At 42.4% G+C, this 57,121-nt stretch carries 58 protein-coding genes and 1 riboswitch (2 of these 59 cut by a window edge); of the genes, 32 read left to right on the top strand and 26 right to left on the bottom strand.

Features of this window, described 5'->3' with window-relative positions:
* Both K1F36_RS05815 and K1F36_RS05810 read left to right on the top strand, forming a co-directional pair.
* Positions 1-823, top strand: partial view of a M42 family metallopeptidase gene (locus K1F36_RS05815; protein ID WP_220112958.1) — the 3' portion only. It extends 266 nt beyond the left edge of the window; 823 of the gene's 1,089 nt are visible here — the last part of the coding sequence; its start codon lies beyond the left edge, outside the window; the stop codon is at positions 821-823.
* 82 nt (positions 824-905) lie between these two features.
* Positions 906-1,454, top strand: coding sequence for an NUDIX hydrolase (locus K1F36_RS05810; RefSeq protein ID WP_220112957.1), 549 nt, complete (start codon positions 906-908; stop codon positions 1,452-1,454).
* Here K1F36_RS05810 and hisS read toward each other — a convergent pair.
* Complete coding sequence (gene hisS / locus K1F36_RS05805; RefSeq protein ID WP_220112956.1) at positions 1,438-2,826, bottom strand: histidine--tRNA ligase; 1,389 nt, start codon at positions 2,824-2,826, stop codon at positions 1,438-1,440. The genes K1F36_RS05810 and hisS overlap by 17 nt on opposite strands.
* Before the next feature lie 165 nt (positions 2,827-2,991).
* Complete coding sequence (locus K1F36_RS05800; protein ID WP_220112955.1) at positions 2,992-3,462, bottom strand: DUF6495 family protein; 471 nt, start codon at positions 3,460-3,462, stop codon at positions 2,992-2,994.
* A 157-nt stretch (positions 3,463-3,619) separates the two neighbouring features.
* Between K1F36_RS05800 and K1F36_RS05795 the strand changes: the two genes are divergently transcribed.
* On the top strand, positions 3,620-4,084 hold the full coding sequence (locus K1F36_RS05795; RefSeq protein WP_220112954.1) for a DUF4168 domain-containing protein: 465 nt from the start codon (positions 3,620-3,622) through the stop codon (positions 4,082-4,084).
* 74 nt (positions 4,085-4,158) lie between these two features.
* Here K1F36_RS05795 and rplI read toward each other — a convergent pair whose 3' ends face one another.
* Genes rplI through rpsF form a run of 3 tightly spaced genes read right to left on the bottom strand, consistent with a single transcriptional unit; the run spans position 4,159 to position 5,264 of the window.
* Positions 4,159-4,611 (bottom strand): 50S ribosomal protein L9, encoded by a 453-nt coding sequence (rplI, locus tag K1F36_RS05790; protein ID WP_220112953.1) that lies wholly within the window; start codon positions 4,609-4,611, stop codon positions 4,159-4,161.
* A 13-nt stretch (positions 4,612-4,624) separates the two neighbouring features.
* Entirely contained in the window at positions 4,625-4,921 is a 297-nt protein-coding gene (rpsR, locus tag K1F36_RS05785) for a 30S ribosomal protein S18 (RefSeq protein WP_106145737.1), read from the bottom strand.
* A 4-nt stretch (positions 4,922-4,925) separates the two neighbouring features.
* A complete protein-coding gene (rpsF, locus tag K1F36_RS05780; protein ID WP_207033084.1) occupies positions 4,926-5,264 on the bottom strand; it encodes a 30S ribosomal protein S6 in 339 nt (112 codons plus the stop codon).
* Positions 5,265-5,498: 234 nt separating this feature from the next.
* Between rpsF and K1F36_RS05775 the strand changes: the two genes are divergently transcribed.
* Positions 5,499-6,191 carry a LytR/AlgR family response regulator transcription factor gene (locus tag K1F36_RS05775; RefSeq protein ID WP_100818563.1) on the top strand — a complete coding sequence of 231 codons (693 nt, stop codon included), beginning with the start codon at positions 5,499-5,501 and terminating at the stop codon, positions 6,189-6,191.
* Here K1F36_RS05775 and priA read toward each other — a convergent pair whose 3' ends face one another.
* From priA to nadC, 4 genes are read right to left on the bottom strand one after another with little or no spacing between them, the layout of a single operon-like run.
* Entirely contained in the window at positions 6,192-8,651 is a 2,460-nt protein-coding gene (priA, locus tag K1F36_RS05770; protein WP_220112952.1) for a replication restart helicase PriA, read from the bottom strand.
* A 3-nt stretch (positions 8,652-8,654) separates the two neighbouring features.
* Entirely contained in the window at positions 8,655-9,104 is a 450-nt protein-coding gene (locus tag K1F36_RS05765) for a DUF2147 domain-containing protein (protein ID WP_220112951.1), read from the bottom strand.
* Positions 9,079-10,062 (bottom strand): YihY/virulence factor BrkB family protein, encoded by a 984-nt coding sequence (locus tag K1F36_RS05760; protein WP_220112950.1) that lies wholly within the window; start codon positions 10,060-10,062, stop codon positions 9,079-9,081. Before K1F36_RS05760 ends, K1F36_RS05765 begins: the two co-directional genes overlap by 26 nt.
* Positions 10,063-10,920 carry a carboxylating nicotinate-nucleotide diphosphorylase gene (gene nadC / locus K1F36_RS05755; protein WP_220112949.1) on the bottom strand — a complete coding sequence of 286 codons (858 nt, stop codon included), beginning with the start codon at positions 10,918-10,920 and terminating at the stop codon, positions 10,063-10,065.
* 92 nt (positions 10,921-11,012) lie between these two features.
* Between nadC and rlmH the strand changes: the two genes are divergently transcribed.
* Positions 11,013-11,486 (top strand): 23S rRNA (pseudouridine(1915)-N(3))-methyltransferase RlmH, encoded by a 474-nt coding sequence (gene rlmH, locus K1F36_RS05750; RefSeq protein WP_220112948.1) that lies wholly within the window; start codon positions 11,013-11,015, stop codon positions 11,484-11,486.
* Between the two features lie 110 nt (positions 11,487-11,596).
* Here rlmH and serA read toward each other — a convergent pair whose 3' ends face one another.
* Both serA and K1F36_RS05740 read right to left on the bottom strand, forming a co-directional pair.
* Positions 11,597-13,489 (bottom strand): phosphoglycerate dehydrogenase, encoded by a 1,893-nt coding sequence (gene serA / locus K1F36_RS05745; RefSeq protein ID WP_220112947.1) that lies wholly within the window; start codon positions 13,487-13,489, stop codon positions 11,597-11,599.
* Positions 13,490-13,647: 158 nt separating this feature from the next.
* Positions 13,648-14,100: a methyltransferase family protein gene (locus tag K1F36_RS05740; protein WP_220112946.1), complete on the bottom strand. Its 453-nt coding sequence runs from the start codon at positions 14,098-14,100 to the stop codon at positions 13,648-13,650.
* A gap of 61 nt (positions 14,101-14,161) precedes the next feature.
* Between K1F36_RS05740 and K1F36_RS05735 the strand changes: the two genes are divergently transcribed.
* The 4 genes from K1F36_RS05735 (at position 14,162) to K1F36_RS05720 (ending at position 19,287) form a co-directional block, all read left to right on the top strand.
* Entirely contained in the window at positions 14,162-14,743 is a 582-nt protein-coding gene (locus tag K1F36_RS05735) for a non-canonical purine NTP diphosphatase (RefSeq protein ID WP_220112945.1), read from the top strand.
* A gap of 146 nt (positions 14,744-14,889) precedes the next feature.
* A complete protein-coding gene (locus tag K1F36_RS05730; protein WP_220112944.1) occupies positions 14,890-16,647 on the top strand; it encodes a DEAD/DEAH box helicase in 1,758 nt (585 codons plus the stop codon).
* A gap of 75 nt (positions 16,648-16,722) precedes the next feature.
* Positions 16,723-17,505 carry a carboxypeptidase-like regulatory domain-containing protein gene (locus K1F36_RS05725; RefSeq protein ID WP_207033068.1) on the top strand — a complete coding sequence of 261 codons (783 nt, stop codon included), beginning with the start codon at positions 16,723-16,725 and terminating at the stop codon, positions 17,503-17,505.
* Positions 17,506-17,604: 99 nt separating this feature from the next.
* Positions 17,605-19,287 (top strand): alpha-amylase family glycosyl hydrolase, encoded by a 1,683-nt coding sequence (locus tag K1F36_RS05720; RefSeq protein ID WP_220112943.1) that lies wholly within the window; start codon positions 17,605-17,607, stop codon positions 19,285-19,287.
* Positions 19,288-19,290: 3 nt separating this feature from the next.
* Here the strand turns inward: K1F36_RS05720 and K1F36_RS05715 are convergent, their stop codons facing one another.
* The 3 genes from K1F36_RS05715 to K1F36_RS05705 are packed head-to-tail and all read right to left on the bottom strand — an operon-like array spanning position 19,291 to position 20,900.
* Positions 19,291-19,671 (bottom strand): VOC family protein, encoded by a 381-nt coding sequence (locus K1F36_RS05715; RefSeq protein ID WP_258538950.1) that lies wholly within the window; start codon positions 19,669-19,671, stop codon positions 19,291-19,293.
* 3 nt (positions 19,672-19,674) lie between these two features.
* Positions 19,675-20,202: an SRPBCC family protein gene (locus tag K1F36_RS05710; RefSeq protein ID WP_220112942.1), complete on the bottom strand. Its 528-nt coding sequence runs from the start codon at positions 20,200-20,202 to the stop codon at positions 19,675-19,677.
* A 44-nt stretch (positions 20,203-20,246) separates the two neighbouring features.
* The gene (locus tag K1F36_RS05705) at positions 20,247-20,900 is read right to left on the bottom strand and encodes a TrmH family RNA methyltransferase (protein WP_220112941.1); all 654 of its coding nucleotides are present in this window, start codon (positions 20,898-20,900) and stop codon (positions 20,247-20,249) included.
* 80 nt (positions 20,901-20,980) lie between these two features.
* On the opposite strand from K1F36_RS05705, the gene K1F36_RS05700 reads away from it, so the two are divergent.
* The 4 genes from K1F36_RS05700 to K1F36_RS05685 all read left to right on the top strand — a co-directional run bounded on the left by K1F36_RS05700 (position 20,981) and on the right by K1F36_RS05685 (position 24,708).
* Entirely contained in the window at positions 20,981-21,988 is a 1,008-nt protein-coding gene (locus K1F36_RS05700) for a glycoside hydrolase family 43 protein (protein ID WP_258538949.1), read from the top strand.
* Between the two features lie 28 nt (positions 21,989-22,016).
* Entirely contained in the window at positions 22,017-23,156 is a 1,140-nt protein-coding gene (locus K1F36_RS05695) for an amidohydrolase (RefSeq protein ID WP_220112940.1), read from the top strand.
* 96 nt (positions 23,157-23,252) lie between these two features.
* Positions 23,253-24,008: a DJ-1/PfpI family protein gene (locus K1F36_RS05690; RefSeq protein WP_220112939.1), complete on the top strand. Its 756-nt coding sequence runs from the start codon at positions 23,253-23,255 to the stop codon at positions 24,006-24,008.
* Positions 24,009-24,015: 7 nt separating this feature from the next.
* Positions 24,016-24,708, top strand: a complete 693-nt coding sequence (locus tag K1F36_RS05685; RefSeq protein ID WP_220112938.1) for an SIR2 family NAD-dependent protein deacylase — start codon at positions 24,016-24,018, stop codon at positions 24,706-24,708.
* Here K1F36_RS05685 and K1F36_RS05680 read toward each other — a convergent pair.
* The gene (locus K1F36_RS05680) at positions 24,698-25,150 is read right to left on the bottom strand and encodes a heme-binding domain-containing protein (protein ID WP_220112937.1); all 453 of its coding nucleotides are present in this window, start codon (positions 25,148-25,150) and stop codon (positions 24,698-24,700) included. The two genes, K1F36_RS05685 and K1F36_RS05680, sit on opposite strands and share 11 nt — an antisense overlap.
* Positions 25,151-25,186: 36 nt before the next feature.
* Here K1F36_RS05680 and K1F36_RS05675 point away from each other — a divergent pair, with 36 nt between their 5' ends.
* Entirely contained in the window at positions 25,187-25,759 is a 573-nt protein-coding gene (locus K1F36_RS05675) for an adenylosuccinate lyase (RefSeq protein WP_220112936.1), read from the top strand.
* A gap of 46 nt (positions 25,760-25,805) precedes the next feature.
* Positions 25,806-27,149, top strand: coding sequence for an adenylosuccinate lyase (gene purB / locus K1F36_RS05670; protein ID WP_220112935.1), 1,344 nt, complete (start codon positions 25,806-25,808; stop codon positions 27,147-27,149).
* Between the two features lie 61 nt (positions 27,150-27,210).
* Here purB and K1F36_RS05665 read toward each other — a convergent pair whose 3' ends face one another.
* The 5 genes from K1F36_RS05665 to K1F36_RS05645 all read right to left on the bottom strand — a co-directional run bounded on the left by K1F36_RS05665 (position 27,211) and on the right by K1F36_RS05645 (position 30,302).
* A complete protein-coding gene (locus tag K1F36_RS05665) occupies positions 27,211-28,026 on the bottom strand; it encodes a mechanosensitive ion channel family protein (RefSeq protein ID WP_220112934.1) in 816 nt (271 codons plus the stop codon).
* A gap of 138 nt (positions 28,027-28,164) precedes the next feature.
* Positions 28,165-28,704 (bottom strand): DUF4252 domain-containing protein, encoded by a 540-nt coding sequence (locus K1F36_RS05660; protein ID WP_220112933.1) that lies wholly within the window; start codon positions 28,702-28,704, stop codon positions 28,165-28,167.
* Between the two features lie 114 nt (positions 28,705-28,818).
* Positions 28,819-29,358 carry a DUF4252 domain-containing protein gene (locus K1F36_RS05655; RefSeq protein WP_220112932.1) on the bottom strand — a complete coding sequence of 180 codons (540 nt, stop codon included), beginning with the start codon at positions 29,356-29,358 and terminating at the stop codon, positions 28,819-28,821.
* A 13-nt stretch (positions 29,359-29,371) separates the two neighbouring features.
* Entirely contained in the window at positions 29,372-29,806 is a 435-nt protein-coding gene (locus K1F36_RS05650) for a hypothetical protein (protein ID WP_220112931.1), read from the bottom strand.
* Positions 29,793-30,302, bottom strand: coding sequence for an RNA polymerase sigma factor (locus tag K1F36_RS05645; RefSeq protein ID WP_207033049.1), 510 nt, complete (start codon positions 30,300-30,302; stop codon positions 29,793-29,795). The genes K1F36_RS05650 and K1F36_RS05645 overlap by 14 nt, the downstream gene beginning before the upstream one ends.
* A 210-nt stretch (positions 30,303-30,512) precedes the next feature.
* On the opposite strand from K1F36_RS05645, the gene K1F36_RS05640 reads away from it, so the two are divergent.
* Entirely contained in the window at positions 30,513-32,006 is a 1,494-nt protein-coding gene (locus tag K1F36_RS05640; RefSeq protein WP_220112930.1) for a S41 family peptidase, read from the top strand.
* A gap of 32 nt (positions 32,007-32,038) precedes the next feature.
* Here the strand turns inward: K1F36_RS05640 and K1F36_RS05635 are convergent, their stop codons facing one another.
* Positions 32,039-33,901, bottom strand: a complete 1,863-nt coding sequence (locus tag K1F36_RS05635) for a TonB-dependent receptor plug domain-containing protein (RefSeq protein WP_220112929.1) — start codon at positions 33,899-33,901, stop codon at positions 32,039-32,041.
* Positions 33,902-33,970: 69 nt separating this feature from the next.
* Positions 33,971-34,193, bottom strand: a riboswitch (cobalamin riboswitch).
* A gap of 55 nt (positions 34,194-34,248) precedes the next feature.
* Here K1F36_RS05635 and K1F36_RS05630 point away from each other — a divergent pair.
* The 6 genes from K1F36_RS05630 (at position 34,249) to K1F36_RS05605 (ending at position 39,677) form a co-directional block, all read left to right on the top strand.
* Positions 34,249-35,400, top strand: coding sequence for an ABC transporter substrate-binding protein (locus K1F36_RS05630; RefSeq protein ID WP_220112928.1), 1,152 nt, complete (start codon positions 34,249-34,251; stop codon positions 35,398-35,400).
* On the top strand, positions 35,401-36,432 hold the full coding sequence (locus K1F36_RS05625; protein ID WP_220112927.1) for a FecCD family ABC transporter permease: 1,032 nt from the start codon (positions 35,401-35,403) through the stop codon (positions 36,430-36,432). It begins immediately after the preceding gene.
* Complete coding sequence (locus K1F36_RS05620; RefSeq protein ID WP_220112926.1) at positions 36,432-37,211, top strand: ABC transporter ATP-binding protein; 780 nt, start codon at positions 36,432-36,434, stop codon at positions 37,209-37,211. The genes K1F36_RS05625 and K1F36_RS05620 overlap by 1 nt, the downstream gene beginning before the upstream one ends.
* Before the next feature lie 146 nt (positions 37,212-37,357).
* Complete coding sequence (locus K1F36_RS05615) at positions 37,358-38,671, top strand: DNA recombination protein RmuC (protein WP_220112925.1); 1,314 nt, start codon at positions 37,358-37,360, stop codon at positions 38,669-38,671.
* 11 nt (positions 38,672-38,682) lie between these two features.
* Positions 38,683-39,048 (top strand): 6-phosphogluconate dehydrogenase, encoded by a 366-nt coding sequence (locus tag K1F36_RS05610; protein ID WP_220112924.1) that lies wholly within the window; start codon positions 38,683-38,685, stop codon positions 39,046-39,048.
* A gap of 83 nt (positions 39,049-39,131) precedes the next feature.
* Complete coding sequence (locus K1F36_RS05605; protein WP_207033040.1) at positions 39,132-39,677, top strand: acyl-CoA thioesterase; 546 nt, start codon at positions 39,132-39,134, stop codon at positions 39,675-39,677.
* On the opposite strand, the gene pgl is transcribed toward K1F36_RS05605, so the two are convergent.
* Together pgl and zwf are read right to left on the bottom strand one after the other, a co-directional pair.
* Positions 39,658-40,383: a 6-phosphogluconolactonase gene (pgl, locus tag K1F36_RS05600; RefSeq protein WP_220112923.1), complete on the bottom strand. Its 726-nt coding sequence runs from the start codon at positions 40,381-40,383 to the stop codon at positions 39,658-39,660. The two genes, K1F36_RS05605 and pgl, sit on opposite strands and share 20 nt — an antisense overlap.
* A gap of 92 nt (positions 40,384-40,475) precedes the next feature.
* Positions 40,476-42,008, bottom strand: coding sequence for a glucose-6-phosphate dehydrogenase (zwf, locus tag K1F36_RS05595; protein ID WP_220112922.1), 1,533 nt, complete (start codon positions 42,006-42,008; stop codon positions 40,476-40,478).
* A gap of 165 nt (positions 42,009-42,173) precedes the next feature.
* Between zwf and gndA the strand changes: the two genes are divergently transcribed.
* From gndA to K1F36_RS05545, 10 genes are all read left to right on the top strand, one after another.
* A complete protein-coding gene (gene gndA / locus K1F36_RS05590; RefSeq protein WP_220112921.1) occupies positions 42,174-43,583 on the top strand; it encodes an NADP-dependent phosphogluconate dehydrogenase in 1,410 nt (469 codons plus the stop codon).
* 17 nt (positions 43,584-43,600) lie between these two features.
* Positions 43,601-44,116: a DinB family protein gene (locus K1F36_RS05585; RefSeq protein WP_220112920.1), complete on the top strand. Its 516-nt coding sequence runs from the start codon at positions 43,601-43,603 to the stop codon at positions 44,114-44,116.
* Positions 44,113-44,967 carry a ChaN family lipoprotein gene (locus K1F36_RS05580; protein WP_220112919.1) on the top strand — a complete coding sequence of 285 codons (855 nt, stop codon included), beginning with the start codon at positions 44,113-44,115 and terminating at the stop codon, positions 44,965-44,967. Before K1F36_RS05585 ends, K1F36_RS05580 begins: the two co-directional genes overlap by 4 nt.
* A gap of 75 nt (positions 44,968-45,042) precedes the next feature.
* On the top strand, positions 45,043-47,073 hold the full coding sequence (locus K1F36_RS05575) for a S9 family peptidase (RefSeq protein WP_220112918.1): 2,031 nt from the start codon (positions 45,043-45,045) through the stop codon (positions 47,071-47,073).
* 11 nt (positions 47,074-47,084) lie between these two features.
* A complete protein-coding gene (locus K1F36_RS05570) occupies positions 47,085-47,573 on the top strand; it encodes a YybH family protein (RefSeq protein WP_220112917.1) in 489 nt (162 codons plus the stop codon).
* 32 nt (positions 47,574-47,605) lie between these two features.
* Positions 47,606-48,640 (top strand): amidohydrolase family protein, encoded by a 1,035-nt coding sequence (locus K1F36_RS05565; RefSeq protein WP_220112916.1) that lies wholly within the window; start codon positions 47,606-47,608, stop codon positions 48,638-48,640.
* 41 nt (positions 48,641-48,681) lie between these two features.
* Positions 48,682-49,212 (top strand): YybH family protein, encoded by a 531-nt coding sequence (locus K1F36_RS05560; RefSeq protein WP_220112915.1) that lies wholly within the window; start codon positions 48,682-48,684, stop codon positions 49,210-49,212.
* Positions 49,213-49,224: 12 nt separating this feature from the next.
* Entirely contained in the window at positions 49,225-50,073 is an 849-nt protein-coding gene (locus tag K1F36_RS05555; protein WP_220112914.1) for a helix-turn-helix domain-containing protein, read from the top strand.
* The gene (locus K1F36_RS05550; protein WP_220112913.1) at positions 50,070-50,990 is read left to right on the top strand and encodes an amidohydrolase family protein; all 921 of its coding nucleotides are present in this window, start codon (positions 50,070-50,072) and stop codon (positions 50,988-50,990) included. The genes K1F36_RS05555 and K1F36_RS05550 overlap by 4 nt, the downstream gene beginning before the upstream one ends.
* A gap of 17 nt (positions 50,991-51,007) precedes the next feature.
* Positions 51,008-52,105 (top strand): serine hydrolase domain-containing protein, encoded by a 1,098-nt coding sequence (locus K1F36_RS05545; protein WP_220112912.1) that lies wholly within the window; start codon positions 51,008-51,010, stop codon positions 52,103-52,105.
* A gap of 99 nt (positions 52,106-52,204) precedes the next feature.
* On the opposite strand, the gene K1F36_RS05540 is transcribed toward K1F36_RS05545, so the two are convergent.
* The 3 genes in view from K1F36_RS05540 to K1F36_RS05530 are tightly spaced (at most 20 nt apart) and all read right to left on the bottom strand, a layout consistent with a single transcriptional unit that may run on beyond the window.
* Positions 52,205-53,632: a TolC family protein gene (locus K1F36_RS05540; protein WP_258538948.1), complete on the bottom strand. Its 1,428-nt coding sequence runs from the start codon at positions 53,630-53,632 to the stop codon at positions 52,205-52,207.
* Positions 53,622-56,894 (bottom strand): efflux RND transporter permease subunit, encoded by a 3,273-nt coding sequence (locus K1F36_RS05535; protein WP_220112910.1) that lies wholly within the window; start codon positions 56,892-56,894, stop codon positions 53,622-53,624. The genes K1F36_RS05540 and K1F36_RS05535 overlap by 11 nt, the downstream gene beginning before the upstream one ends.
* 20 nt (positions 56,895-56,914) lie before the next feature.
* Positions 56,915-57,121 carry the final stretch of an efflux RND transporter periplasmic adaptor subunit gene (locus K1F36_RS05530; protein WP_220112909.1) on the bottom strand. The gene runs 876 nt beyond the window's last position, so the window shows 207 of its 1,083 coding nt (coding positions 877-1,083); its start codon lies beyond the right edge, outside the window; it ends in the stop codon at positions 56,915-56,917.

The following is a 57,121-nucleotide window of genomic DNA, read 5'->3' as shown; positions in this document are numbered from 1 at the left end:
TGTAATCAGAAATGGCGGTAGTGACCATCAAATCGCCCCATCAAAATGGGTGGACATCCATACCAAAAACGGTATTGTGAAAGGTGTATTTGGATGGCCAGCTATCCATACCAGGAACAAGGAAAAAGAAGAGTCTCCCAAATTGGACAACATTTTTATCGATATTGGTGCCAAGGATAAGGAAGAAGTGGAGAAAATGGGCGTTCATGTGGGTTGTGTAATCACATATCCCGACCAATTCCATATTTTGAACAAGGACAAATTTGTTTGCCGTGCCTTGGACAACCGAATGGGTGGTTTTATGATCGCCGAAGTTGCGCGCCTGCTCAAGGAGAACAAAAAGGAACTGCCCTTTGGATTGTACATTACCAACTCGGTCCAAGAAGAAATTGGATTACGTGGTGCCGAAATGATCACACAGACCATAAAACCAAATGTTGCTATTGTTACCGACGTTTGCCATGACACCACCACTCCGATGATCAACAAAAAGACTGAGGGAGAGACCAAAATTGGCGATGGACCTGTAATTTCCTATGCCCCAGCGGTACAGAACAAACTGCGCGAACGTATTTTGGAAACTGCGGAATCCAAAAAGATTCCATTTCAGCGCAATGCATCATCTCGCTACACCGGAACTGACACGGATGCTTTTGCCTATAGTAATGGCGGCGTTGCTTCCGCTTTGATATCGTTGCCCTTGCGCTATATGCACACTACAGTGGAAACTGTTCACAAAGACGATGTGGAGAACGTTATCCGTTTGATTTACGAAACTTTATTGAACATCAAAGAAGGAGAAACTTTCAGTTATTTTGATTAATTGATTATTTTCCATCATTCCGATATTAAAATTTGTCGCCTCGAAACTTCTTCGGGGTGACTTTTTTTTATCTTTATGTGATATGGATGAGCTAGTTGACATTTGGGACGAACACGGAAAACCTACGGGGCAATCTTGTTTAAAATCGGAAGCTCACCGGAAAGGACTGCTTCATCCTACCGTCCATGTTTGGCTCTATACACACGATGGACGAGTATTGATTCAGCAACGCGGTAAAGATAAATCTACCCACCCCCTACTTTGGGATGTTTCAGTGGCCGGACATGTTTCTGCTGGAGAAAACATTGTTAATGCTGCCGCTAGGGAGGTAAAAGAAGAAATAGGACTTACGGTATCGGAATCAGAATTAGAGCCTCTAGGAACCTTCAAAGCCATTCACAAGATATCCGAGGACTTTATTGATGCGGAATTGCATCACATTTTTTTGTGCAAATTAACGGTTCCCTTGAACCAACTCAACAAACAAGAAAGTGAGGTAGAAGATTTAGCACTCATACCACTTTTTAAGTTCGCCGAGGAAACCTGGGGCTTGGCCAGTGTCGGCAAATACGTACCGCACGGACCTACCTATTACAAAACCATTATAAAGGAAATTAAAAGTCGGACTTGACTTTTTCTGCAAATTCCTGAACGGCATCCAAGGCATATTCCTTTTGGTCGCCTGTCTTCATGTTCTTTACCACAAATTTACCATCGGTAAGCTCCTGCTCTCCCAAAAGAATTACATACGGCACTCCCCTTTTGTCGGCATATTTAAACTGCTTTTGCACTTTGGTATCCATTGGGTATAAATCAGCCCTAAGACCTTGCTTGCGTAGCCCAGAAACCAGTTTTAAGGCCGCCATGCCTTCCTTTTTTCCAAAATTGAGGCAAAGCACATCCAACGAAGTATCCAAGCTGTCAGGAAAGAGATTCAATTCCTCCAGAACCAAATAAATACGGTCCAATCCAAAGGAAATTCCCACCCCGCTTACATCTTTGAGTCCAAAAATACCGGTAAGGTCATCATAACGGCCACCACCTCCAATGGAACCCATTTTAACGCCCTCTGGTGCGGCCACTTCAAAAATGGCGCCGGTGTAGTAATTTAACCCACGGGCAAGCGTCACATCTAATTGGAGCTTTGCTGATTGCAATCCCACCATATCCACGGTGGAAATAATTTCTTCCAGTTCAGCAACGCCCAACATACCGACTTCGGAGTCGGAAAGAATACTTTTTAGTTTTTCCAATTGTTCGGAAGCGGTTCCCACCATATCAAACAAAGGCTGTGCCTTGGCTATGGCCGACTCGGAAATGCCTTTTTCCACCATCTCGGCCTTCACCTTCTCCTCTCCTATCTTGTCCAACTTGTCCAAGGCCACGGTAAAATCGACCAATAAGTGTTTGGCTCCAATTACTTCGGCGATTCCAGAAAGTATTTTTCGGTTATTGATTTTGATGGTTGCCCCATTTAATCCCAAATCGGTGAAAACGGCATCGTACAACTGTACAAACTCCACTTCTTGAAGCAAGGAATTTGCACCGACCACATCGGCATCACACTGGTAAAACTCTCTAAAACGCCCTTTTTGCGGACGGTCGGCACGCCACACAGGTTGAACCTGATATCGCTTAAACGGAAAATCAATCTCGTTTTGGTGCATCACCACGTAACGGGCAAAAGGTACGGTCAGGTCATAACGAAGTGCTTTTTCGGAGATTTTCGGGGTCAACGAAGCGGAATTTTTTGAACTATAAGTCACATCATCCACCTTGGAAATAAAATCACCGGAATTCAAGATTTTAAAAATCAGACGGTCGCCTTCATCCCCATATTTTCCCATTAAAGTCTCCGAATTCTCGAAAGATGGAGTCTCTATCGGCTGAAAACCATAGGTTTCGAAGTGTTTTTTAATGATCTGGATGATATAGTTACGTCTGGACACCTCTGCAGGTGAAAAATCGCGGGTTCCTTTAGCTATGGATGGTTTTTGTGCCATGTGGTTTTAAAATTCCTATGTAAATATACAGTTTTGATTAAAGGGTCAAGGTCAAATGAGTAAAGGCTTAATCAGATTCTTCTTTTAATAGGTTCTCGACTGCGCTCGAACTGACAAGCAGGTTTATTTTTTCTTGAATCCAATATCTGAAGTCTGAAATCTGAATTATTCCACAATCTGTTCAAACCATTGATACAGTTCTCCTTTAGTGATAACGGCCCCTTGTTTAATGATTTCAAACTTGTCCACATTTTTATCTTCCCCATAAGCCTTGGAGGCCGTAAGATATTCCACAAAATCGGACTGATAATTCCGTTTGAACCAGCCAAAGCCCACCTCGGTCCTGAGGTCGATTTCCGGGTTTAATATTTTAACGGAGAGCAACTTCATTTCCTTGTCCGTTAAATGGAACAGGTGCATATGCCTTTCGGAAACATTTTCAAGATATTCCACCTTGTTCAAGACACCTTCCCATATCAAATCGCTAAAAACATCGATTTCTTCCTCGGCCACCTCTGGTTTTTCCTTTTTAAGGGTATCCCACTCCTCCGCAGTAATGGACTGGGTAGCCAAAAAGTTGATGAATTCCGGGTGCAGCTCTTCTAATTGCTCTTTTGTCAAACGTCTGTACTTCATCCTGCAAAAATAAAAAGGCTTATTATAAGCACCGAATTTATGGCGGAGAATTATTCGATTGTACCTCTAGCTTTAAGTATATATTAACCTCTATTCTTTGGTAAGCCCTTATAAATACTTTAGTTTCGGAAATTAACATGTATTAAAAGAAGATAAAATGACATTTTTAAAATCGATGAAAACGTTCATGGTTTGCATGGCAACCCTTGGTGCGACCGCTTTTTCCCAAATCAACGCGCAAGAGCAGGTAGAGGTCAGCGACACGGAACTGAACAAGATAGCTGCCGCTTTCCAAGACATCCAAAAAGTGAATATGGAAGCGCAGCAAAAAGTAATGAAAACCGTTGAAGAAAGTGGTTTTGAGGCAAATAGGTTCAATGAAATGTACCAAGCTGCCGCTTCTCCCGAAAAAACGGTAGATGCCAGTGACGAGGAAAAGGAACGCTTTGGCAAATTAATGAACGAGATACAGCAGATGCAGGTAGGCTTCACCCAACAAATTGAAGAAATCATCAGCAATGAGGGGTTGAGTATGGAAAGGTATCAAACCATTGCCATGGCATTGCAAAGCGATTCAGAACTACAGGGACGGTTAAAAGCGGCTTTGGAACAACAGCAGTAATTCAGCTTTAAAATGATTTTATAAAAAACCCCGCGCAAATTGCCCGGGGTTTTTTATTCTATATGTTTAGAAGTTTAGTTTGCTTCCGCAACCACTTCAAATGGGAATTCAACTACGACTTCCCTATGCAATCTGATAATCGCTTCGTAAGGACCAACTCTTTTAACAGCTCCACCTTTGATATTGATGAATTTTCTGTCGATTTGGTGTCCTTCTTTGTCCAAAGCAGCAGCAAGGTCGATATTGGTCACAGAACCGAACAATTTATCTCCGGCACCGGCTTTAGCGGCAATTTTGATTTCCAATTGTTTCAACGCATCGGCAATCTTAGTAGCCTCGTCGATTACTTTTTTCTCCTTGTGAGCTCTTTGCTTAAGGTTCTCGGCCAAAACTTTTTTGGCGGATGGTGTAGCCAAATCGGCCAAACCTTGTGGGATAAGGAAGTTTCTGCCGTAACCGTTCTTTACGGTAACGATATCATCCTTAAATCCCAAATCCTGTACATCTTCTTTTAGAATAAGTTCCATTCTCTGGTGTTTTTTATTTCAACATATCGCCAACATACGGCATTAACGCTAGGTGACGGGCACGTTTTACGGCCTGCGCCACTTTTCTTTGGTATTTCAAGGAAGTACCTGTAAGTCTTCTTGGGAGCAATTTACCTTGCTCGTTCACCAACTTCATCAAGAAATCAGGATCTTTGTAATCAATGTACTTGATACCTGATTTTTTGAACCTACAATACTTCTTTTGCTTGTTGGTCTCAATGTTAAGCGGGGTCAAATACCTGATTTCCCCGTCTTTTTTTGCTTTTGCTTGTTGCTCAATAGATGCCATACCCTTATGCCTTTGCTTTTAGTTTGTTTCTTCTTTTCTCCGCCCAAGCAATTGCATGCTTGTCCAATTTAACGGTCAGGAAACGCATAATGCGCTCATCTCTTCTAAATTCCAACTCGTAAGGGCTGATTGCCTCACCTGGCGCTTGGAATTCGAACAAGTGGTAAAATCCACTTTTCTTGTGCTGAATGGGATAGGCCAATTTTTTTAGTCCCCAATCTTCTTTGGAGACCATTTTGGCACCATTCTTAATCAAGAAATCCTCAAATTTCTTGACTGTTTCCTCTATCTGTGTCTCAGACAGAACGGGATTCAAAATGAAAACAGTTTCGTAATGGTTCATTATAATATATTTTTAAAGGAGCGCAAAATTAATAATATTTCTTTCACCCTGCAAGAAAAGTAAAAAAACTTCGTTTAAGTACATGAGTTATCAACAGTAAAAACCTTTTAAACCTAAATAACACATATGGCAATTTACACAACAAAATAGACCATGTTTACATCTTTTGTTGCTCCTAAACGTGTTTTTTATGTAATTTGCCGATGATTTAAAACCCTACAAATCACCCCATTCATGAAATTAAAAAGTATAATTGTAGACGATTCTTCCATGCAGCGCATGGCCGTTGCGAAATTGGTCAACAATCATCCACACCTAGCTTTGGTTGCTGAATACAGCAATGCCATTGAAGCCAAAAATGGCCTTAAAAACCACGAAATCGACCTCATTTTTTTAGATGTTGAAATGCCGATTATCAGTGGTTTTGACCTTTTAGAGGCCCTAGAGAACCCACCACAGGTAATCCTTATCACAGGAAAACCTGATTATGCACTTAAAGCATTTGACTACGATGTAACCGATTACCTTCACAAACCTATTACTTTGGCCCGTTTTGAAGCTTCCGTAAAAAGAGCTGTTGCCAAATACGAGCAAATGAACAGGGTTGATGAGGACGAGGAACACATCTTTGTAAAGAGCAACCTTAAAAAACGTAAGGTTATCTTAAACGATATTAAATGGATAGAAGCGTTGGGTGACTACATCAAATTGGTGACTGATGAAGCCAATATCGTAATCCTTTCCACCATGAAATCTTTTGAAAAGCAATTGCCTGCCGAAAAATTTCTACGTATCCATAAATCTTACATTGTGAATCTGGAGAAGATAGAGAAATTCAACAGTAAAAATGTTGAAGTAGGGGGCAGACAGATTCCATTAAGTAGAAACAAAAAGACAGAACTGGCGGAAGCGCTGGCCAACGTATAATTATATGTGGTCCACATTGTAGACCAGTCTTACACTTTTATACTTGGAAATAGCATTAAAGGATTTTTCAATTCTTTTAATGCTATTTTTTGTTTGAGCCAGCGGTTGTTTGTGAGGAATCTTGATCATTATATTTTTCAGGTAGTCTCTTCGGATTCGAGCAACGGGTGGGTACTCGGGACCAAGAATGTTGTTGCCGAGCACATTGCGCAGCGAACCGGCCAACCAATCCGATGCCTGGTTCAATTTGTTGAAATCCTTATCCTTTAGCGTAACTTTAATCAGCCTTACCAAAGGTGGGTATTTAAACTGCTCACGCTCATAAAACTGTTCCTCGAACATTTTATCATAATTGTTCGTAGTTACCTGCTGTAGAATTTGATGGTACGGATTATAAGTCTGAATAAGCACTTTACCTCGTTTTTGGGTACGCCCTGCCCTACCGGCCACCTGTGTCAACATTTGAAAACTACGTTCATGGGCCCTGAAATCAGGAAAATTGAGCATGGAATCGGCATTCATGATACCTACCAAGCTTACATTTCTAAAATCCAGTCCCTTGGTCACCATTTGTGTGCCCACCAAAATATCCATCTCCTGATTTTCAAAAGATGAAATAATTTTTTCATAAGCGTACTTGCCACGTGTGGTATCCAAATCCATCCGCCCCACCGAAACATCGGGAAACAACTGCCCCAACTCCTGTTGAATCTGTTCCGTACCAAATCCCTTGTTGTCCAAAGTAGGACTCCCGCAGGCCAAACAGGCCTGTTGCAAGGCCATATGATAACCACAATAATGACAGCGCAGTTGACTTCTGTGTTGATGATACGTTAGACTTACGTCACAGTTAGGACATTGTGCTACATGGCCACAAGTAGTGCATTCCACAACCGGTGCGTATCCTCTCCTATTTTGAAAAAGAATGATTTGCTCTCCCTCTTCCAAAGCTTCGGTAATGGCCTTGATCAAAATTTCCGAAAAATGCCCCTTCATCCTACGCTTACGGGTCGCTTCCTTTATATCCACCAAATTGATATCTGGCATCAACACATCTCCATACCTATGCGATATGCCCGCATAACCATATTTCCCTGTCTTGGCATTGAACATGCTCTCAATACTAGGCGTAGCAGAGCCCAACACAATATTTGCCTTATGGAGAGAAGCCAATACCACAGCGGCATCCCTGGCATGATAACGAGGAGCAGGATCAAATTGTTTAAAGGAATTTTCATGCTCCTCATCCACTACCACCAGACCCAAATTGGTGAACGGAAGAAATAAGGACGAACGTGCGCCAATTACAATTTGCGCCTTTTCTGCGCTCTTTAGGACATTGTTCCACACCTCTACCCTCTCGTGGATACTATATTTTGAATGATAAACGGCCACCTGGTGTCCAAAATAATGCCGCAGCCTATTGATCAATTGTGAAGTCAATGCGATTTCCGGAAGTAAATACAAGGCTTGTTTACCTTTATCCAGACATTTTTGAATGAGTTTTACGTAAACTTCTGTTTTTCCTGATGATGTAACTCCATGCAACAAAACAGGTTTTTTCTCCGAAAAGCCAATATTGATGGCTTCCAAAGCCTGATGCTGATGCTCATTTAAATCTACATGTTTGGATGCTTCGGAACGTTCATCAAAGTCGACCCTGTCTTTTCGGATGTGGTATTCCTCCAAGATATTTTTATCTATAAGTGCTTTTATCACCGCACGTGAGGCCCCACTCGCCTCTTCCAATTCGGTAAAAGCGATAGGTTTGTTGCTTTTTTTGGATTTCAGCTGAAAAAGAGAAAGCACCACTTGGCTTTGCTTGGGTGCCTTGGTGAGTCCATTCAACAATTCTGCCAGTTGCTGCTCGTCCTCATATTGGTCGGATAGCTTAACGTAGCGGACCAGTTTGGGTTTGTATTGTTCGTACAGCTCTTCTTTTTGAAGCACAACTCCTTTATGGACAAGCGTATTGATAAGCTTCAATACATTTTTCCTATCAACAATGTCACTGACCTCGGAAATTTTTAATGCGGATTGATGCTGCAATGCCTCAAATATCAAAAACTCATCATCCGTGAGTTCTGCTTCGTCTACATCCGTATTTTTGTTGGGCAAAACCAACGTTTCGCTTTCTAACATAAAAGCACTTGGCAGCGCACTTCGGATGACTTCTCCCAACGTACACATGTAATATTTGGCCACCCATTCCCAATGCTTCAACTGTATTTGGGTCACAACAGGTTGCTCATCAAGAATTTGATAAATTTCTTTGGGTTCGTAGGCTTCGGGAGCATTTTGATGCACCCTATAGGCCAATGCAGTAAATATCTTTGATTTACCAAAGGGAACGGCAACGCGCATTCCCTCTTCTATAAAATCTGCTTCGGCCTGCGAAATTTTATACGTGAAGAGTCTTTCCAAAGGAATGGGAAGAACAACATCCAAAAAATAATCCATACATTAATTCTCTTCTACCCTATGCCATGTTTGGGTCCTGTGCAGAAATGCTAAATATCCTCTGACCTTCAATCGGTTTTTATTCTCCTCGTCCAGCCAGACTTTTCCTCTAAAAGTCATGGCTTGCTCGGGGTCAAACAAACTATCGCCTTTGTAAACACCGTCTTTGTGTTCCTCGAAATTGTCCATGATCTTCATACCTAGAATTGGCTTGTTCTTTTTGTCGCCATCACATTTGGTGCACAGTGCACCTTTTTTTCCATCCTCTAGGATTTCTATCACTTTGGCGTGCAACATACCGTCTTCCTTGTAGATTTCAATAACGGCCTTTTCCACACCGTTACGGTCATCAATAGTTTTCCATTTACCAAAAACACTTTGCGACCATGTTATCTGACAAAGCAAAAAACACACTCCGCATATCCATTTAATCTTCATTCTTTTGCTTTTCATGTCGCTTTTTTAGTGAGTTTAAGGTTGCATTCAGTTCAAAACCCAATAATAAGATATTGGAATTTAACCAAATAAACACCATTAAAATCAATAATCCGCCCAATGCACCATAAAGTTCATTATATCGTGCAAATTTATCTACGTAAATACCGAAAAGATAGGACGTGAGGAGGAACAAAAGGGTTGTCATTAAGGCCCCTGCTGAAAAAAAACGGGCATTTCTTCCCTCTGCAGTTCCAAAATAATACAGTATCGCAGTTGTTAAATAGGATAGAAACAAGAAAAACAACACTTTGGCGATTTGTATGCCCACCGTATCCCCTTTTTCCACATCGTAGCCCACCAGCCTTCTTCCAAGATACTCGCTGGTGTATTCCACAATGTAAAACTCAAAATACACAAAGGCAACGGCCCCTACGATCAATAAAACGGAAAGAATCAACCCCACCATAAGCGCATAGGCATACTGACGGAAAAAATTACGGGTAAGTTCCACATGGTACGAGTTCTCGAACCCACCAAAAATGGCATTAACACCATTGGCCACCAAAAAAATAGATAAAATAAAGGCAGACGACAATAATCCCCCTTGTTTTTGATCCTTGATCTGTTGGTAGATATCTCCAAAATAATCACTCGTTGCAGAAGGCAAGAAAGACTCCAAAAAGTCTAAGAACTGGGCGTCAAAATTAGCATTGCCGACACTTACGTACGGAATTATAAAAGGAATCAATGTCACCAAAAAAATAAGCAATGGAAACAATGCCAAAAACAGGCTAAAAGCAATGGAACTGGCTCTGGATGAAAGAGTCCCTTTAACAATCCCCAGCAAGTACATTTCAATCAAATCATACAAAGAGAGTCCTTCAAAAGCTTTGAGCTTTATTTTTTTCATCAATCGGACAACCCAATTAATGACAGGTATTTTTTCTAACTGCTCTTCGATGCCTGCTGACATTTAAACGGCTTTTAAGCTTAAATCCATATTATAAACGGAATGGGTAAGCGCACCCGAGGAAATAAAATCCACGCCACATTCGGCATATTTTCGAATCGTGTCCTCGGTTATTCCCCCCGAAGATTCAGTGAGGCACCTATCCCCTATTCTTTTGACGGCTTCTCGGGTTTCGTCATAATCAAAATTATCCAAAAGGATACGGTAAACACCATCTGATTTCAATATTTCATCAACTTCATCCAGATTTCTAGCTTCTACTATAATTTTTAGGTTTTTCCCCTTTTCCTCTAAATAATCCTGTGTTTTTTGAATGGCTTTTGTGATTCCTCCTGCAAAGTCGATATGATTGTCCTTGAGCATGATCATGTCGTACAGGGCAAACCGATGGTTTTCGCCTCCTCCTATCTTCACCGCCCATTTTTCCAGGGCCCGAATACCGGGAGTTGTTTTTCGGGTATCCAAAATCCTGGTCTCGGTACCGTCCAGAAGGGACACAAAATCCTGAGTCTTAGTCGCGATGGCACTCATACGCTGCATGGCATTTAGCACCAGGCGCTCTGCTTTTAATATGCTCTGGGAGCTTCCCTCCACATAAAAAACAATATCTCCATATTTAACCTGGGCCCCATCTTCTCTCAAAATTTCCATAGTAAGGTTTGGGTCGACATAATCGAATACTTGTTTGGCAAATGCAACACCTGCGATAATGCCCTCATCCTTTACCAAAAGTTTTGCCTTTCCCCGAGCTGATGCAGGAATACAGGATAAAGAGCTATGGTCGCCATCACCAACGTCCTCTCTTACGGCATTGGCAATGATCAAATCCAGTTCGTTTTGAAATTGTTCTTCGGAAATCATCCAATTGAGCTTTTAACGAAAATAGTAAAAACATTGTTCGTTGACCATGACTTATGTGCCCATAATTTAAGCTGAAACGTTTATTTTTGGGCATGCAGATTACTTTGATTGCCATTGGAAAAACCGACAAGTCTGAACTTGAAGAACTTATAACTGTTTACGAGAAACGGCTAAAGCATTACATCAAGTTTCAAATTGACATCATTCCTGACATCAAAAACCGTAAAAACCTCTCCGAAGTACAGCAAAAGGATAAGGAGGGCGAACTTATTCTAGCTCAATTGCAACCCACGGACACTTTGATACTGCTGGATGAAAAGGGCAAGCAATACAGTTCGATGGACTTTGCACAATTTCTTCAAAAAAAGATGAATAGCGGCATTAAAAACCTTGTCCTTGTCATTGGAGGTCCTTATGGATTTAGTGATGCCGTCTATGCCAAGAGCTCAGGTAAAATAAGTTTGTCCAAAATGACCTTTTCCCACCAAATGGTGCGATTGTTCATAGTGGAACAGATTTATAGAGGGTTTACTATTCTCAGGAACGAGCCCTATCATCATCAATGAATTGGATAAAAGACCGCTGCGCTTTAAAAGACAAGACAAAAGACTTTTTCCTGATTATTTGATCATTACATCTTGACTCTTATGTCTTATGGTGTCTTATGTCTAATAAACTAGTAAAGCACCCTAAACTTGATGGTGTTCTCAATTTTCTTGAGCGCTTTGATTACATCCTTGTCATATTCCTTGTCCAAATCAGTGATTACATAACCTACTTCACTATCGGTTGAAAGATACTGACCAGAAATGTTCAGTCCGTATTGCGCCAATATTTCATTGATCTTGGCCATGATACCCGGAACATTTCTATGAATGTGCAAGAAGCGATGAGCTTTGTTCTGTTTAGGCAAACGTATATTCGGGAAGTTAACGGCATCCACCGTATTTCCCGTATTAATGTAATCCATGATCTTGTTTGGCACAAAATCCGCAATGTCGCGCTGTGCTTCCTCGGTACTACCTCCAATATGCGGTGTAAGAATAACATTGGAAAGCCCTTGTAACGGGGTTTGAAATTCTCCGTTGCTACGTGGCTCGGAAGGATAAACATCTACAGCAGCTCCTCCCAATTTCCCACTTTTTAAGGCAGATGCCAGAGCGTCAATATCAACAACGAAACCTCTAGACAGGTTAATGAGCTTTGCACCATCCTTCATTTGGTTGATCTCGCGCTCTCCTATAAAGTTTTTATTGGCCTTATTGTCATCAACATGTAAGGTGACCACATCTGAAACATTCAGCAAGTCTTCCAATGTATTGCATTTAACGGCGTTTCCGATGGCCAACTGATCGTCGACATCGTAATAATACACCTTCATCCCCATGGCCTCGGCCAAAACGGACATCTGTTTACCAATGTTGCCATAACCTACAATACCTAGGTTTTTTCCGCGAACTTCTTGCGATCCAGCAGCGGTCTTGTTCCACTCTCCATTATGGATTTCCGTGCTTCTTGGGAAAATACTACGCATCAACATAATAATCTGCCCTATGGCAAGCTCCACTACGGAACGGGTGTTGCTATATGGGGCATTGAAGACCACAACCCCTTTTTTCTTGCTGTATTCCAAGTCTATTTGGGTGGTTCCGATACAAAATGCACCTACCACCAATAATTTATCGGCTGCATCCAAAACTTTTTGGGTCACCTGTGTTTTGGACCTGATTCCAAGTACATGAACTCCTTTGATACGCTCAATAAGTTCATCTTCGGAAAGACTGGTTTTGATCAATTCTACTGAAAATCCTTCTTCCGAAAGATTGTCAAAAGCTGCAGTATGAACATTTTCCAGTAAAAGGATCTTGATTCTGTTCTTGGGGTATGATAAGTTTCTTGGCAAATCGTTTATATATAAAAATTCATCTAAATTCGGTGTAACGTGGTCGGCATTGCTTGCCGCCTTTTCGCGATGCACGTTTTCGGTGTAGGCGAAAAACTTATGGGCTATTCCGGCCTCGCGCATTACATAATCGCTATAACCGTCGCCTATTACTTGGACCTCGCCTTCCAAGTCCAGGTTCTTTAAACACTCTATTTTTCCGTTGTGTGCGGCCAAAACATTTGTTTCGTCAAAACCGATAATATTTCCATCGGCATCAAATTTAAATGTGTTGGCATACACCCTTTCGGATGGAATGTTGTATTCTTCAACTATTGGGTCAATAAATTCCTTGAAACCGCAGGAAATCACATAAATATCCTCTGAGAACTCGTGAAAAAATTGTTTGTTGGCTTCAATCGATTTTGAGATTTTTTGTCGGAGCTCTTTTACCAAATTCTCCAAATCGCTCTTGTTGGCACTCAACAAACGAATTCTTCGTTCCAAGGATTCCGTGAAAGAAATATCCCCATCAATCCCTAAATTGGTGATTTTTTGGATTTCCGCCACGATCTCGTTCCTTTTTGGATTGCCTTGCAGGGTCATTTCAGCTAAAACATCCAACGCCTCAACACGTGTGAGCGTACTGTCAAAATCGAACACATATTTGCGTCCTGTCTCTACCATGGGTCGTTTCAAAAAAATTAAGGTGTAAAATTAAACATTAATTCCATCCTTATAATCGGAAGATGCCAAAAACCTTACACATTTACAGATAAATCAAAAAACCATTACGATTTGTTTTAAATAGCACCCAAAAAAGTGAATTTTTCAATTTCCCTTTCTTAAAACCAACGTCTTGTGAGCTTACAATAGATATTATATTCTTGACCAAATATTTTTTTAAGAGCCTCCTCTTCGGGTTTAATCTGGAAATGGTTCATATAGGAAACAAATCCCGCCGCAACTAAAGTATTAAAGGCGTTTCCCAGATTGAGACCATAGGCCAATAAAAAAAGTAACATTCCCAAATACATGGGGTTACGCGTATAATTGTAGATGCCATTGGTTACCAATTTGGATGCTTTATTTGGATTCAATGGGTCCGTTGTAGTTTTTTTTATCAAAAACTGAATCACGGAAATCACAATTATTGAAACTCCGAGACCGAACAACACTATCATGAGCCAATGTTTCCCAAAAAAATCGAACTCACCTACTGGCAGAAACCTGTCCAAAACATACATCAAAACTCCAAAAACCAACATCACCAAAGCAGGTGGCACTTTCATTTTCATATAAACTTGGTTAAACCCCGAAATTACTACTTTTGAATCTCAAATAGAACCCTTTTTTGATTTGAAACTAGTTTTTGCCACACATAACGACAACAAGCTAAAGGAAGTTCAGCAATTACTTCCTGAAAATATTGAATTGTTGTCCTTAAAGGATATTGAATGCTTTGATGAAATTCCAGAAACCGGTGACACCCTAGAAGAAAACGCCAAAATCAAGGCGGATTTTGTAACCCAAACCTATGGGTTGGACTGCTTTTCGGATGATACGGGTTTGCTTGTAGATGCTTTGGACGGAGCGCCCGGAGTCTATTCCGCTAGATATGCCGGAGAACAAAAGAATGCCGAGAACAATATGTCTAAATTATTATCCGAATTGGTGGATGGTACTGACCGGTCAGCACACTTTAAAACCGTGATCCATTTAAACCTAAAAGGCGAAAGTTTCACTTTCGATGGCATTGTTGAGGGACAAATTACCACCGAACAGCATGGAAAAGGAGGTTTTGGCTACGACCCAATTTTTAGACCTGATGGATACAACAAAACCTTTGGTGAGCTGCCTCCAGAGACCAAAAACGCTATTAGTCACCGAGGTAGGGCCATACAAAAATTGGTGGATTTTTTAAAAAAGAAGGCAACTTAGCTTGCACCGATCAAAATAAGTGTACCTTTGCCGCTTTATTAACGCCGCCGGTATGGGCAAGGTGTTGTGATGGGCTTGAACGGGAAATACTAAAAATCGCTCTATACAACACAAACATATTTGCGATTTAAGGTATTTACACCGCTATGACAAAATTTGAAGCCTTGGGGTTGGACAAACCCCTATTGGATGCTATTTCCGACCTTGGATTTGAATCCCCCTCTGAAGTACAAGAAAAATCAATCCCAATTTTATTGGACCAAGAAACCGATTTGGTTGCCTTGGCACAAACAGGAACAGGTAAAACCGCTGCCTTTGGATTTCCGATGATTCAAAAAATCCAACACGACAGTAGAACCACCCAAGGATTGATTCTCTCCCCTACTCGGGAACTCTGTTTACAGATCACCAACGAATTAAAACTTTATTCCAAATACGTAAAAGGAATCAATGTTGTTGCCATTTATGGTGGTGCCAGCATTACCGACCAGGCCAGACAGATAAAAAGAGGGGCGCAGATTGTTGTTGCCACTCCCGGTCGTATGAAGGACATGATCGGCCGAAACATGGTGGACATCTCCAAAATTGACTATTGCGTACTGGACGAAGCCGATGAAATGTTGAACATGGGCTTCTATGAGGATATCAAGGACATTTTGTCCAATACTCCCAAAGAAAAGTTTACATGGCTGTTCTCGGCAACTATGCCGAAAGAAGTGGCTACCATTGCCAAAAAGTTCATGCACAACCCAGTAGAGATTACTGTTGGTTCCAAAAATGCAGGCGCCTCTACGGTACAACATGAATATTATGTAGTAGGTGGACGTGACCGTTACGCTGCCCTTAAACGTTTGGCCGATGCCAACCCAGGTATCTTTTCTGTAGTGTTCTGTAGAACCAAAAGAGATACACAACGTGTGGCAGAAAAATTGATTGAAGATGGATACAATGCCGGTGCGCTACATGGTGATTTGAGCCAAAATCAGCGTGATTTGGTCATGAATTCGTTCCGTAAAAAACAAGTACAGATGTTGGTAGCTACCGATGTGGCTGCCCGTGGTATCGATGTGGACGATGTTACCCACGTAATCAACTATCAATTGCCCGATGAAATCGAGACCTATACTCACCGAAGCGGTCGTACCGGACGTGCCGGAAAATCCGGAATTTCCATGGTTATTATCACTCGTTCAGAGTTAAGGAAGATCAAGGCCATTGAGAAAAAAATACAGCAAGATTTTATTTCCAAAAAGATTCCTGACGGCATTGAAATCTGCGAGATTCAATTGTACCACTTGGCCAATAAGATAAAAGAAACCAAGGTAAACGCAGAAATCGACAGCTATTTGCCTGCTATAAACGATGTACTTGAAGGAGTTGATCGGGAAGAGCTGATCAAGAAGATATTTTCAGTAGAATTCACCCAATTCTACAATTATTATAGCAAGACCAAAGACCTCAACAGTCAAGATGCTGAAAGAGGAAATGGTGCATCCAAAGGTGATATACCCACGGAAGGTTCCGTACGATACTTTATCAATGTTGGGGAACGCGATGGTTATGATTGGATGAGCCTGAAGGATTTCCTCAGAGACACCTTGAACTTGGAAAAAGAAGACGTCTACAATGTGGACACCAAAGATTCTTTCTCCTTTTTTAATACCGATGCCCAACTCACTGAATTCATCCTTCAAACCTTTACCGATTTTAAATTGGAAGGACGCTTCATAAACGTGGAAGTTTCCAAGAATCCAGGCGCCGGTGGCGGTGGAAAAGGTGGAAAAAAACGTCGAGGCAATAAAGGCGGTGGCGGAAACCGAAGAGGTGGCAACAAGTCATATAAAGGAGGAAAAAAAGGAGGTTACGGCAAAAAAGGAGGTAAGAAAAAGCAGGGCTTTTATTAGTTAATTCTATATTAAATGATAAGTCCCTCCTGTTTATTTTTCTTTGTTTAGTATTTTTATACCTACAAAGATTGCATGAGAAGAGTACTACTTATACTATTGTCCCTATTTCCTTTGCTCGGTTTTTCACAAACCGATAGTGGAGAATCCCAAGAAGTAAAGGATTTTACGGCTACGGTGATTAATGCCCAAACGGAATATCCCTTGGAGAGTGTTCACGTAGTCAATCTTAATCAGGTTAAGGGGACCATTACCAATCAAGATGGTAAGTTTACCATTCCTGCTGCGGTGAACGATACACTGTACTTTTCCTATCTTGGTTTTAAGACCCAAAAAGTGAGGGTCACCAACGATATGTTCCGATTTGGAGATACCGAAATTGCATTGACCGAACTTGCCTATGCCTTGGAAGAGGTTGTGGTAACACCATATCAGCTTACAGGATACCTCGAAATTGATGTAAAGAACCTTCCGGTGAACAATGCATATCAATATAGCATCTCCGGATTGAACACAAGTTACGAAGCCGGTAATAAAAGCCCAAGTGCAGTCACCAAAGTACTCGGGGCCATTTTGAACCCTGCCGATTTGCTACGGAATCTTTTCGGTAAAAAGCCAAGGCAGATGCGTAAGCTTCGTCAAATCAAGGAAGATGATAATATCAGGGACCTTTTGGCTTCAAAATTTGATAGGGAAACCTTGACCGAGCTCCTTCAATTGGAAAAAGTGGACATAGAGGACATCCTCAACAACTGTAACTACTCAAAATCCTTCATTAAAACAGCTAACGACCTTCAGATATTGGATGCAATTTCCAGTTGTTACGAAGAATATAAAGTACTCAACCGCACCCAATAAATAGTACGATAAGAATAGTTTTCGGGATTGTTTAAAACGGATATAAATAAATTTTATATTTACCAAGGCATTTTATAGCTTTAAACAAATTCCCAATTCATGAAAAAACTCCTTGTTGTTTTGTTTTCGATACCCTTATTTATTGGCTGCAAAAAAGTTAAAAAAGAACAGGAAGTGACGCAGGTAGTTGTGTCGGAAACCCCTAAAAAGGAGGTTCCGTTTGTTTGGGAAGGTGCCAATATTTACTTCTTGTTGACCGATCGCTTCAACAATGGAAATCCCAACAACGATATCAACTTTGACCGAACTGAAGAGACTGCCGTACTAAGAGGTTTTGAAGGAGGCGATATTCAAGGAATCACAAAAAAGATAGAAGAGGGGTATTTTACCGATTTGGGTATCAATGCTATATGGTTCACCCCGATAGTAGAGCAAATTCATGGCGGAACCGACGAGGGAACGGGAAAAACCTATGGTTATCATGGGTATTGGACCAAAGATTGGACCGCTATAGACCCTAATTTTGGAACTAAAAGCGACCTTTCCAAACTTGTAAAAACAGCACATAGTAAAGGAATCCGAGTAATTTTGGACGTAGTTCTCAACCATACTGGGCCCGTTACGGACAAAGACCCCGTTTGGCCAGATGATTGGGTAAGAACTGGACCAACTTGTGAGTTCACAACCTATGAAAATACTACGGAATGTACGCTAGTGGCAAACTTACCCGATATTCTTACCGAATCCAATGAACCCGTAGAACTGCCCGATGCACTTTTGGCAAAATGGAAAGTTGAGGGCCGTTTGAGCAAGGAACTCGACGAACTCCAGTTGTTTTTTGAACGCACGGGCTACCCAAGGGCACCCCGCTACTACATTATTAAATGGCTAACGGATTACATCAACGAATTTGGTGTTGACGGTTTTAGGGTGGATACTGTAAAACATGTCAACGAAAATGCTTGGACCGACCTCCATAAAGAAGCGGACTACACTTTTGAAATGTGGAAAAAGAAACATGAAAACAGCGTATTGGATGACAATCCTTTTTACATGGTCGGGGAAGTCTACAATTATGGCATATCCAGTGGAAGGGATTTTGATTTTGGTGACAAGAAAGTGGATTTCTTTGATTATGGATTCAAAAGTCTTATCAACTTTGAGCTAAAGCATGATGCGGACAATGATTATGAGAGCATTTTCACGAAATATAGCAAATTGCTGCATACCAAATTACAGGATAAAAGTGTACTCAATTATTTGACCTCACATGACGATGGCTCCCCTTATGATAAAAATCGCTCCAAACCATATCGTTCCGCAAATGTATTGCTGTTGACCCCCGGGGCTTCGCAAGTGTATTACGGTGACGAAACCGCTAGAAGCCTTACCATTGAAGGAGCTGAAGGCGACGCAACACTCAGGTCGTTTATGAACTGGGAAGATTTGGACAGCTTGCCCGAAACAAAAAAAATACACAAGCATTGGCAAAAACTCGGACAGTTTAGGGCCAATCATCCTGCCATCGGTGCAGGCAAGCACAAACGTTTGGCCAAATCACCCTATGTATTTTCCAGGACATACGAAAATGGAGATTACCGTGATAAGGTGGTTGTCGGGTTGGATTTGCCAAAAGGCAAGAAGTCGCTATGGGTCAAAGGTTTCTTTGGTGATGGCACCACCTTGTACGACACCTATTCCGAAACCCAGGTCGTTGTGGCCAACGGAAAAGTGATTTTGGACAATGATTTCGATATCGCCCTTTTGGAACTTGTGGAATAGACCTTATTGTCTGGAATGCAAAGCAATCCGATTTCCCTCAGAATCCAGAAAAACCGCCATGTACCCTATATCGGGCCTTATTTGTGTCTTGGACTGAATAATCTTCCCTCCATTAGACTCAATACGGTCCAGTTCATTTTGAACGTCCAAACTATTGAAGTAAACCAGCACCCCATCAGTTTCACTGGGCTTGTACCAATCCTTATTTTGAATTAAAGAACCTGCAGCCCCAGGCTTTCCATGATCCGCTGGAAACCACCCCATTTGGGTTCCCCCAAAATCCTCTAAACTTATTTCAATCTGAAAAACAGCTTCATAAAACTTTTTTGCACGGTCCATATCCGCTACGGGTATCTCGAACCAGCCAACCATATTATAATCCATCGCTTAATTATTTTCTAAAATTTCCTTCAAACTTGCCAGACCTTCTTCAAAATCCTTTCCAACAGCTTTGTCCATGCTCATGAACAGCATCATTATACTCATGGGGAATACATTCTTTCCCGAGAATCCCCAAATAACTTTGGTTCTATCACTCCCAACCTCTACAGTTTCTATATAAGCATCCGAAGTGGATTTAAAAGGTTTTAAAAACCTAAGTTCACTTTCAATACGTTTACCTTCAACGATTTTGGTAATCTCCTGCTCCCCTTCGCCCACTTGTTTATTTCCTTTCCAATAACTGAGAGCACCCACTTGACCATCTGTACCTGTAAATTCCTGATGCATATTGGGGTCACGTTTGGCCCACGGGGACCACTCATCCTGATTCTTCAAAGATTTGAGATAGTTAAAAACCTCATTTTTGGGCCGTTTAATTTCGATGGAACGGGAAACATTATAATTTTTTGGTGCAATGGCGGCCAGCAAAAGAAGAAGCGCGGCTATTGCCAAGACAATATAAAGTATTAGCATAACTGTGTAATTGATTGATTAACAACTAAAAGTACAAAAATAATTTACTCCACCAGATATCTTTTTATGATACCATCCACGTTTTTAATGGATTTTTTGGTCCAATCCAACCGTTTCTCAAGCATCTCTATATCAGATAATTGCCATTCAACTTGAGAGTTGCGCACTTTTTGGGCCAATTGCTGTATGATGATAGCTGCGGAGACGGATACATTCAGACTCTCGGAAAAACCCACCATCGGAATTTTAAGAAAACCATCTGCTTGCTCCATTACCTCCTTGGACAGCCCCTTTCTCTCCGTACCAAAAAAGATGGCGGACTTCTCCAAAGGAGAAAAGTCGGGCAACAGCGTGGAATCGTTGTGAGGTGTAGTAGCGATTATTTGATAACCATCTTCCCTCAATTTGGAAATGCAATCAGCTACATTTTTATAGCGGTACACGTCCACCCATTGCTCCGCACCCATGGCAATATTCTTGTCCAAACGTTTACCAAAACGACTTTCTACTACATGAATGTCTTGGACTCCAAAAGCATCGCAACTACGTAGAATCGCACTGGTATTGTGCAATTGATATACATCTTCGACCGCTACCGTGATATGCCTCGTTCGTTGCTGAAGTACTTCCAAAAAACGCCGCTTTCGCTCTTCGGTCAGGTAGGTTTCCAAATATGTCAACAAGTCATTATCAAACATAAAACCAAGATAGGAAAAATTGGAAATGTTATCTTAGTTACAAATTAATGCCTTATACCCTAAAACGAATTCAACTATCAATGAGCACCAAATATCTTTACCTTCTCAGTTATATTCTATTGGCAACATCCATGAGCGCACAAGAAGTCAACAAAAAACAAAACAACCCAATTTTTGAAGGATGGTATGCCGACCCCGAAGGAATCGTATTTGGGGACACCTATTGGGTCTACCCTACCTTTTCGGATGATTATGATAAGCAACTTCATTTTGATGCATTTTCATCCAAGGATTTGGTGAATTGGGAAAAGCACGAGCGTATTTTGGACACGACCAAAATCAAATGGTTGAGACAGGCACTTTGGGCGCCATCCATTATTGAAAAGGACAATAAGTATTACTTATTCTTTGGTGCCAACGACATTCAACGGCCCGGAAGAAGTTCCTACGACCCCAATAACGACATCAATCATTATGGAGGCATTGGTGTAGCTGTAGCAGACAATCCAGGTGGACCCTTTGAAGATCATTTGGGCGAACCATTGATTTCCGACTTCTATAACAATGCACAACCTATTGACCAATTTGTTTTTAAAGATGCGGACGGCACTCATTATTTTTTCTACGGTGGATGGAGCCATTGCAACTTAGGGAAACTCAACGAAGATTTTACGGGCTTTGAGCCATGGGAAGATGGCAGTTTGTTCAAAGAAGTTACCCCGGAAGGTTATGTTGAGGGCCCATTTATGTTTTTGCGCAACGGCATCTATTATTTTATGTGGTCCGAAGGAAACTGGACCGATGGAAGTTACAAAGTGGCCTACGCCATGTCTGATAAGCCAACAGGTCCCTATAATCGTATTGGCACCATCCTGGAATCAAAGGAAGGAGATATCGCCACGGGTGCAGGGCATCATTCGGTAATCAATAAACCGGGCACGGATGATTGGATCATAGTTTATCACCGCAGGCCCATTCCCAATAAAGACCGTGACCATCGCGTAACCTGTATGGAAAAAATGGAATTCAATCCAGATGGGGCCATAAAACCGGTGATCATGACTTTTGAAGGAGTTGGAGGAGAATAATTCAAGACAACCCGCGAACACCCAACAAATGATTGAAAAGGATATACTTGATCTACGGCGCCTACTACATGCAAATCCCGATATATCCAATCAGGAATACGGCACAGCCGGATTGATCAAAAACTTTTTGGCACCATACCATCCCACGGAAATCATCGAAGGAATTGGTGGAGCTGGCTTGGCCGCCATCTACAAATTTCCGAAAAAAGGCCCCACCGTGGCCATTCGTTGCGAACTTGATGCCCTGCCGATACTGGAAATCAATTCCTTCAACCACAAATCGACAAAAAAAGGCATATCCCATAAATGCGGTCACGACGGGCATATGGCCATTGTTTCCGCCCTAGCACCATGGTTAGATCATAAACCTTTGGCTTGCGGCACGGTCGTACTGCTGTTTCAGCCCGCGGAAGAAACGGGAGAGGGTGCCAAACGGCTCATAGAGGATGAAAAATTCAAAAAAATACATCCCGACTACGTTTTTGCGCTTCACAATATTCCCAAGGAGCCAATGCACAGCATCATTTTAATGGACAATGGGTTTTCTGCGGAAGTTCAGAGTGTCATCATCAAAGTAAAAGGAAAGGAATCCCACGCCTCGAAACCTGAAAATGGAATAAACCCTGCCTTGGGCATTTCTAAAATCATCCAAAAAATATCGGAACTCAACGTTCCAGAGCCATCCGATTCCAGTTTTGCCCTTTTAACCCCGATACACATCAGCATGGGGCAAAAATCCTATGGAGTCTCTCCTGCGAACGGAGAGCTGCACTATACACTTCGGACATGGAGCACAGCCAAAATGGATGGATTGAAATCAAAACTCATCAAGCTGGTGGAGAAGATAAGCCATGAGCACAAACTACGGTATGAACTGGAATGGTTGGAACATTTTCCGGCCAGTTCTGTTGATAGTGAAAGTAATACATTTGTCCGACAAGCAGCAGAGGCAAATAATTTGTCCATAGTCCAAAGAAAAACGCCGTTCAAATTTGGGGAAGATTTTGGTTGGTTTTCCAAATCCTACAAAACTGCAATGTTCGGGGTAGGTTCAGGAGCTTCTACACCAGCTTTGCACAATGCTGATTATGAATTTCCCGATGAACTACTTTCAACTGGAGTTTCCATGTTCAAAAGCATAATCTTGAATATACTTTTAGAAAAATGACCCTTTTAAAAAATCTTCTTAAACCAGTTTAATTTTTGTTCAGGTTTTGATAGGTAACTTTGTGAAAGATAAATTTAACCCAATCAAAATAGAGATATGAAAACTCCTCTGGTTCTATTGCTCGTTGTTTTACTTTCTAGCTGTAATACCAATAAGTCCGAAAACTCAGTTAAAGGTGACCTATCCGAAAATCAGTCCTCCGGAATCCAATCGGATACATTGACCAAACACTTAAAGCCATTCAAGGAAAACTTGCCCACAATCGGACTTTTAATGTATAACGGAGTACTTCAAAGCGAAGTTGTGGCAACCTCTGACGTATTTGCAAAACCTTCGGCGGATGGAGAACAACTTTTTAACGTGATCACAATAGCAGAGACAGAAAACCCGATAACCACTGAAGAAGGTATGCATTTTGTTCCCGATTACACTTTTGACAATTGCCCCAAATTGACCGCATTGTTTGTTCCCAGTGCTTACGATATGTATGCGCAGGTACACAATGAAAAAATCGTGGAATTCATCAAAAGAAAAAATGAAGAAACCCAATACACGGTAAGTAATTGTGCCGGCGCACAGCTGATTGGTAAGTCTGGAATTGCGGACGGCAAGAAAATTGTAACTTGGATAGGTGGCGGTGAACAGTTACAAAAGGATTATCCCAACTTAAAAGTTCAGGACGATAGTTTGGTAACTTTTGTGAAAGATGGTAAGTTTTACTCCTCCAATGGGAACTTGGCAAGTTATATATCCGCGTTGAATCTACTGGAAACCATGACAAGTAGTGAGCATCGTGATTTTGTTGAGAGTTATCTGTATTTGGACCGTCTTCAAAACTGGAACAGACCATAATTTAATTATGCCCAAACAAAAAATTGTAGTACTCACAGGAGCAGGAATGAGCGCCGAAAGCGGGCTTAAGACCTTTCGTGATGAAAACGGTCTTTGGGAAGGCCATGATTTGATGCAAGTAGCTACTCCGGAAGGCTTTGCCCGAAATCCTGAACTAGTGCTGGAATTTTACAATCAGCGAAGAAGGCAATTATTGGATGTTTCGCCCAACAAAGGCCATTTGGCCCTGGCTAAGCTGGAACAGGCGTTCGATGTGAGCATCATTACCCAAAATGTGGATAATCTTCACGAACAGGCCGGTAGCTCGCATGTGGTCCATTTGCACGGAGAATTGTTCAAAGTGCGGAGCACGATGGATAAAAACCATATATTGGATTGGAAAAAAGATTTGATTTTTGGCGATTTGGACGATAAGGGCCATCAATTGCGCCCACATATCGTATGGTTTGGCGAAATGGTCCCTATGTTGGAAACCGCTACCGAGATTACCCAACAAGCGGACATTTTGATTATAGTGGGCACCTCCATGCAGGTGTATCCTGCGGCGAGCTTGATTCATTACGCTCCGGCACAGATCCCGATGTACTTTGTGGATCCCAAGCCCAACATTCGGTCAGCGGATTTTTATAACCTGACCGTAATCCCCAAAACCGCGGCCGAAGGAGTTCCCCTATTGGTAAACGAGCTTTTCAATAATTAGCTCTGGCCTTGTTTGCCCAGGCCAACAATGCACTTATCTGGTCTTCGGACAAATTAGCGTCGGCATGGGTCCAAGTATATTCGTTCAAGGGCATTTTGCCTTCTTTCACCTCCTCGATCACTTCTTCCAGCTTGTGATCTTTCTTTTTGGAGTCATAATTTGCCCAATCGGAAAAATTTAAATGACGCTTTCCATCTTCAACATGATCGGCCAACCAATAAGAAACAGGAGCAATATTATTGTACCAAGGATATTCCGTGTTGGCGCTATGGCAGTCATAACAGGCTGTCTTTAAAATTTGTTTTACCTCAGCAGAGGGTTGGGTCTCTGTCTCAAAAACAGCTACATAATCACCTTTAGCCTTATTTTTTTCGGGACGGTAAAATTGCATCCCGATCAGTACGATCAAGAGGACAATTGCTATTTTTTTTACTATTTTCATTTTTTCCTTGGATTTACATAAATGTATTGATTTTTTGTGACAGAAGAACAGCTTTATACCGCACTTGATTCCGGCAGGATATCAAAATCCCAGATAGATGGCTTGGTGCTTCAATTGGAAGAACACCCCCAATTGGCACCTGGACTTTTTAGGCTTGTTTTGATGGAAGATAGAGAAGGAACCTTCAACGCAAGCTGGACCTTTGATCATTTGATGCGTAAGCAACTCATTTTTCTAATCCCCTTTATTGATGAGTTTACAAATGGATTGGCCGAATTAAAGTCCGAATCCTGTGTCCGCCCCATTGCCCATGTGTGCGAAATGTTATGTGAGGCCTATTTTAAGAAAAAGCAGTCGCTTTTTGTTGAAAATGTAAAGGATAAACATTTGGAGAATATTGTTACCGCTTGTTTTGATTGGCTCATCGGCCCCATGAATGTGGCGCCCAAGGTTTTTGCCATGACCAGTCTTTACTATCTGGGGCTAAAATTTGATTGGGTCCATCCCGAACTCAAACAGGTTTTGGAAGTCAATTATACCGCAGGGACCACAGGATACAAAAACAGGGCGAAAAAAACTCTGGATAAGTTGGCCCAATTGGAGGTCTAAACTGGCACGTTTAAGTATCTTTGTTCCTTTCAAAATTTTCTTGACCATGTCATTGACACCACTAAACGCCATTTCGCCGATCGACGGCAGATATAGAAACAAAACCAAAGCCTTAAAAGACTACTTTTCGGAGGAAGCACTGATCAAATACCGCGTTCAAGTAGAGATTGAATACTTTATCGCGCTCTGTGAAATCCCATTGCCACAATTAGCGGATTTCAACAGGGCTCTCTTTCCGAATCTACAGGCAATCTACCAAGAGTTTTCTACGGCAGATGCAAAGGCCATCAAGGATATTGAAAAAACTACCAATCACGATGTAAAAGCCGTGGAATACTTCATAAAACAAAAGTTTGATGCTTTAGACCTTCAGAAATATAAGGAGTTCATTCACTTTGGGCTGACTTCCCAAGACATAAACAACACGGCCATTCCTTTGTCAATCAAGGAGGCTATGAACGATGTGTACGTTCCTTCCTATTTGGAGGTTTTTGAAAAATTGAAGGAACTTGCCAAGGAATGGGAAACCATCCCCATGTTGGCCAGGACACACGGTCAGCCCGCTTCCCCTACCCGATTGGGCAAGGAAATCGACGTGTTTGTGGAGCGTTTTAAAGAGCAGTTCAATTTATTGAACGACATACCCAGCGCCTCTAAATTCGGTGGCGCTACGGGAAATTACAACGCACACAAGGTGGCCTATCCAAACAATGACTGGAGAGCCTTTGGAAAGCAGTTTGTACAGGAAAAATTGGGCTTGCACCACTCTTTCCCAACCACCCAAATTGAGCATTACGACCATATGGCCGCTTTGTTCGATTGCCTTAAACGCATCAATACCATTTTGATTGATTTGGATCGGGACTTTTGGACCTACATTTCCATGGATTACTTTAAGCAGAAAATCAAAAAAGGAGAAGTTGGCTCATCAGCCATGCCGCACAAGGTGAATCCTATAGATTTTGAAAACTCCGAAGGAAATTTGGGACTTGCCAATGCCATTTTTGAACATTTATCCGCCAAACTCCCGATTTCCAGATTACAACGTGATCTTACGGACAGTACCGTTTTGCGAAATGTGGGGGTTCCTTTTGCACATACCATTGTCGGGTTTAAATCCACTTTGAAGGGACTGAACAAACTGGTGCTGAACCAAGCCAAGTTCGAACAGGATCTGGAGGACAATTGGGCCGTGGTCGCCGAGGCCATTCAGACCATTTTACGAAGAGAGGGCTATCCCAACCCATACGAAGCATTAAAAGGTTTGACACGTACCAACGAGAAAATCAACCAAAAATCCATTGCCGATTTTATTGAAACTTTGGAGGTTTCGGATGCCATCAAAACAGAACTGAAACAAATTACCCCAGCGAATTACACTGGGGTGTAGTACTTGTTATTCCTACTAAGGCAGGAATAGTTAACTTTTGATGAGTTCAAGGGAGCAAAATTCATCCCTGTTTATGGATTTCCACTTGGTGTGGATATGGAATTTCAATTCCCGCCTCATCCAACGCAAGTTTACTGTTTTCATAGGTAGCAAAATAAACATCCCAATAATCCTCTGGTTTGCAATAGGGACGAACGGCAAAGTTCACGGAACTGTCCGCCAGTTCCAAAACATTTACGGAAGGTGCCGGATCTTTTAGCACTTTTTTGTTGGAGGTCAGCACCTTTAATAAAACTTCTTTGGTTTTTTTGATGTCTTCCCCATAACCAACACCAATTACGGTATCAACACGCATTTTTCCTTCCGCCGTATAGTTGATGATATTTCCGTTCGCCATGGCACCGTTGGGCACAATGGCCAGTCTGTTTTGAGGGGTCACCAGTTTTGTGGTAAAGATTTCGATGCCTTTTACTTTGCCCAAAACACCTTGGGCCTCGATAAGATCATCGATTTTATAAGGTTTAAAAATCATGATGAGGACTCCACCGGCAAAATTGGAGAGCGAGCCTTGCAGCGCCAAGCCCACAGCAAGCCCGGCAGCAGCGATTACTGCAGCAAAGGTGGTGACATCGACTCCCAAGCGGGAGATCACGATTATGATCAGAAAGATTTTTAAGGCCCAAGCAAATAGATTGAGCAGGAATTTTTGAAGTGACTGATCGTACTTACTTTTGGACATCACCTTTCGCGTTCCTTTGATGATCTTGTTTACCACCCACATTCCTACAAGATAAATGAGGATTGCGGTTACCAGTTTTGGGCCAAAATCCTTTGCCAGTTCAACTCCATAATCGAACCATTCTTGTGCTTTCTCCATGATGTTTTGGTTTTGTTAGTTTTCTTATTATGAGACACTAAGATACTAAACTAGGTCACTCATTTATTCGTTCGAAACATTCCAAAAACAAAAAGGGCGACCAATGTCGCCCTCCAATAGTTTATATTTTGATAAATCCTAGCCCTTTAGAAAGTCACCTATTTCGCCTAGCCCTTCTCCTTTATAATCGGATTTTTGGATGGCCTGCATTAATTGGATAATGTGTGCAGGGTTCATATTCTTGCCAAGCACTCGTACTAATGCAAAACCTTTATCCTCACTATCTCCATAAATGATCACCTCATCAATGGCATCTTCATCACCTAGGTATTTAATGACGCCCTTGCCATACTTTGAATTGATTTTCATCAGTTCCACAAAGTCATCACCTTTTAGGATCTCTCGAACCTTTTTCTTTTCAATTTCGTACTCTGCTTCATTATCGGCGTTCTTCTTAAAGGCCAATAAGTTGAATTTTCTCAAGGATTCAATGGCTTCCTTTTGTGTCGGATTCAAATCTACCGCGTCCATTTTAAGGATACTGGCAGGTACATCTATGGATAAAAAATTGGGGTTTTCCGAATTGTCCACATAATACTCCTGCAGACTTGGTTGCGAAGCACAGGAAGCCAGAAGCACTGCTCCGGCTACCAATACGGTTTTAATAATTTGTTTCATCTTTTTTGTTTTATTGATTGATTTTGTCAGCTAAAGATCAGTTGACAATAATTAGTTGGAATTTTATAAACTGTGTTACAATTTCCACCCGATTATTGTCAACCGATGTTGTGATCAATTCTTTTTACCTGCTTCGTTGAGCTCTTCGGGCAAGTTCATTTTTTTGGTCAATGAACTTATTTTGTTCAGGTCAATATCTCCGGTAAGGGATAAGATCACTGTCTCAAATTTATGTCCATTGGCCTCAACGTTGTTTATTCCGGTCACGAACATAAGCAGCTCGCTCACGTGGTCGGAATCCCTACCCTCTTTAATGTAGAATTTAGCATTGGCATCTTTGTCCTTTACTCTCATAAGTTCTTCCATTTTGGAAGATTTTAAGTAGCTGTCCACAGAGGATTTCATGTCTTCCCCTATTTTTTTGTTCTCGGTGGTAAACACCTTTAAGCTTTTTAGGCTGCTGGCGATATCCATAAAATCCCGTGCTTCTGGGTCGTCCACTTCTACATCGATTTTTGCGAGCAGATTGAACATACTTTTGTTCACCACTACGGATGTTACATCATCGAGGTCCTCAAACTTATCAAAAAGTGATTGTGAAAACCCTGCCAAAGGCAATAAAGCCATTACTGTGATTAAAATATACTTTTTCATGTTGTTACGTTTTTTAATTGTTGTTGTAAATTTTTTGTTTTGCTTCCTCAAACTCTTTTAGATAGGCCACTTTTTCTGTGCCTTTGTTAAAATTTTCCGCCAAGAGCTCAAAGGCCTTTTTGGTTTCTTCGTAGGCGTACTCCGCCTTTTCTTGTTCCAAGCGCTGTTCTTCTTGGTACTGATTTCCAAAATAAATGCCAAAGGTCAAAACTACTGCCGCTGCAATGGATAGCCACTTGTAATAGTTTACTCTAGGTTTTAATGGTACCTGTTTGGTGTACTTTTCTTCCTTGGCCATGGAAAAGTAGTTGAACATAGGTTTGTACTGCTCCAAGTGAGGGGCTACCTCGTCTTGAGAAAAATACTCCCTTAATGTTCTTTCTTCGCCCACTGTTGCAGTGGCCTCGAAATACTTTTCCAATATCTTTTCTATGTTACCCAATTCCATAGTTGTGTTTTTTTATTAATTCTTCCCTTACTGTTTTTCTGGCCCTCGACAGTGCTACGCGCACTGCAGTGGGTTTCATGTCCAATAGCTCGCATATCTCATCGAACTCGTATTGCTCTACATCCCGTAGCTGCAATATCATTTTTTGTTGTTCTGGCAGGTCTTCCATTATACGTTCCATCCAACTTACACTGTCCTCGGCCTCCAACTGTTTTTGCAAGGAGGTGTTTTCGTCGCTGTAGTTGCTGTGAACCAATTTTAGGTTTCCTGCTTGTTTGGACTTTAAACGGTCCAAGCAAAAGTTTTTGGTCATGGTCATGGCAAAAGCTTCTACGTTTTTGTACTTCTCCATCGACTCGTTCTTCGACCATAACTTCAACAAAATTTCTTGAGTGGCATCCTCCGCTTCTTCCCTGGAAACCAACAGGCGTTTTGCGAGCCTGTACAGTTTATCCTGAAATGGTAAAACCACATTTAAGAATTCTGTTTGTTTCATTGGTTGTTTTGTTGTTCAGTCTGTTAATTATCGGTCTACACTATCACGACGATACATATCGAAATTTGTTACAAAAAATTTGCCATCTCCTTATATAGCCCTATTTTGCAGGGTAAATTTACATGGTAATCCATGTGATATTACTCATCTAAACCTACACCAATAATCAATTTGGAACAAAATTTGAGTAAATTCAATAAAAATTAAGCTATGAAAAAGTATTCTTTCCTTTTTTTAGGATTGTCCTTGCTGTTGACCTCGTGCAGCAATGATGATAACGGTATCAAGCCCGGTCCAACCCCAGACCCGGACCCAACTGCAGATGTGGCTGCCCAAAATTTTATGTGGAAGGCTATGAACCTTTGGTATTTTTGGCAACCGGATGTGCCGGATCTGGCCGATACTCGCTTTTCCACCGATGCCGAGTACACGGCTTTTTTGGAATCTTATCCCGATCCTGAAAATTTTTATTACAGCATTTGCAACAACCATGAGAGAATAGTAGGCGAAGAAAATGCCATAGATCGATTTAGTTTCGCAAATGAGGACTACAGCGAATTAGTGAACAGTCTTTCTGGAATATCACAAAGCAATGGACTTGAATTTGGTTTAAGACTTATTGGCAATTCCAGCGATGTTTTTGGATATGTTCAATACATCGTCCCAAATTCGGATGCCTCCACAAAAGATATCCAAAGAGGCGAGTTTTTTACACGGGTTGATGGTGTGCAACTAAACACTCAGAACTATATCAATCTTCTCTTTGGTGAAAATAGCACCTATACATTAGGAATGGCGACAGTATCGGACAACACTATTTCGGACAGTGCTAAAGAAGTTACCCTAACCAAAATAGAGAACCAAATCGAAGACCCAATATTAGTTGCCAAAACCTTGGACGTAAACGGTACCAAAGTGGCCTATTTGATGTACAACCGCTTTTTGAGCAGCTTCAATGAGGATTTAAACGATGCTTTCGCCCAATTTAAGGCGGATGGTGCTACAGAGTTGGTATTGGACATGCGTTACAATCCGGGCGGCTCCGTGAATACTTCTCGCCTTTTGGCCAGTATGATCTATGGTACCAACACCAGTGATGTTTATATCAAACAGCGTTGGAACGCTAAGATTCAAGCTGAATTTTCTGATGAATTTTTAACGGATTATTTTGCGAGTTCAACTGGTGCTAGTGCAATCAACACTTTGAATTTGAGCCGTGTTTTTGTTTTGGCTACCGGCGATTCTGCCTCTGCCAGTGAATTGGTCATGAATGGCCTTGACCCTTATATAGATGTGATTCATATCGGTACAACCACTCGCGGAAAAAATGAATTTTCCATTACCTTGGTCGATGATTTAGAAAACAGCTATATATACAGTGAAAATAGAGAGGGTAAAATTAATCCAGATAACAGTTGGGGATTGCAACCTTTGGTAGGCAGAAATGAAAATGCAGATGGATTCTACGATTACACCAGTGGCTTGGTTCCAGATATTGCACTTAGCGAAGATCTGACCAATCTCGGTGTGTTGGGCGACCCAAACGAGCCTCTATTGGCACGCGCCCTAGAAGAAATTTCTGGAATATCTTCTAAAATAGACTTTACGGTGGAAATGCCAGTTGAGAACTTCGACAGTTCCAGAATGCATAATCCATTAAAAGATAATATGTATTTGGAAAAGCCTTTGCAGTTGAACAAATAATAAAAAAGCGGCCTATCGGCCGCTTTTCTTTTTTAAAGGTTCAGGTTAAGACCAACCCTAAAGTTTCTTCCTCGGGTGGTGAACCCAAGCAATTCCCTATAATCTTCATTCAATAAGTTGTCCGCATTTACGAACACATTGAGTTTGTTCTTGATCAGTTCGTGCCTTATGGAAAAGTTCAACAAGGAAAACGGTTCCAAAGCAATATCGGTATAGGTCGCAAAATCCGTATCAAAACGTTCGCCGGTATAAGCATAGCTTAATGATGTGTTCGTACTTTCACAAAACTGATACCACAGCGATACATTCGCCTTGTGCTTGGGAATACGGATGGCATTGTCCCCTTTCCGCTCCGTGAAGGTATAATTGGCATTCACGCTAAGCTTGCTCCAAGGCAACCAAGTAGCTTCCACCTCTAACCCATTGGCATCGATTTCATCAGCCACATTAATGCTCATAAAATTGGCGTCATACCCAATGGCATTGGTCTCGTTTCTATCAAAATAGACCGTGCTGATTCGGAAAGTTCGGTCCAGTTTGAATTCCACCCCCCCTTCAAGCGTTGTATTCTCCTCTGGTTCCAAATCAGGATTTCCGCCAAAAGCACCAAACAATTGCGTTAAATTAGGGGTGATGTACGATGTGGCATAAGACCCCATCAATTTTACATACCCCTTTTCCGTATCAAATACATAGGATGGGTTCACATTGTACACAAAATGGCTTCCATATTCGGAATGATTGTTCAGTCTGGCACCCGCATTCAAGTTCAGACCAAAATCCGAAACATAGACTACATTGGCATAAGGATCCACAATGGTAAAATCCACCTCTTCTGCAAAAATGGCCTCATCCTTTATGTAGTTCACCCCCAAAATAGTATGGAATTGCTCCGCAAAAACATATTTATTGTACACATCCAATACCCAATTGCTTCCTTCCGTCGTACTTTCACCAAAGGTGTCATTGGCCACGGACTCATAATCCGTGTAAGCCGCATTCAAGTGTACTGAACCTTTTCCATAGCCCAGCTCCGAAGAAAGACCAACGCGTTGTTGTTCGTTCTTACCCAAATTGGGGGCTTCGGCCAAAGTGGCATCGTATTCATTTTTAAACTTGGTCTGATTCCCATAAACCTGAACCCCAAAACTTTCCGAAAACTGATAGCCCAGCTTTACATTGGTACTGTAGTGGGAAAAAATATCCTCTTCATTCTCAGGTGTTACCGCTGCTGAGAGCCCGCTTTTATATCTATTGGAAAAATCGACCCCATAATTGAACTTGCCCAAAGTGCCGTTGACATTGGCGGAATTTTGAATGCTCCCGATATTATAATTCTGGTCATCGACAGTTTGATTGGTTCCCACACTCGTTTCAAAATTACCTGCAATCTTCTTTTCTGAACTCTTTTTTGTAGTGATGTTGATTACGGCCGTAACCGCATTGGTACCATAAAGTGTACTGGCAGCCCCTTTAATGATCTCAATCGACTCGATAGTATTAGGAGAAAGCAAACGAAGATCGTACTCTGCCGAAAATGTGGAGGGGTCCGACACACGAACACCATCGATAATAATCAAAACCTGACGACCACGACCTCCTCGGGCATAAACCCCAAGAACGTCACCGTCCCTACCGCGACTCCCTGCAATCTCGATTCCGCTTTTGGTGTTGATGATTTCCGCAACCGTCCTGCCTTGGTTGCGCTGCATTTCTTCAGCAGTGATCTTGATCACTGTTTTTCCTGAGTTTTCTCTTTTCAACTCAAATTTTGAATCGCTTACAACAACCTCGTCCAGTTGCTGCACTTTAAGTGAATCTTGCGGTACATTTTGCGCAAAAATACCCTTACCCGCCAATAGGGCGGTAATCAACCATAAATGATTTTTTTTCATTTCGTTTAATTGAATAAACGGGAGAATAGTATGTGATGCATACGTAAACTTTTATCCCGAAAGTTTAACATTGTTTGTTTGAATTTGGCAGGTCTCCTGGCTTATGTAATGTTGTTCGCCCTTCCCATCCAAAAAAAATGGACAGTGGGTATGTAGTAAACAACATCCTCATTTAGAGGTGCCAAAACTAATTTGGCATACATTTACAGTTGCGGGAACAGCTCCAGTTTTGCACTGGATTCCCTTTTAATCCCACGGAAACTCCGTGCGAACCAAAATTCGGGGCCAAAGCTAATCAATCTGTTTAATCTTTTTCCGCAAAAATTAAATAATCTTACTTTTGACCCATGGCACAAAAACATCGATTAATTCTACCACTGGCTTTGCTTCTGGTAGCGCTGACGGGTTGTAAACAGGAAAAAAAGCAGCGACCCGTTCAAATTCAAGAAACAGCATCGAACATTACGTATGCAAAGGGCTTCACGGTAAAACAAGAAGGCGATATAACTCTTATTGAAGTCACCTCCGCTTGGCCAGGAGCCGACAATTTTACCTACGCCCTGGTTCCGAAGGAAAAATTGATAGCAATGTCCTTTCCAAGAGATGCCTACGATGCCATCATCGGCACTCCTGTTGAAAAAGTGGTGCTTACCTCCACCACCCACATTGAGCCCCTAAGGCAATTGGGCGAACTCAACACTTTTGTGGGTTTTCCCAATACGGATTACATTTCCTCTCCAGAGGCTCGAAAACTGGTGGAAAACGGACAAATCCAAAATCTGGGGATGAACGACATGCTCAATACCGAAATAGTACTTGCCATGAATCCAGAGCTTATTGTCGGGTTTAGCATCAACAATGAAAACAATGCATACGACATTATCAAAAAAGCGGGAACGCCCGTGGTATACAACGGTGATTGGGTAGAACACACCCCTTTGGGAAAAGCGGAATGGATCAAGTTCTTTGCACCTTTTTTTCAAAAGGAGACCTTGGGCGATAGTATTTTTTCAGAAGTTGCATCTTCTTACCTACAAGCCAAAGAATTGGCACAAAAAGCAAAGACCAAACCCACGGTTTTAACAGGTGGACTGTACAAAGACGTATGGTACGTAGCAGGCGGAAAAAGCTGGATGGCCAAATTTCTGGAGGATGCCAATGCCGATTATCTTTGGGCCGATAACAACGAAACGGGCAGCATAGGACTTAGTCTGGAATCGGTTTTGGAAAAAGCCCAAGACGCAGAATATTGGTTCAATCCGTCAGCCGAAACCAAGTATACCGAATTGGCCGAAGCCAATCCACACCATCAACAGTTTGATGCTTTCAAAAGCAAAAATGTGTTTTCCAATGCCATTGACAAAGGCGAAACGGGAGGGCTCATTTTTTATGAATCGGCCCCACATCGGCCCGATTTGGTTTTAAAAGATCTTATCAAAATACTGCATCCCGAACTATTGCCACAACACGAACTGCAATTCATAAAACCGTTACAATAAATGCAAGGAGGTCGAACATATCGGTTTTCGTTTTTACTGATGGTGCTCGCCTTGCTGTGTTCGTGGCTTTTGAACATCAGTTCGGGGTCGGTTACCATACCTTTTGCCGATATGTTGTCTACCCTATTCGGAGAAAGTCCTGAAATTGCTTCGTGGGAGTATATTATCTGGGATTATCGGGTACCTAAGGCATTCACATCCATTTTGGTGGGCGGGGGACTATCGTTAAGTGGCCTTTTGATGCAAACCTTGTTCAGAAATCCCTTGGCAGGCCCTTTTGTATTGGGTATCAGTTCTGGGGCCAGTTTGGGCGCCGCCTTACTTTTAATGGGCACATCCATTTTGGCAGGGTACACATCCCTTTCATTTTTGGGTGATATAACCCTATCCATCGCCTCAAGTTTTGGCAGTTTTTTGGTGCTTTTGATAGTAATGATCGTGGCCCAACGGGTAAAGGACACTATGGCCTTACTCATTATTGGGTTGATGTTCGGCAGCATCACTTCTGCAATTGTAAGCGTTCTGGCCTATTTTTCCAGTGCAGAGGATTTGCAGCGGTTTAATTTTTGGTCCTTCGGAAGCGTGGGCAATCTATCCGTAAATCAATTGTTTTTGTTGGGAAGCATCGTAGCTGTCGGCGTTTTCCTGAGTATTATCTCCATAAAATCGTTGAACGCCTTCCTTTTGGGAGAAAATTACGCGCAAAGCCTTGGTGTTTCCTTGAAAAAATCCCGATTGACCATCATTGTCGCCACCGGATTATTGGCAGGTGGAATCACTGCATTTGCAGGCCCCATTGCTTTTGTGGGCTTGGCCGTGCCGCATCTTACGCGTCAAATTTTCAATACGATGGAACACAAAGTGTTGATTCCCGCAGTGATGCTGTACGGTGCCATTCTAATGCTGTTGTGCGACACCTTGGCGCAACTGCCCAATTCCGCCAGCGTGTTGCCCATAAACGCCATTACATCCCTGGTAGGGGCTCCTGTGGTAATATGGCTCTTGGTCCGCAAACGTAAAATGATGTTCTGATGGCGAAAGGGAAGAAAAACATATTGTCCATTGCCGATTTGTCCATTGGATACGCTTCCAAAACCATAGCACAAAACATCAATTTTGATTTGGAAGCTGGAATCCTCTGTGGTGTTGTGGGCATTAACGGTATCGGAAAATCGACTTTACTGCGCACATTGGGGGGATTTCAGCCTAAACTTGATGGAAACATCCGGTTGAAAGACCAAAATCTGGAAAAATACACCTCCTCCGACCTATCCAAAGAACTTAGCGTGGTGTTGACAGAGCAGCCTGCTTCCAAAAACCTGACCGTACAAGAATTGATTGCCTTGGGGAGACAACCCTACACCAATTGGCTCGGTACTTTGACCAAGCAAGACAAGCAACAGATTGAAGCGAGTTTGGATGCCTTTTTATTGAAAGACCTACGGCACCGAAAATGTCACCAGCTTAGTGATGGGCAGTTACAGCGGGTGCTGGTGGCGCGAGCGATGGCACAGGACACTTCTTTGATTCTCTTGGATGAACCCACCACGCATTTGGATTTGTATCATAAAGTGCAGATTTTAAAAATGCTTCAAGAATTGGCCCACGACAAACAGAAAACCATCCTGTTCACTACCCACGAAATCGAATTGGCCATTCAGTTATGCGACCGCATATTGATTTTGGATGGAAAAGACAATCCTTTCGGAGACCCTTGCCAACTCATTGAACAAAAACATTTTGACCGTTTGTTTCCTTCGGAAATGGTGCAGTTTGATGCTAAAACGGGTTCGTTTAAAGTGAACAAGTAAAATTTCTGAGCGCCAACGGGCACTGAGCGTAGTCGAAGTGCATTTGGCAAACCTAATTCAATGAACAATATTGTGGATTTCTGCTTTCGCTGAAATGGCATATTTATCTTTATAATCCGTTATCTTTATCCTTCAGAATTTTTTTAATGGGCGCAGAACTTATCTATATCATTTTAGGCTTCATCATTACATTGGCCATTGGCCTGTTTGTGGGGATGTACATTCAAAAACTGAAGACCAAGTCAACAGAGAGTGTTTGGGAAAGCAAGGAAATCGAATTTAGAAAAACAGAGTCCTCACTGAAAGAGGAAATAAAGGAGATTCAAAACAGGAAATCTGAAATTGAAATCGCTCTGGCCAAAGAAGAATCCAAATCGGACAATCTGGAAGAAAAACTCTTGGAACAAAAACAGGAACTGGAAAAACTTCAGGAGAAATTCACCAAAGAATTTGAAAATCTGGCCAATAAGATTCTTGACGAAAAAAGCGAAAAGTTCACCAAGAGCAACAAAGAAAATATCGACAACATACTGGACCCGCTCAATAAAAAAATAAAAGAGTTTGAGGAAAAAGTAGTGAAATCCCAGCAGGAAAATTTTGGTCTGCACGCTGCTTTAAAACAACAATTATTGGATTTACGCAGTCAAAACCTGAAAATTACCCAAGAGGCGGAGAACTTGACCAAGGCCTTAAAAGGTGATAGCAAAATGCAAGGGAACTGGGGCGAGGTGATTTTGACACGTATTTTGGAGAAATCCGGCCTTACCAAAGACCGTGAATATACACTACAGGACAGTTTTAAGGACGAGGAAGGGAAAAGGTACCAGACCGATGTGCTGATTCATTTACCAGACGGCAAAAAAATGATTGTGGACAGCAAGGTTTCCATTGTTCATTTCGAAAGATACGTATCCGAAGAAGATGAAAAACAACGGGAAATCTACCTGAAACAACATATAGATTCCATTAAGAGGCATATAGAGGAGTTGAGCAAGAAGAACTATCAACTCTTGATTGACGAAAGCCCAGATACGGTCTTTATGTTCATACCAACGGAGCCTGCTTTTGCGATTGCCTCGGCTTTTGAGCCCAATTTATATGAGGATGCTTTTGTGAAAGACGTGATTATTGTTACGCCATCTACGCTTTTGGCCGCCTTAAAACTGGTGGACAACCTCTGGAAAAACGACAAACAAAAGCGATTTGCCATTGAAATTGCCACTGAAGCAGGCAAACTGTACGATTCCTTTACCAATTTGACCGATGAGCTTTTAAAAATCGGCAATCAGATTGGAACAGTTCAAAACACTTACCAAAGCACAATGAAAAAGCTAACAGGGCGTGGCAACCTGATCAAACGAGTGGAAAAACTTAAATCCTTGGGAGCCAAGGCCAGTAAGAGCATAGACGATAAATTGCTCAAGCGTGCATTGGATGACGATTTTGAAGAACTGAATTAGAAAACACTACCATGAAAAAATTCCTGATCATTTTTATCGCTGCCATTCTAGTTGGATTTGCAGGGTATTTTGCCTTTATCTATTATGTGCCCTATAGTGAGGGGTATCGTTCTGGGGAACTCATTAAATTCAGTAGAAAAGGGGTTTTGGTCAAGACCTGGGAAGGACAGATCAGCCAAGGGCTATCTGGCACCAATGTGTTTTCGTTCTCCGTGGAAGATGGCGAAAAGGAAATCATTGAAAAAATGAAGGAGTTCCAAGGTCAATACATCAAAGTCACTTACAAAGAACGCTACGCCACCTTTTTCTGGTTGGGCGACACCAAATATTTTATCACAGAAGTAAAGTCTGAAAAATCACCGATTTTTAGGAATTAGATAACACACCCCTAACCCCTCTTTTTAGAGGCGAAAACAATTTCCCTCCTGGGAAATAGAGATATGAAAAACCCCAACAACATATGAAAAAATTCAAATCATCCCGAGAAAGTAGGGTTTCCATCACCGAACTTATGCTGCCCTCCCACTCCAATTTTGGTGGCAAGGTGCACGGTGGGCACATTCTCAATCTTATGGACCAAATAGCCTTTGCCTGTGCCTCCAAACATTCACAAAGCTATTGCGTAACGGCTTCGGTAAATCGTGTGGATTTTCTAAATCCTATTGAAGTGGGCGAACTGGCCACACTAAAAGCATCCATCAACTATACTGGGAAAACTTCTATGGTCGTGGGTGTACGGGTTGAATCGGAAAATATAACCACAGGAGAGGTAAAGCATTGCAATTCCTCCTATTTTACCATGGTGGCCAAAGGAAAGGATGGAAAGAACAAAACAGTTCCAGGGCTTATACTAAAGACCAAGCAGGATATTCGTCGTTTCGCACGCAGCAAGGAACGCAAGCAATCCGCCTTTAAGCGGGATAGCAAATACGAGTCCAACAACTTTAAAGTAAACGAGTATTTGGAATTTTTACAGGGCGAAAACGTTAAGATGGATTTTGATTAAGCATAGAAGCAGCCTCCTCATCCAAAAACCACACTAAATTCCCTGAGGACGGGTTGACCAAGGATGCAGGATAGGCATCGGAACCTTCGGTTTTTTCTATAACAGCTTCCACTTTTTCGGCTTTGGATGCCCCTGTGACCAAAAAAGCGACTTCTTTGGCGGTATTAATAACTTTTCCGTTGATGGAAACTCGTTTTTGTCCTGAATCGGGATGCGTTGCTACTACACAATGATCTTCAGCATCCCAAAGTGCAATTTCGTGCGGGAAGATGGATGCCGTGTGACCGTCATCGCCCATACCCAAGATTACCAAATCAAATTGGGGCACCTTATCAACCCTGTCCAAATTTATTTCCAGTAGATTGGCATAACGCAATGCTTCATTAACGGGGTCTTTTTCGCCCAAAATTCTATGGATGTTCGCTTCGGGCACATCAATCTTGGAAAAAAGGTGCTCCACCGTCATTTTATAGTTGCTCTCATCATCCGAAGGAGGGACACAACGTTCGTCCCCCCAATAAAAATGTACTTTACTCCAATCTACCTTACCGGCAAAATTATCCGCCAGTACATCAAAAACGATTTTTGGGGTGCTTCCTCCGGACAACGCCACATGAAAAGTAGCTCTATCTTTCAACTGATCTACAAAATAGCTGGAAAATTGCTTAGCCACCTCTTGTTTATCCTTATATATTTTTAAATCCATCTTGAATTAATTAGTTGTTCTCGACTGCGATTGAACTGACATATTTTTTCCTGACTTCTGACTTCTGACTTCTGACTTCTGACTTCTGACTTCTAACAGATTACGCAATACCCTGGATCATCTGCCAAGTTTTCCGAAGGATTTCTCCAATAACCATCTTCCTCGATTAAATCGTCTGCATTTTCGGGTCCCCATGCACCTGCGGCATAACCGTACATTCTAACGTCCTTACCTTTTTCCCAATAGTTAAGAATCGGGTCAACAAATTCCCAGGCCGCTTCTACCTCATCGGCACGTGCATACAACGTAGCATCACCTTGCATGGCATCCAACAACAAGCGTTCATAGGCTTCCATTACATAGGTTTCGGCCAAGTTGGCATAATAAAAATCCAAATTGGCCCGCTCTACCTTAAAGCCTTGACCGGGAACTTTTACCCCAAACTTAATCAGGATTCCCTCATCAGGTTGGATACGGATAATCAATTTATTATCCATTTCCTGCATTTCTGAACCCTTAAAAATTTGATGGTGCGGTTTTTTAAAGTGAATCACGATTTCGGTCACCTTGGTGGGCATCCGTTTAGCGGTCCGTACATAAAATGGGACGCCGTGCCAGCGCCAATTGTCCACATAAAATTTAATGGCCGCATAAGTCTCAGTAGTGGAATTGGGGTCCACCCCATCTTCCTCTCGATATCCCTTAACATCCTTTCCATCTATTTTGGATGCCACGTACTGGGCCCTTATCGTATTCTCAAAAAGCTCCTTTTCGTCCGTCATCACACGTAACGACTTTAACGCTTTTACCTTTTCATTTCGGATTTCTTCCGCATCTGCACCGATTGGTGGCTCCATTACCACCAACGAAACTATTTGTAATAAGTGGTTTTGGAACATATCACGGAGCGCACCTGATTTATCATAATAGCCACCGCGCTTCTCTACCCCAACACTTTCCGCATTGGTCACCTCGACCCGCTGAATGTAATTTCGGTTCCAAAGGGGTTCGAAAATGCTATTGGAGAATCGGGTCACCAAGAGGTTCTGCACGGTCTCTTTTCCGAGGTAATGATCTATTCGGTAAATCTGATGCTCCTTAAAATATTTGTGCAGTCCTTTGTTTAATTTTTGGGCCGTCTCCAAGCTATAGCCAAAAGGTTTTTCCACAATCAAGCGTTTCCAGCCATTGTTCTGTGTATTCATCCCCGCATCGGACAGATTGTGGGAAACCGTCTCGTACAAGGTCGGCGGAGTGGAAAGGTAGTAGATTATGTTTCCCGAGGTATCGTGTTTTTCTTTCAATGCCTCTACCCGTTTTCTCAAAGGACCATAATCCGTATCGTAACTATCGCCCAAATCCTCGTAATATAACTTGTCCGCAAAACCTTTTACCTTGTCTTTGTCAATATCCTTGGTTTTTTCGGTCAAATACTTGCTTTCATAAACCACGCGATTACGGAAAGCCTCATCCGAAAGGTCGCTGCGGCTTACACCGAGTACCACAAAATTCTCAGGCAGTTGTTTGGCCAAGTATAGGTTGAATAAGGAAGGTATCAATTTTCTAGCGGTCAAATCACCCGATGCCCCAAAAATAACGAGCATCTGATTATCGGTCTTTTTCATAGTTTTTTCGTTTTCTGGCGAGTTTACGCTCCTATCGGCACATTGATTTCAATATGACGTCAATATTTTTGAGCATCACGAATATAAGGTTTATTTTAGGTTCGTAATTCAAGAAACATCAACCTTAGTGATGTCTTAACACCTAAGAAGAAGAAAAAAAATAGAATGGCAGACACGTATGATTTTGGCCTTGTGGGCCTTGGAGTAATGGGACGTAATTTTATTTTGAATGTTGCCGATAACGGATTTACAGCATTCGGAAATGATTTGGATGAAGAAAAAGTAAGTGCATTGATCAAAGAAGGCGGCAATCCTGACAAAGTCAATGCTACTTCCGATGTTAAAACCTTTGTACAGTCTTTGACAACTCCCAGAAAAATAATGTTATTGGTGCCTGCCGGAAAAATAGTGGACAGCGTAATCGAAGGGTTGTTGCCGCACTTGGACCAAGGCGATATTATTATTGATGGAGGAAACTCCTTTTATACTGATACCGACCGTCGCGAAGCTTATTTAAAAGAAAAAGGAATCAACTTTTTTGGTGCTGGTGTCTCTGGCGGGGCCGAAGGTGCCCGAAAAGGACCAAGCATTATGCCTGGCGGTTCCAAGGAAGCCTACCAACATGTAAAGCCTATTTTTGAAGCTGTTTCGGCCAAATACGAAGGAGAACCTTGCGTGGCGTATCTGGGCCCGAAATCGGCAGGGAACTACGTAAAAATGGTCCACAACGGCATCGAATACGGTTTGATGCAGCTGACTTCCGAAATTTATGACCTTCTCAAAAAAGCAGGCGGACTTACCAACGATGAGCTCCACAAAACCTATTCCGACTGGAATGAAGGTCGGTTGCAATCCTTTTTGGTGGAAATCACTTCGGAAATCTTTGATCAAAAAGATGATTTGTCCGACAACGACCTTGTGGATATGATCTTGGACAAGGCCAAACAAAAGGGAACCGGAAAATGGACATCCCAAAACGCCATGGATTTGGGCATTCCCGTACCTACAATTGATATCGCAGTAAGTATGCGTGAAATCTCTGCACTTAAATCGGAGCGTATCAAAGCGGACGAATTGTACGACCGCCCTGCCCCAAAAGCGGTGGACAAGCAAGATTTTATAGCAAAAGCTGAGCAAGCCTTGTATTTCGCCTTCATCATTACCTATGCACAAGGCATGCACCAATTGGCCGATGCCTCCAAGGAATACGGTTACGAACTGGAACTGGGCGAAATCGCAAAAATTTGGCGTGCCGGCTGTATTATCCGTGCCGCGCTATTGGCCGATATTACCGAAGCCTACCAAGCGGATAAAGAGTTGCAGAACCTGTTGCTCTCTCCTTCTTTTGTGGAAAAAGTGCAAAGCACGGTGAATGCTGCCAGGGAATTGATCAGTTATGGAGCAGCCAATGGTATTCCGTTGCCAGGATTGTCCAATGCCCTCACCTATTTTGATGCCTACACCAGTAGTCGTTTGCCGTTGAACCTGATTCAGGCGCAGCGCGATTATTTTGGGTCTCATACCTACGAGCGTTTGGATCGCGAAGGTATTTTTCATACGGAGTGGGAACGATAAATTAACCATCAAAGCATATGTCTAGAAAAAGTTGGGTGTTTCCTTTTTTAATCGGATTTGTTCTATCCTGCTCTCAAAAGAAAGAGGGCGAGGACTTAAAACGTTTGGTAAAAGCTCAATTACAAAATACGCACACCAATGAGGAATGGTTTGCTCCCACAAGTGTTGCCCTTGAAGGTTTGACTTATGAACAAGCTATTTGGAAAGACAGTACCACCAATCATTCCATAGCTGAGTTGACTTCTCACATCGCTTTTTGGAATGAAATGAATTTAAGGTCGTTCAAGGGTTTGGAGATTCCAGACCAGGAGATTGTAAATGACGATACTTTTCAAACCCCCACTGAGGAGGAATGGCTTAAAACATTGAAGCGATTGGACAGCATCCAGACCGAATGGGAGGTCTCCGTTGAAAAATCGAACGACATCAAAATAAAAGAGTGGAGCGAGGAAATTATCAATATGAGTGCCCATACAGGTTATCATTTAGGGCAAATAGTGTATTTGAGGAAACATAAAGCCTGGTGGAAATGAAAAAATCGCTCTTCCTATTAACCTTTGTGTTGACATTTTTGACCGTATCGGCTCAAAAAGAGCCCTATATAATTTACAACGCCAAAGGAAAAAAGGTCTCCTATAAAAAAATGCTGAAGACTTTGGAGAAAAAGGATATGGTGCTGTTCGGGGAGCTGCACAATAATCCCATTGCGCATTGGCTACAATACGAGCTTACGGCCGACCTTCACAGCAAAAGACAGCTTATTCTCGGCGCTGAAATGATGGAAGCCGACAACCAAGACGAGCTCAACGATTATTTATCGGGGAAAATAGACTACAAGGCTTTGGATTCCACTGCACGACTCTGGAACAACCACAAAACCGATTATGCGCCATTGATAGACTTTGCCAAGGATAGCAGTTTGGTTTTTGTGGCATCCAACGTACCCAGACGCTATGCCAGTTTAGTCTACAAAGGTGGAGGGTTCCAAGCGCTGGACACCTTGTCACAAGAAGAAAAAAGATGGATTGCCCCCTTGCCCATAACCTACGACCCCGAATTACCAGGGTATCGCAATATGCTCAAAATGATGGGGGAACATGCAACACCTTCACTTGCAATGGCACAAGCATTAAAAGACGCCACAATGGCCCATTTTATACTTCAAAATTACAAAGAGGGTGCTTTGTTCCTTCATTTTAACGGAGCATACCATTCAAATGATTATGAGGGCATTCTTTGGTATTTACAATTGCAACGACCCGAATTGGAATACGGAACCATTTCAACTGTTTTGCAAGAAGATGTACAAAAGCTACAAGAAGAGAACTACCATATTGCTGATTTCATCATTTGTGTAGACCAAGACATGACCACTTCCTATTAATTCACCTACTTTTTAATCGGGATGTCCCTGCAAGGGATAATTTGCTTATTTTTAGGGAACTAAACAACCAACCTCATGAAAAGACTACGCATCACTTTGCTGCTGCTTGTGGCCATAAATCCTTTAGTATTTGGTCAAGTGCAGTCCAATCTGGAGTTATTGGATATCTTCAACATGGAATATGTCTCAGACCCCCAGATTTCTCCTGATGGCTCAAAAATTATCTATGTTCGCAATTTTAAGGATGTAATGACGGACCGAAACCTTTCCAACTTATGGATCATCAATTTTGATGGCTCCAACAATCGACCATTGACCACGGGCAACCATAACGATTTCGCCCCAAGATGGTCTCACGATGGCAAAAAAATAGTTTTCAAATCCAATATGGCGGATGATAAAATGAAGCTGTACCTTATGTGGTTGGATACCAAGGAAACTATGGCCCTCACCAATACACCACAATCCCCAGGCTCCGTTTCTTGGTCACATGACGATAAGCACCTAGCCTTCAACATGTTTGTGCCCGAAACGAATAAATCCATCATAAAAATGCCGGGCAAACCAGAAGGGGCCAAATGGAACGACCCACCAAAATACATCGACAAAATGAACTACCGTGGTGATGGTGCCGGGTATTATAAAGGAGGTAATTCCCAACTGTTCACCCTGCCAATTAGCGGAGGAACCCCAAAACAGCTCACCTTCTCAGAGTTTGACCATGGAGGACCCATATGGGCCAAGGACAACAGTCATTTATATTTTAGTGCCAACTTCCATAAAGATGAAGAATTTGAACCCGCGGATAGCGAAATTTATAGCATCAATATAACTGACGGAGAAATTACCCCCCTCACCGACCGATATGGTCCCGATGGGAACCCTGTATTGTCGCCAGATGGTTCCAAAATCGCCTATTTGGGTTACGATGACCGTCTACAAGGTTACCAAGTTACTCGTTTGTATGTTATGAACACCGATGGTTCCGATTCCCAATTGATATCCGGCGATTTTGACCGTGATGTTGAAGATATGGCCTGGAACAGTAAGGGCAATGGCCTTTATTTGATATATACCGACAAAGGTATGGGCAAATTGAGTTCGATCAGCCTATCGGGTAAAGTAGATGAAATTACCGATGGTTTGGGAGGCCTATCTTTGGGAAGACCTTACAATGCGGCCAGTTTTTCAGCCTCTGAGAACAACAAATTTGCGTATACCCTGGGTGATACATCGCATCCTTCTGATTTGGGTGCGGCAGACACCAAAAGTTCCAACCGGTTAACAGCAGTCAACGATGACCTCTTTTCCTTTAAAAAATTGGGCAAAGTCGAAGAAATGTGGTGGGAGTCCTCCTATGATCAACGTAGAATACAAGGTTGGGTGGTAACGCCCCCAGATTTTGACCCATCGAAAAAATATCCGATGATCTTAGAAATTCACGGTGGACCTTTTACAAGCTACGGTGCGGTTTATTCCGCCGAAATCCAAGCATACGCCGCCGAAGGGTATGTGGTGCTCTACACCAACCCTCGTGGAAGTACCAGTTACGGCGAAGAATTCGGAAACCTGATACACCACGATTATCCCAATCACGATTATGAAGATTTGATGTCGGGAGTAGACGCACTTTTGGAAAAAGGCTACGTAGATGAAGAAAACCTGTTTGTCACCGGTGGTTCCGGAGGTGGAGTGCTTACGGCATGGATCGTGGGCAAAACAGACCGTTTTAAAGCCGCCGTAGTGGCCAAACCTGTTATCAACTGGACCAGTTTTGTGCTCTATGCGGATGGGGTACAGTTTTTCTCCAAATATTGGTTCGGTAAAAAACCTTGGGAAGACCCAGAAAACTATATGCGACGCTCCCCCCTCACCTATGTGGGCAATGTGACCACTCCCACCATGCTATTGACCGGTGAAGAGGATTACCGTACACCGATTGCCGAATCTGAGCAATTCTACGCGGCATTAAAATTGGAGAACGTGGAAACCGCCATGGTACGGATTCCAGGCGCAGGGCACGGTATCGCCAACAAACCCAGCAACTTAATTGCAAAAATCGCTGCTGTATTGGCATGGTTTGACAAATACAAAGAAGACGAATAAAACCAAAAAGGATGAAAAACGCAGTGATCCTTCTTTTAGTTTTGGCCTTGATATCCTGCGGAGAAAAACAGGACAAGGTGGTCGTGAAGCCTGTACAGACCAATGAAATTGATGTGGAAGCCGAATTGGCAAAAATTGAACAGGTGCGAAAATCCTTCGAACAGACAGTGAAGGAAAGACGTTACGAAGATCTGGGAAAGTTTACCACAGAGGATATGATTTCTATCGGTCCTGGCAGTGAAGATTGGATTGCCTATAGAAAATTGAGAGAGCAACACGGAAACAAATTCCGTTATGACAGCATAAAAATGAACCCCAAGGAAACCGTGATACTGTCCGATACCATGGCTTACGATTTCGGGATAAGTTCCGTGTACTATACCGATGAAAGCGGAACTGTCCATAAAATGGAGGATACCTTTATGGTCATTATGAAAAAGACCAAAGACGGCGAATGGAAGTTGCACAGGGAACTTGCATCGTCGTTGGTAATAGATTGATTTTCAAACCTATAACAGTAAACATTCCGACAATGAAACCATCTGTAAAGAACAATGTGTTCCTTGCAATTTGTATTTGTCTCTTAGGATGTTCCCCCAGTACAAAAGAAAAAAGCGAGCCAAACCAGAAAAGGGCCTATCAAGGACCCATAATCGATATGCACCTCCACGCATTGGAGGAAAACGAACTCTCGCCGGAACCCATGGCGATGTGCACTCCCCTATCCACCATTGTGCAACATTTTGACCCACAGAATGATTTTGGGGATGTCTTTTGGGGCAAAGCAGCAAATCCCGATTGCGAAAACCCCTATTGGTCTCCCGTTACCTACGAAGAGTATGTGGAAAGGCTGAGCAATCAGGTAGAAAAATATAATATTACGGCTATAACAAGCGGTAGCCTTCCCGCAACCAAAAAATTGATAAGTCATTTTCCCGATAAGTTTATCCGAGGAATCCAATTTCGAATAAACCGGGACAGTATTCCTGTGGACAGCTTGCAATCGTTGATAGAAACTGAAGGACTGAAAGTATTGGGCGAAATAAGCAATCAATATGTTGGGATTGCACCCAACGACCCAAAAATGTTCCCTTATTATGCCTTGGCAGAAGAAATGGATGTTCCTGTTTTGCTTCACATGGGGAGTGGTCTTCCAGGGACGCCTTTATTTTTAAATCCAGAATACCAAGTCGCCCATTCCAACCCATTACTACTGGAAGAAGTGCTGAAAAAATATCCTAAGATGCGGATATCCATTGCACATTATGGGGAGCCGTTCATTGATGAACTCATTGCGATGATGTACCACTATCCGCAGCTTTATGTGGATTTGGGAGGTATCCAATGGTGCTATCCCCGTGAATATTTGTACCAGAGCCACTTGAAAAAAATGGTTGATGCGGGCTTTGGCAAGCGGATCATGTTCGGTTCGGATATGATTATTTGGCCAGAACTGATAGACGAATCCATCGCCATCATAAATGATGCTGATTTTTTGACCTACGAACAGAAAGCAGATATCTTTTATAATAACGCAGCCAGATTTTTAAGGCTGCCCCATGATTAAAACAATGCTAACTTTTCAAATAACCCATTAACTATATTATTATGAAACATCAATTCATATTTGGCATCGCAACATTACTGATTATTGTTTTTGCCACCAGTTGTGAGCAACCCACCCCTAAACCGATGTCAGGAGAAGCATATTCCGCTGAAATTCAAAAAATTATTGAAGAAAAGAATGAAAAAATCGAAGGATTTTATGCTTCGGGCATGATCGACTCCGCAGCCGTACATTTCGCCGACAACAGTATCCAGTTTATGCCCAACCAACCTGCTGTTATCGGGGTCGAGAACTATAAAGCCGCTTGGAAACAGAACATTCAATTTGGAACATGGGAATTCGACCTTAATACGCAAGAAGTGAAGGCCAGTGGTGATTTGGCGACGGAATACGGCAAATACACCATGATATTTACACCAAATGAAAACTCGCCGATTCCAGCTATGGAAGATAAAGGCAACTATATGGTGCTCTGGGAAAAAATGGATGGAGATTGGAAAGTGGTCTGGGATGCTCCCGTTACCGAATTGCCGTTGCCAGGCCAAACTCCAGACTCAACTATGGTAGAATAAGTAGGCTCCAAAATGATTCAACAACTCCACATACCTAAAAATCCAACACTTTTACAGGTCGTAAAGTTTATGACCTATGTGGAGTTGACCCAAGAGGATATCTTAGAGGGTAGAACAGCCATATTTCCGAATGCGACCACCAATATTTTGTTTTCTTTGGATGAGGAGATACTGGTCAACAAAACCTCATCGGCCCATTCCATTTATACCTCCTGCAGCTCCACCGTGTTCTTTAAACCTTATGCTGGAATGAAGTTCATGACCATTCAATTTAGTAGTTACGGGCTTTCCTATTTAAAAAAAATACCTGCTTTCGAGTTACTGGACACGTTGAGCGAGTTGGATATCATTTTTCCTGCTAGCGAGATCGAGCAAATCGCCAACCAACTTCGAGAATGTAAATCCATCGGAGAGAAGTTTTCCTTACTGGAAATATTCATCAGCAAAAAAATGGGATTTCCAGAAATTGATCCCAGGCTCCCCTGTGCACTGCAACTTTTGAATTCCGAAAACTCGATCTCTATTGATACGTTGAGCCAGTCCCTTTGCATTTCAAATCGAGGACTGCAAAAGTTGTTCAAAAAACATATTGGAATGAGTCCTGCATACTACCGAAAGATCATTCGCTTCAACAAGGCCGCTCAATTGCTTTCAAGCGATTCGAATAGCTCTTTGACCGAGATTTCCTATGCATGCGGTTATTTTGACCAGGCACATTTCATTAAAGATTTTAGGGAATTTGGAGGAATCTCCCCTTCCGAGTTCTTACGGTTCAAATCAAAGAGTTCGGATTTTTACAATTACAGAATTTCTGAATCGGATACCTTGGTTGCACTCAACGACCAGTACATCAAATCATGAAGAAAATTTTAATCGGGTTGGTACTATTCTCCTTTTGGGGAACCCTGCACTCCCAAAAATACATAGGCCCCATAATAGATATGCACCTGCACGCCTACAATCAGGAACTGGGCAGCATGATGTTCGGTATGGACCATCCAAATCCATTGAAAAATGAAATGTACAAAGGCGTAAAAACACCCGAGCAGCTAAAAATCGAAACCTTTAAAAAAATGGATGAGCACAACATTGTGTTGGCACTCACCTCCGATGGTCAATTATGGAAAGCCGACAATCCTGAACGCATATTGGTAAGCGGACGAAATATGCCCCTTGAACAGTTGAAAACGATGGCCGAAAAAGGAGAATTGGTTGCCATTGGTGAACTAAATCCGTTTTACGGCGGTGTTACCGCAGATGATGCCTCACTAGAACCATTGTTCGATTTAGCCGAAAAAGCCAATCTACCCGTGGGCTTCCATATTATGCCAGGAGGGCCACCTGGTGGACTTTACCATTTGGGAATGAGTGAAATCAGGGTAAAAAATGCCAACCCAAAACAGTTGGAGGACGTATTGGTCGCCCATCCAAACCTAAAGGTTTATGTAATGCACGGGGGATGGCCTTATTTAGAGGATATGAAAGCTATGCTGTACATGCATCCGCAATTGTATTTGGATGTGGCCGCGATTGACTGGGTATTGCCCAAAGCGGAATTCCATAACTTCATTAAAGGTTTGGTGGATTCAGGTTTCGGTAACAGAATCATGTTTGGCACCGACCAAATGGTATGGCCTGAGACCATCGATATTGCGGTGGACGCCATCAATTCGGCAGAATTTCTGACACTGGAACAAAAAGAGGACATTTTTTATGACAATGCCGCTGAGTTTTTGGGACTGTCCCAAACGCAAATTGACAATCATAAGAACCCATAAAACATAAAATTTGATAGATGAGGGTCAACTATTTTATATGTGTTTATTGTTTTTTTATCGTGTCCGTAAGCTTTGGTCAACTTACCAAAGAGGATGCGCCCAAAATCGAGGCCTTTGCCAAACAACTTTTTGATGAAGGAAAAACCCACGGTGCCCTGTTGGTTGCCGAGGGAGAAAACATAATTTATGAAGGAGCGTTCGGACTTGCCGACCGTAGCCTGAACATTCCCAACTCCCCTAAAATGCGATTCTGGGATGCAAGCGTGGGCAAAATGTTTACGGCTGTATTGATCTTACAACTGCTAGAAGAAGAAAAAGTCCTTTTGGGAGACCCCATATCCAAACACCTTCCATGGTTCAAGCATAAAATGGCCGATAAAATCACCATCCACGATCTATTGAGCCACCGTTCCGGGTTCTCGAGTCAAGTTTATGAGGAAAGAGCGAAAGCGGAGCACGACCAAAAAAGCCAAAGGAGTATTCTGGAGCAAAAAATTGCAAAAACAGCTTTGGCATTCGAGCCGGGCACAGCATTTTTATACAGCAATACAGGATATGTGCTTCTTTCTGAAATTGTAATGGCTCATTTGGGGGATGATTACAATGTCATTTTACAGGAAAAAATCTTTAAGCCTCTACATATGTCGGACACGTATTGGTCCGCTCCCATTTATGGGCCAAGCATGCCCGTTTATTATCTTGAAACAGGCGAGCCATTGCTACCGGCAAAGGAGCTTGATTTTACCGGTCCTGGTGGGGAAAAAACCACCTTGCAGGACTTGCATAAATTTATGATGGCCGTTGGAACGGATAAATTGATTTCAAAACAGTCTTGGGCTCTCGCATTTCAGCCCCATTCCCTGCCCGAAGAAGCAAAAAGTGGATGGGGACCTCACCAAAGTCCATACGGCTATGGTTTTAGCTTGATCGATTTCCCGTATATGGGAAATGAGTTTGCTGCAACGGTCAGTCACGGTGGAGCTTCGGCCGGAACTTCCAGCTATGCACTTCGTTTTATTGACAACGACCGTATTGTTGTGCTTTGGAACAATGAATTTAAAAATCCGGTACTATTTGAGCTTTATCAAGCTTTAAGCGATATCGCCACAAAATAATTCATCATAAAATCAGAATCCCGGTTTACAATTGTAAACCGGGATTCATTTTGGGTAAATCAATAGCCAAGACAGCAGGTAAAGCTATCGATTTGGGACTTAATTCCAGCCGCCGCCCAAGGCGCGGTACATATTTACCTGGGCCAACAACTGGTCTTTTTTGGTCTCTACCAATTCCATTCTGGATTCCAGGGCCTCTCGCTGTGCCAGAAGTACTTCGATATATTCAACCCTTGCGGATTGGAATAAACGAGTTGACAAGTCTATAGATTCCGTCAATGCCTGTACCTGACCATTTTTTAATTCATAGCTCTTTTTTAAGTTATCAATATTTGATAACTGATTGGCCACTTCGATATAACCATTCAAAATGGCCTTTTCATATTCGAAGACCGCTTGTAACTGTCGGGCCGTAGCATTCTTATACTGGGCCTTTATCGCATTTCGGTTAATCAATGGTGCGACCATATCACCAATGGCCGAATAGATTACCGATTCCGGGGTTGTGGTCAAATACTTGGTATCGAAAGCTTCTAATCCCAAGCCAGCTTTAATGGTAAACTGTGGATAAAAATTCGCTTTGGCAGCTTTGGTGTCCAGTTTGGCCGCTGCCAATTCATATTCAGCGTTTCGAATATCTGGACGGTTCCGCAGCAACTGTGAGGGTATACCGGCATAAATGGTATCAATGGGTGTGTCGATAAAACCATCGGACGCCCTTTGAATATGCTGAGGAGTACGACCCAACAAAAAGTTCAATCGGTTCTCTGCCTCTACAATTTCCTGCTGAATTTCGTATTTATGGCTTTGGTTTTTCATCACTTCTGCCTGAAAACGCTTTACCGCCAATTCCGTGGCACGGGCAGCCTGCTTTTGCAGTTTCACCATACGCAACGCATTCTGCTGAATCTCCAGGTTTTGGTCGATAATGGCCATTTGGTTGTCCAAGGCCATTAACTCGTAATAGGAGTCGGCAATTTCCGCAACCAGATGGGTCACCATAAAGTTCTTGCCCTCTACGCTGGATAAATATTCGTAAATAGCTGCTTTTTTCTCGTTACGGAGTTTTTTCCAAACGTCCAATTCCCAAGTGGCGAAGGCCCCGACCATATAATTGGTCAGGGGCTCGGGAAACTCTTCGTCTTCCTTCACCTCAAGGTTTTTTTCCACAGTTCCATTTCGGGTATATTCACCTACTTTCTCTACCTCGGCACCTGCCTGAAGGTTGACAAAAGGCAGATACTCCCCTTTTTTGGCCTGAATCCTATTCTGGGCCATATCTACCTGCTGCAGCATAATGTTCAACTCTTGGTTCTTCACCAAGGCCGAATCTATCAATGCAATCAGGTTGGGATCTTTAAAGAACGATCTCCATTCCAACAAACCGGTATTCGTGGTATCGGAGGATTGATTTTGATATACCTCTGGGACCGTAACGTTCTCATCCCTTATCTCGCGAGTGGGCACGCAGGAATAGAGGGCCACCATGGCTATGATTCCAACTAAAAGTGATTTGCTATGCTTCATCTTGGTTGCCTTTTTTATTCTTATTTCCATTTTTTGGAGTCGTCATTTTTTTCAAACGTTGATTCATCAAGCGCAGACGGGCCTTCAATTTGAAAACCGTGTCGTTTCGATGAAAAAACTCTTCCGACATTGGTTCATCATGCTGATCCTTGATCAAACTTTTTCCATCCGCCATTTTTGCAAATATGAAGTATAGGCCGGGAATCAATAAAACCCCAAATAACGTTCCTACAATCATACCTCCCATTGCAGAACCACCAATGGTCTTATTTCCTATGGCCCCTGCTCCCGTTGCGATTACTAGGGGAATCAACCCGGCAATAAATGCAAAGGATGTCATCAAAATGGGACGGAAACGCTGTCTGGCACCTTCAATGGCAGCATCGAGTACCGTAGAACCTTCGCGACGTTTTTGCACTGCAAATTCCACGATCAATACGGCATTTTTACCCAACAATCCCACCAGCATGATAATACCGATCTGCGCATATACATCATTGGCCAGCCCCATCGCCTTCAAGAGGAAAAAGGAGCCAAAAATACCAACGGGCAGCGACAGGATAACTGCCAAGGGCAACAAGAAACTTTCGTACTGCGCGGCCAAAACGAGGTACACGAAGATGAGTACGACTATAAAAATGTAAAGTGATTCATTTCCGCGCTGTGCTTCGTCATAGGATAGTCCCTCCCAAGCGATATCGTACCCTCTTGGCAAGGTTTGCTCTGCGACCTCTTCAATGGCCTTAATGGCGTCCCCACTTGTATATCCGGCAGCCGGCAAACCGCGAATGGCTGCTGAGTTGTAGAGGTTGTATCTGGTAATCTCATTTGGGCCCAATCTTTTTTCCATGCTCATAAAGGCCGAATACGGCACCATTTCCCCTTCCTCGTTTTTCACAAAAAGCTTTTCCAAATCAGAAGGAAGAGCCCGATATTCTGGGGCTGCTTGGGTATACACTTTGAAAAACCTACCGAAACGGATAAAGCCTTGTTCATAGGTACTTCCGATAAGGATGTTCAGGTTTTCCATGGCTTTTCCAATGGATACCCCTTTCTGCATGGCGGCCTTATTATTGATTTTGAGCTCGTACTGTGGATAATTGGCCGCGTAGAAGGTGAACAATCCCTTCAACTCTTCACGTTCTCGCAAGGCATCCATAAAATCGTTGTTGATTCGCTCAAACTCATGATAGTCGGTTCCGTCCGTTTTATCCAATAAACGCATGGAAAAACCTCCTGAAGACCCAAACCCGGGCACCGCTGGGGGCTCAAAGTATTCGATAACCGCCCCGAGGTCCTTGGTTTCTTCCTCCAGCTCTTCCATAATCTCGTGAACGGAATGTTCTCGTTGCGACCATGGCTTAAGGTTGATCAAACAGGTACCGGCGTTGGAACCCCGACCTTCGGTCATGATTTCGTAACCAGCCAACGAAGAAACGGATTCCACGCCTTCGGTCTCCTCACAGATAGCCTGAAGCTTTCTGGCAACCTCGTTCGTTCTTTCCAAAGTGGCACCCGGAGGTGTCTGGATAATCGCATAGATCATCCCCTGATCTTCATTGGGGATAAATCCTGCGGGAAGGGTTTGATTGGTAAAGAAAATACCTGCACAAAAGGCTATCAATACCCCAAAGGTCACGACCCTTCGGTTCACAATCTTGCTCAATATGTTGATGTATCTTCCTGTGAGTTTCTCGAACCTTCTATTAAACCAATCTATAAATCGGTTAATGGGTGATTTTTTTCTTGGTTTACCGTGATTGTTCTTCAGCATCATAGCACAGAGAACCGGTGTTAAGGTAAGTGCAACTACGGCCGAAATAATAATCGACCCCGCCATGGTAATGGAAAACTGTCTATAAAATACACCGACAGGTCCTGTCATAAATGAAATGGGAATAAATACGGACACCATCACCATGGTAATGGCGATAATAGCGCCACCTATTTCCCCCAACACTTCATAAGAGGCCTTGTAAGGTGTCAGATTCTCCTTTTCCATCTTCATATGGACGGCTTCCACCACAACAATGGCGTCATCCACCACAATACCAATGGCCAGAACCAGCGCAAATAGTGTAATCAGGTTAATGGACAGCCCAAAGAGCTGCATCACAAAGAATGCACCTATAAGGGATACGGGCACGGCAATGATAGGAATCAAAGTGGAACGCCAATCGCCCAAGAAGAGGAACACTACTACCGCTACTAGAATAAAGGCATCCCGTAACGTATGTAAAACCTGCTCAATGGAAGCATCCAGAAAGTTGGAAACGTCATAACTAATTTTATAATCGATTCCCGGTGGCATTTCCTCCTCAAGCTCTACAAGCTTTTCCTTTACAGCATCAATTACATCGCTACCGTTACTGCCAAATGTTTGTTTTAGGACTATTGAAGCGGACGGGTCTCCATCCAAGTTGGAATAAATATCAAAGAACTCACTTCCAAGTTCCACATCGGCAACATCTCCTAGTTTTAATAGTTCACCTTCACCATTCGCCTTAATAATGATGTCCTTGTACTGCTCGGGTTCGTTGTACCTATCCTGATAGACCAGTACATATTCCAGCGATTGCGCCCTTTTTCCGGAGCTACGCCCAACACGTCCGGGACGAGCCAAAATACTCTGTTCCTCCATTGCGGTTAGGATTTCCTCGGCGGATACATCATAGGCTCGCATGCGGTCTGGTTTTAACCAAACACGCATTGCAAATTTGCGGCTACCCAAAATTTGGGCACTTGCGATACCATTGATTCTTTGTATTTCGGGAATTATCTTGGTGTATGCGTAATTGTAGAGAAACTTTTCATCATTGTTCTTGGCATCGCTGTACAGGTTAACGTACATCAACATACTCGGCTGTACGGGGGTAATGATAACCCCTTCGCGTTGTACTAGTTCGGGCAATAACGGCATTACTTGGTCTACACGTGTCTTGACCCGAACAACAGCTTGGTTGGGGTCGGTCCCCGGTTCGAAAATGACACGCAACGTTCCTTCACCAGCACTGGTGGCATCGGAAGCGATATAGCGCATACCCTGTACCCCGTTTATTGAGGTTTCCAAAGGAATAAGGGTTGATTTCACCAACACATCGGCACTTGAACCTGGGTAAGCAATAAAAATATTGACCGTGGTCGGCGCGATTTGTGGAAACTGCGAAATGGGCAGTTGTTTTATGGCCAACAGTCCCGTAAATACAATTATGACCGAAATCACAATAGCCAATACAGGTCTGTGTATGAATTTTTTAAACATTGTAAAAGATTATGGGATTGTTACTCAGAATATAACTCAAGGTGCGACAACACGGATTCGGGTTTTTCAAATTGATAATGAATCTTTTCCCCGTTCCTTACCATCCGGATGCCTTCCAAAAGTACCTTATCCTTTAAAGAAAGGCCTTTTTCAACCACGAATAGGTGCTGTAACTCTGCGCCAACTGTAATTTCCCTTTGCTGTACCTTGTCGTTCTCATCGATTAC

It is taken from the genome of Flagellimonas abyssi (assembly GCF_019457905.1).
GTDB classification, from domain to species: domain Bacteria; phylum Bacteroidota; class Bacteroidia; order Flavobacteriales; family Flavobacteriaceae; genus Flagellimonas; species Flagellimonas abyssi.
Note: the sequence above shows the minus strand (reverse complement) of the source record. Positions and strands in the feature narration are given on the sequence as shown.

What these genes read in the sequence shown, in the direction of transcription:
- K1F36_RS05810 (WP_220112957.1), top strand. Translation starts at nt 906, where the DNA reads ATGGATGAGCTAGTTGACATTTGGGACGAACACGGAAAACCTACGGGG.
- hisS (WP_220112956.1), bottom strand. Translation starts at nt 2,826, where the DNA reads ATGGCACAAAAACCATCCATAGCTAAAGGAACCCGCGATTTTTCACCT.
- K1F36_RS05800 (WP_220112955.1), bottom strand. Translation starts at nt 3,462, where the DNA reads ATGAAGTACAGACGTTTGACAAAAGAGCAATTAGAAGAGCTGCACCCG.
- K1F36_RS05795 (WP_220112954.1), top strand. Translation starts at nt 3,620, where the DNA reads ATGACATTTTTAAAATCGATGAAAACGTTCATGGTTTGCATGGCAACC.
- rplI (WP_220112953.1), bottom strand. Translation starts at nt 4,611, where the DNA reads ATGGAACTTATTCTAAAAGAAGATGTACAGGATTTGGGATTTAAGGAT.
- rpsR (WP_106145737.1), bottom strand. Translation starts at nt 4,921, where the DNA reads ATGGCATCTATTGAGCAACAAGCAAAAGCAAAAAAAGACGGGGAAATC.
- rpsF (WP_207033084.1), bottom strand. Translation starts at nt 5,264, where the DNA reads ATGAACCATTACGAAACTGTTTTCATTTTGAATCCCGTTCTGTCTGAG.
- K1F36_RS05775 (WP_100818563.1), top strand. Translation starts at nt 5,499, where the DNA reads ATGAAATTAAAAAGTATAATTGTAGACGATTCTTCCATGCAGCGCATG.
- priA (WP_220112952.1), bottom strand. Translation starts at nt 8,651, where the DNA reads ATGGATTATTTTTTGGATGTTGTTCTTCCCATTCCTTTGGAAAGACTC.
- K1F36_RS05765 (WP_220112951.1), bottom strand. Translation starts at nt 9,104, where the DNA reads ATGAAAAGCAAAAGAATGAAGATTAAATGGATATGCGGAGTGTGTTTT.
- K1F36_RS05760 (WP_220112950.1), bottom strand. Translation starts at nt 10,062, where the DNA reads ATGTCAGCAGGCATCGAAGAGCAGTTAGAAAAAATACCTGTCATTAAT.
- nadC (WP_220112949.1), bottom strand. Translation starts at nt 10,920, where the DNA reads ATGATTTCCGAAGAACAATTTCAAAACGAACTGGATTTGATCATTGCC.
- rlmH (WP_220112948.1), top strand. Translation starts at nt 11,013, where the DNA reads ATGCAGATTACTTTGATTGCCATTGGAAAAACCGACAAGTCTGAACTT.
- serA (WP_220112947.1), bottom strand. Translation starts at nt 13,489, where the DNA reads ATGGTAGAGACAGGACGCAAATATGTGTTCGATTTTGACAGTACGCTC.
- K1F36_RS05740 (WP_220112946.1), bottom strand. Translation starts at nt 14,100, where the DNA reads ATGAAAATGAAAGTGCCACCTGCTTTGGTGATGTTGGTTTTTGGAGTT.
- K1F36_RS05730 (WP_220112944.1), top strand. Translation starts at nt 14,890, where the DNA reads ATGACAAAATTTGAAGCCTTGGGGTTGGACAAACCCCTATTGGATGCT.
- K1F36_RS05725 (WP_207033068.1), top strand. Translation starts at nt 16,723, where the DNA reads ATGAGAAGAGTACTACTTATACTATTGTCCCTATTTCCTTTGCTCGGT.
- K1F36_RS05720 (WP_220112943.1), top strand. Translation starts at nt 17,605, where the DNA reads ATGAAAAAACTCCTTGTTGTTTTGTTTTCGATACCCTTATTTATTGGC.
- K1F36_RS05715 (WP_258538950.1), bottom strand. Translation starts at nt 19,671, where the DNA reads ATGGATTATAATATGGTTGGCTGGTTCGAGATACCCGTAGCGGATATG.
- K1F36_RS05710 (WP_220112942.1), bottom strand. Translation starts at nt 20,202, where the DNA reads ATGCTAATACTTTATATTGTCTTGGCAATAGCCGCGCTTCTTCTTTTG.
- K1F36_RS05705 (WP_220112941.1), bottom strand. Translation starts at nt 20,900, where the DNA reads ATGTTTGATAATGACTTGTTGACATATTTGGAAACCTACCTGACCGAA.
- K1F36_RS05700 (WP_258538949.1), top strand. Translation starts at nt 20,981, where the DNA reads ATGAGCACCAAATATCTTTACCTTCTCAGTTATATTCTATTGGCAACA.
- K1F36_RS05695 (WP_220112940.1), top strand. Translation starts at nt 22,017, where the DNA reads ATGATTGAAAAGGATATACTTGATCTACGGCGCCTACTACATGCAAAT.
- K1F36_RS05690 (WP_220112939.1), top strand. Translation starts at nt 23,253, where the DNA reads ATGAAAACTCCTCTGGTTCTATTGCTCGTTGTTTTACTTTCTAGCTGT.
- K1F36_RS05685 (WP_220112938.1), top strand. Translation starts at nt 24,016, where the DNA reads ATGCCCAAACAAAAAATTGTAGTACTCACAGGAGCAGGAATGAGCGCC.
- K1F36_RS05680 (WP_220112937.1), bottom strand. Translation starts at nt 25,150, where the DNA reads ATGAAAATAGTAAAAAAAATAGCAATTGTCCTCTTGATCGTACTGATC.
- purB (WP_220112935.1), top strand. Translation starts at nt 25,806, where the DNA reads ATGTCATTGACACCACTAAACGCCATTTCGCCGATCGACGGCAGATAT.
- K1F36_RS05665 (WP_220112934.1), bottom strand. Translation starts at nt 28,026, where the DNA reads ATGGAGAAAGCACAAGAATGGTTCGATTATGGAGTTGAACTGGCAAAG.
- K1F36_RS05660 (WP_220112933.1), bottom strand. Translation starts at nt 28,704, where the DNA reads ATGAAACAAATTATTAAAACCGTATTGGTAGCCGGAGCAGTGCTTCTG.
- K1F36_RS05655 (WP_220112932.1), bottom strand. Translation starts at nt 29,358, where the DNA reads ATGAAAAAGTATATTTTAATCACAGTAATGGCTTTATTGCCTTTGGCA.
- K1F36_RS05650 (WP_220112931.1), bottom strand. Translation starts at nt 29,806, where the DNA reads ATGGAATTGGGTAACATAGAAAAGATATTGGAAAAGTATTTCGAGGCC.
- K1F36_RS05645 (WP_207033049.1), bottom strand. Translation starts at nt 30,302, where the DNA reads ATGAAACAAACAGAATTCTTAAATGTGGTTTTACCATTTCAGGATAAA.
- K1F36_RS05640 (WP_220112930.1), top strand. Translation starts at nt 30,513, where the DNA reads ATGAAAAAGTATTCTTTCCTTTTTTTAGGATTGTCCTTGCTGTTGACC.
- K1F36_RS05635 (WP_220112929.1), bottom strand. Translation starts at nt 33,901, where the DNA reads ATGAAAAAAAATCATTTATGGTTGATTACCGCCCTATTGGCGGGTAAG.
- K1F36_RS05630 (WP_220112928.1), top strand. Translation starts at nt 34,249, where the DNA reads ATGGCACAAAAACATCGATTAATTCTACCACTGGCTTTGCTTCTGGTA.
- K1F36_RS05625 (WP_220112927.1), top strand. Translation starts at nt 35,401, where the DNA reads ATGCAAGGAGGTCGAACATATCGGTTTTCGTTTTTACTGATGGTGCTC.
- K1F36_RS05620 (WP_220112926.1), top strand. Translation starts at nt 36,432, where the DNA reads ATGGCGAAAGGGAAGAAAAACATATTGTCCATTGCCGATTTGTCCATT.
- K1F36_RS05615 (WP_220112925.1), top strand. Translation starts at nt 37,358, where the DNA reads ATGGGCGCAGAACTTATCTATATCATTTTAGGCTTCATCATTACATTG.
- K1F36_RS05610 (WP_220112924.1), top strand. Translation starts at nt 38,683, where the DNA reads ATGAAAAAATTCCTGATCATTTTTATCGCTGCCATTCTAGTTGGATTT.
- K1F36_RS05605 (WP_207033040.1), top strand. Translation starts at nt 39,132, where the DNA reads ATGAAAAAATTCAAATCATCCCGAGAAAGTAGGGTTTCCATCACCGAA.
- pgl (WP_220112923.1), bottom strand. Translation starts at nt 40,383, where the DNA reads ATGGATTTAAAAATATATAAGGATAAACAAGAGGTGGCTAAGCAATTT.
- zwf (WP_220112922.1), bottom strand. Translation starts at nt 42,008, where the DNA reads ATGAAAAAGACCGATAATCAGATGCTCGTTATTTTTGGGGCATCGGGT.
- gndA (WP_220112921.1), top strand. Translation starts at nt 42,174, where the DNA reads ATGGCAGACACGTATGATTTTGGCCTTGTGGGCCTTGGAGTAATGGGA.
- K1F36_RS05585 (WP_220112920.1), top strand. Translation starts at nt 43,601, where the DNA reads ATGTCTAGAAAAAGTTGGGTGTTTCCTTTTTTAATCGGATTTGTTCTA.
- K1F36_RS05580 (WP_220112919.1), top strand. Translation starts at nt 44,113, where the DNA reads ATGAAAAAATCGCTCTTCCTATTAACCTTTGTGTTGACATTTTTGACC.
- K1F36_RS05575 (WP_220112918.1), top strand. Translation starts at nt 45,043, where the DNA reads ATGAAAAGACTACGCATCACTTTGCTGCTGCTTGTGGCCATAAATCCT.
- K1F36_RS05570 (WP_220112917.1), top strand. Translation starts at nt 47,085, where the DNA reads ATGAAAAACGCAGTGATCCTTCTTTTAGTTTTGGCCTTGATATCCTGC.
- K1F36_RS05565 (WP_220112916.1), top strand. Translation starts at nt 47,606, where the DNA reads ATGAAACCATCTGTAAAGAACAATGTGTTCCTTGCAATTTGTATTTGT.
- K1F36_RS05560 (WP_220112915.1), top strand. Translation starts at nt 48,682, where the DNA reads ATGAAACATCAATTCATATTTGGCATCGCAACATTACTGATTATTGTT.
- K1F36_RS05555 (WP_220112914.1), top strand. Translation starts at nt 49,225, where the DNA reads ATGATTCAACAACTCCACATACCTAAAAATCCAACACTTTTACAGGTC.
- K1F36_RS05550 (WP_220112913.1), top strand. Translation starts at nt 50,070, where the DNA reads ATGAAGAAAATTTTAATCGGGTTGGTACTATTCTCCTTTTGGGGAACC.
- K1F36_RS05545 (WP_220112912.1), top strand. Translation starts at nt 51,008, where the DNA reads ATGAGGGTCAACTATTTTATATGTGTTTATTGTTTTTTTATCGTGTCC.
- K1F36_RS05540 (WP_258538948.1), bottom strand. Translation starts at nt 53,632, where the DNA reads ATGAAGCATAGCAAATCACTTTTAGTTGGAATCATAGCCATGGTGGCC.
- K1F36_RS05535 (WP_220112910.1), bottom strand. Translation starts at nt 56,894, where the DNA reads ATGTTTAAAAAATTCATACACAGACCTGTATTGGCTATTGTGATTTCG.